The sequence below is a fragment of the uncultured Bradyrhizobium sp. genome (genome assembly GCF_936943645.1).
Lineage (GTDB): Bacteria > Pseudomonadota > Alphaproteobacteria > Rhizobiales > Xanthobacteraceae > Bradyrhizobium.
In genome coordinates, this window is record NZ_CAKZJO010000044.1 from 1 (window position 1) to 56,288 (window position 56,288).

At 65.7% G+C, this 56,288-nt stretch carries 55 protein-coding genes; 27 read left to right on the plus strand and 28 right to left on the minus strand.

What is annotated here, in order from left to right; translation table 11 throughout:
• Positions 1-480: 480 nt before the first annotated feature.
• The 3 genes from Q0743_RS06390 to Q0743_RS06400 all read left to right on the plus strand — a co-directional run bounded on the left by Q0743_RS06390 (position 481) and on the right by Q0743_RS06400 (position 3,767).
• Positions 481-1,836 (plus strand): caspase family protein, encoded by a 1,356-nt coding sequence (locus Q0743_RS06390; RefSeq protein WP_298240728.1) that lies wholly within the window; start codon positions 481-483, stop codon positions 1,834-1,836.
• A gap of 26 nt (positions 1,837-1,862) precedes the next feature.
• Entirely contained in the window at positions 1,863-2,378 is a 516-nt protein-coding gene (locus tag Q0743_RS06395) for a hypothetical protein (protein WP_298240729.1), read from the plus strand.
• Positions 2,379-2,528: 150 nt separating this feature from the next.
• Entirely contained in the window at positions 2,529-3,767 is a 1,239-nt protein-coding gene (locus tag Q0743_RS06400) for a hypothetical protein (protein WP_298240730.1), read from the plus strand.
• On the opposite strand, the gene gmk is transcribed toward Q0743_RS06400, so the two are convergent.
• From gmk to fabD, 7 genes are all read right to left on the minus strand, one after another.
• A complete protein-coding gene (gene gmk / locus Q0743_RS06405; RefSeq protein WP_298240731.1) occupies positions 3,700-4,359 on the minus strand; it encodes a guanylate kinase in 660 nt (219 codons plus the stop codon). The two genes, Q0743_RS06400 and gmk, sit on opposite strands and share 68 nt — an antisense overlap.
• A gap of 3 nt (positions 4,360-4,362) precedes the next feature.
• The gene (locus Q0743_RS06410; RefSeq protein WP_298240732.1) at positions 4,363-5,250 is read right to left on the minus strand and encodes a YicC/YloC family endoribonuclease; all 888 of its coding nucleotides are present in this window, start codon (positions 5,248-5,250) and stop codon (positions 4,363-4,365) included.
• A 114-nt stretch (positions 5,251-5,364) separates the two neighbouring features.
• The gene (gene mltG / locus Q0743_RS06415) at positions 5,365-6,636 is read right to left on the minus strand and encodes an endolytic transglycosylase MltG (RefSeq protein ID WP_298240733.1); all 1,272 of its coding nucleotides are present in this window, start codon (positions 6,634-6,636) and stop codon (positions 5,365-5,367) included.
• 125 nt (positions 6,637-6,761) lie between these two features.
• Positions 6,762-8,027, minus strand: a complete 1,266-nt coding sequence (gene fabF / locus Q0743_RS06420; RefSeq protein ID WP_247281617.1) for a beta-ketoacyl-ACP synthase II — start codon at positions 8,025-8,027, stop codon at positions 6,762-6,764.
• 108 nt (positions 8,028-8,135) lie between these two features.
• Positions 8,136-8,375: an acyl carrier protein gene (locus Q0743_RS06425; protein WP_008130699.1), complete on the minus strand. Its 240-nt coding sequence runs from the start codon at positions 8,373-8,375 to the stop codon at positions 8,136-8,138.
• A 315-nt stretch (positions 8,376-8,690) separates the two neighbouring features.
• The gene (gene fabG, locus Q0743_RS06430; protein ID WP_298240734.1) at positions 8,691-9,428 is read right to left on the minus strand and encodes a 3-oxoacyl-[acyl-carrier-protein] reductase; all 738 of its coding nucleotides are present in this window, start codon (positions 9,426-9,428) and stop codon (positions 8,691-8,693) included.
• Positions 9,429-9,495: 67 nt separating this feature from the next.
• On the minus strand, positions 9,496-10,455 hold the full coding sequence (fabD, locus tag Q0743_RS06435; protein WP_298240735.1) for an ACP S-malonyltransferase: 960 nt from the start codon (positions 10,453-10,455) through the stop codon (positions 9,496-9,498).
• A 368-nt stretch (positions 10,456-10,823) separates the two neighbouring features.
• Here fabD and Q0743_RS06440 point away from each other — a divergent pair, with 368 nt between their 5' ends.
• On the plus strand, positions 10,824-12,002 hold the full coding sequence (locus Q0743_RS06440; protein WP_298240736.1) for a GGDEF domain-containing protein: 1,179 nt from the start codon (positions 10,824-10,826) through the stop codon (positions 12,000-12,002).
• A 58-nt stretch (positions 12,003-12,060) separates the two neighbouring features.
• On the opposite strand, the gene Q0743_RS06445 is transcribed toward Q0743_RS06440, so the two are convergent.
• Both Q0743_RS06445 and Q0743_RS06450 read right to left on the minus strand, forming a co-directional pair.
• Positions 12,061-13,086: a fatty acid desaturase family protein gene (locus Q0743_RS06445; protein WP_298240737.1), complete on the minus strand. Its 1,026-nt coding sequence runs from the start codon at positions 13,084-13,086 to the stop codon at positions 12,061-12,063.
• A gap of 3 nt (positions 13,087-13,089) precedes the next feature.
• Positions 13,090-13,785, minus strand: coding sequence for a TetR/AcrR family transcriptional regulator C-terminal domain-containing protein (locus Q0743_RS06450; protein WP_298240738.1), 696 nt, complete (start codon positions 13,783-13,785; stop codon positions 13,090-13,092).
• A gap of 343 nt (positions 13,786-14,128) precedes the next feature.
• Between Q0743_RS06450 and rpsF the strand changes: the two genes are divergently transcribed.
• From rpsF to rplI, 4 genes are all read left to right on the plus strand, one after another.
• Complete coding sequence (gene rpsF, locus Q0743_RS06455) at positions 14,129-14,596, plus strand: 30S ribosomal protein S6 (protein ID WP_298240739.1); 468 nt, start codon at positions 14,129-14,131, stop codon at positions 14,594-14,596.
• Positions 14,597-14,601: 5 nt separating this feature from the next.
• Positions 14,602-14,841 carry a 30S ribosomal protein S18 gene (gene rpsR / locus Q0743_RS06460; RefSeq protein ID WP_007592020.1) on the plus strand — a complete coding sequence of 80 codons (240 nt, stop codon included), beginning with the start codon at positions 14,602-14,604 and terminating at the stop codon, positions 14,839-14,841.
• A 127-nt stretch (positions 14,842-14,968) separates the two neighbouring features.
• Positions 14,969-15,946 (plus strand): hypothetical protein, encoded by a 978-nt coding sequence (locus tag Q0743_RS06465; protein WP_298240740.1) that lies wholly within the window; start codon positions 14,969-14,971, stop codon positions 15,944-15,946.
• A gap of 51 nt (positions 15,947-15,997) precedes the next feature.
• Positions 15,998-16,597 carry a 50S ribosomal protein L9 gene (gene rplI / locus Q0743_RS06470; RefSeq protein ID WP_298240741.1) on the plus strand — a complete coding sequence of 200 codons (600 nt, stop codon included), beginning with the start codon at positions 15,998-16,000 and terminating at the stop codon, positions 16,595-16,597.
• A 38-nt stretch (positions 16,598-16,635) separates the two neighbouring features.
• Here rplI and Q0743_RS06475 read toward each other — a convergent pair whose 3' ends face one another.
• The 3 genes from Q0743_RS06475 to Q0743_RS06485 form a co-directional block, all read right to left on the minus strand.
• Positions 16,636-17,103 carry a PaaI family thioesterase gene (locus tag Q0743_RS06475; protein WP_298240742.1) on the minus strand — a complete coding sequence of 156 codons (468 nt, stop codon included), beginning with the start codon at positions 17,101-17,103 and terminating at the stop codon, positions 16,636-16,638.
• 11 nt (positions 17,104-17,114) lie between these two features.
• A complete protein-coding gene (locus tag Q0743_RS06480; RefSeq protein WP_298240743.1) occupies positions 17,115-17,711 on the minus strand; it encodes a TetR/AcrR family transcriptional regulator in 597 nt (198 codons plus the stop codon).
• A 110-nt stretch (positions 17,712-17,821) separates the two neighbouring features.
• Positions 17,822-18,781, minus strand: coding sequence for a hypothetical protein (locus tag Q0743_RS06485; protein WP_298240744.1), 960 nt, complete (start codon positions 18,779-18,781; stop codon positions 17,822-17,824).
• Positions 18,782-19,061: 280 nt separating this feature from the next.
• Here Q0743_RS06485 and Q0743_RS06490 point away from each other — a divergent pair, with 280 nt between their 5' ends.
• Entirely contained in the window at positions 19,062-20,312 is a 1,251-nt protein-coding gene (locus tag Q0743_RS06490) for a cyclopropane-fatty-acyl-phospholipid synthase family protein (protein ID WP_298240745.1), read from the plus strand.
• 3 nt (positions 20,313-20,315) lie between these two features.
• Here Q0743_RS06490 and Q0743_RS06495 read toward each other — a convergent pair whose 3' ends face one another.
• Positions 20,316-20,522 (minus strand): transcriptional regulator, encoded by a 207-nt coding sequence (locus tag Q0743_RS06495; protein WP_298240746.1) that lies wholly within the window; start codon positions 20,520-20,522, stop codon positions 20,316-20,318.
• A 551-nt stretch (positions 20,523-21,073) separates the two neighbouring features.
• On the opposite strand from Q0743_RS06495, the gene Q0743_RS06500 reads away from it, so the two are divergent.
• Positions 21,074-22,582: a replicative DNA helicase gene (locus Q0743_RS06500; RefSeq protein ID WP_298240747.1), complete on the plus strand. Its 1,509-nt coding sequence runs from the start codon at positions 21,074-21,076 to the stop codon at positions 22,580-22,582.
• Positions 22,583-22,628: 46 nt separating this feature from the next.
• Positions 22,629-23,903 (plus strand): alanine racemase, encoded by a 1,275-nt coding sequence (alr, locus tag Q0743_RS06505; RefSeq protein ID WP_298240796.1) that lies wholly within the window; start codon positions 22,629-22,631, stop codon positions 23,901-23,903.
• Positions 23,904-24,045: 142 nt separating this feature from the next.
• Here the strand turns inward: alr and Q0743_RS06510 are convergent, their stop codons facing one another.
• The gene (locus Q0743_RS06510) at positions 24,046-24,267 is read right to left on the minus strand and encodes a cysteine rich repeat-containing protein (protein ID WP_298240748.1); all 222 of its coding nucleotides are present in this window, start codon (positions 24,265-24,267) and stop codon (positions 24,046-24,048) included.
• 40 nt (positions 24,268-24,307) lie between these two features.
• On the opposite strand from Q0743_RS06510, the gene Q0743_RS06515 reads away from it, so the two are divergent.
• Positions 24,308-25,078 (plus strand): exodeoxyribonuclease III, encoded by a 771-nt coding sequence (locus Q0743_RS06515; protein ID WP_298240749.1) that lies wholly within the window; start codon positions 24,308-24,310, stop codon positions 25,076-25,078.
• Positions 25,079-25,152: 74 nt separating this feature from the next.
• On the opposite strand, the gene Q0743_RS06520 is transcribed toward Q0743_RS06515, so the two are convergent.
• The 3 genes from Q0743_RS06520 to Q0743_RS06530 all read right to left on the minus strand — a co-directional run bounded on the left by Q0743_RS06520 (position 25,153) and on the right by Q0743_RS06530 (position 28,743).
• Positions 25,153-25,521: a GFA family protein gene (locus Q0743_RS06520; protein ID WP_298240750.1), complete on the minus strand. Its 369-nt coding sequence runs from the start codon at positions 25,519-25,521 to the stop codon at positions 25,153-25,155.
• A 194-nt stretch (positions 25,522-25,715) separates the two neighbouring features.
• Complete coding sequence (locus Q0743_RS06525) at positions 25,716-28,181, minus strand: P-loop NTPase fold protein (protein WP_298240751.1); 2,466 nt, start codon at positions 28,179-28,181, stop codon at positions 25,716-25,718.
• Positions 28,182-28,425: 244 nt separating this feature from the next.
• Complete coding sequence (locus tag Q0743_RS06530; RefSeq protein WP_298240752.1) at positions 28,426-28,743, minus strand: hypothetical protein; 318 nt, start codon at positions 28,741-28,743, stop codon at positions 28,426-28,428.
• 178 nt (positions 28,744-28,921) lie between these two features.
• On the opposite strand from Q0743_RS06530, the gene Q0743_RS06535 reads away from it, so the two are divergent.
• The 8 genes from Q0743_RS06535 (at position 28,922) to Q0743_RS06570 (ending at position 35,128) form a co-directional block, all read left to right on the plus strand.
• Positions 28,922-29,662 carry a FadR/GntR family transcriptional regulator gene (locus Q0743_RS06535; protein ID WP_298240753.1) on the plus strand — a complete coding sequence of 247 codons (741 nt, stop codon included), beginning with the start codon at positions 28,922-28,924 and terminating at the stop codon, positions 29,660-29,662.
• Positions 29,663-29,716: 54 nt separating this feature from the next.
• The gene (locus Q0743_RS06540) at positions 29,717-30,616 is read left to right on the plus strand and encodes an NAD(P)-dependent oxidoreductase (protein WP_298240754.1); all 900 of its coding nucleotides are present in this window, start codon (positions 29,717-29,719) and stop codon (positions 30,614-30,616) included.
• 10 nt (positions 30,617-30,626) lie between these two features.
• Positions 30,627-31,310, plus strand: a complete 684-nt coding sequence (locus tag Q0743_RS06545) for an amino acid ABC transporter permease (protein ID WP_298240755.1) — start codon at positions 30,627-30,629, stop codon at positions 31,308-31,310.
• Between the two features lie 7 nt (positions 31,311-31,317).
• Complete coding sequence (locus Q0743_RS06550) at positions 31,318-31,986, plus strand: amino acid ABC transporter permease (RefSeq protein WP_298240756.1); 669 nt, start codon at positions 31,318-31,320, stop codon at positions 31,984-31,986.
• A 1-nt stretch (position 31,987) separates the two neighbouring features.
• A complete protein-coding gene (locus tag Q0743_RS06555; protein WP_298240757.1) occupies positions 31,988-32,746 on the plus strand; it encodes an amino acid ABC transporter ATP-binding protein in 759 nt (252 codons plus the stop codon).
• Positions 32,747-32,766: 20 nt separating this feature from the next.
• The gene (locus Q0743_RS06560) at positions 32,767-33,561 is read left to right on the plus strand and encodes a transporter substrate-binding domain-containing protein (RefSeq protein WP_298240758.1); all 795 of its coding nucleotides are present in this window, start codon (positions 32,767-32,769) and stop codon (positions 33,559-33,561) included.
• A 65-nt stretch (positions 33,562-33,626) separates the two neighbouring features.
• Positions 33,627-34,073: a ribose 5-phosphate isomerase B gene (gene rpiB / locus Q0743_RS06565; RefSeq protein ID WP_298240759.1), complete on the plus strand. Its 447-nt coding sequence runs from the start codon at positions 33,627-33,629 to the stop codon at positions 34,071-34,073.
• A gap of 329 nt (positions 34,074-34,402) precedes the next feature.
• The gene (locus Q0743_RS06570; protein ID WP_298240760.1) at positions 34,403-35,128 is read left to right on the plus strand and encodes a sulfite exporter TauE/SafE family protein; all 726 of its coding nucleotides are present in this window, start codon (positions 34,403-34,405) and stop codon (positions 35,126-35,128) included.
• A 10-nt stretch (positions 35,129-35,138) separates the two neighbouring features.
• Here Q0743_RS06570 and Q0743_RS06575 read toward each other — a convergent pair whose 3' ends face one another.
• Positions 35,139-37,187, minus strand: coding sequence for an EAL domain-containing protein (locus Q0743_RS06575; protein ID WP_298240761.1), 2,049 nt, complete (start codon positions 37,185-37,187; stop codon positions 35,139-35,141).
• Positions 37,188-37,204: 17 nt separating this feature from the next.
• A complete protein-coding gene (locus Q0743_RS06580) occupies positions 37,205-38,377 on the minus strand; it encodes an ABC transporter substrate-binding protein (protein ID WP_298240762.1) in 1,173 nt (390 codons plus the stop codon).
• 192 nt (positions 38,378-38,569) lie between these two features.
• On the opposite strand from Q0743_RS06580, the gene radA reads away from it, so the two are divergent.
• The 6 genes from radA (at position 38,570) to Q0743_RS06610 (ending at position 45,902) form a co-directional block, all read left to right on the plus strand.
• Positions 38,570-40,015: a DNA repair protein RadA gene (radA, locus tag Q0743_RS06585; RefSeq protein ID WP_298240763.1), complete on the plus strand. Its 1,446-nt coding sequence runs from the start codon at positions 38,570-38,572 to the stop codon at positions 40,013-40,015.
• A 167-nt stretch (positions 40,016-40,182) separates the two neighbouring features.
• Positions 40,183-40,812: a CvpA family protein gene (locus Q0743_RS06590; RefSeq protein WP_097665957.1), complete on the plus strand. Its 630-nt coding sequence runs from the start codon at positions 40,183-40,185 to the stop codon at positions 40,810-40,812.
• A gap of 27 nt (positions 40,813-40,839) precedes the next feature.
• Entirely contained in the window at positions 40,840-42,363 is a 1,524-nt protein-coding gene (purF, locus tag Q0743_RS06595) for an amidophosphoribosyltransferase (RefSeq protein WP_298240764.1), read from the plus strand.
• 177 nt (positions 42,364-42,540) lie between these two features.
• Positions 42,541-43,284: an SDR family NAD(P)-dependent oxidoreductase gene (locus Q0743_RS06600; RefSeq protein ID WP_298240765.1), complete on the plus strand. Its 744-nt coding sequence runs from the start codon at positions 42,541-42,543 to the stop codon at positions 43,282-43,284.
• A 78-nt stretch (positions 43,285-43,362) separates the two neighbouring features.
• Positions 43,363-44,508, plus strand: coding sequence for a hypothetical protein (locus Q0743_RS06605; protein WP_298240766.1), 1,146 nt, complete (start codon positions 43,363-43,365; stop codon positions 44,506-44,508).
• 167 nt (positions 44,509-44,675) lie between these two features.
• On the plus strand, positions 44,676-45,902 hold the full coding sequence (locus tag Q0743_RS06610) for an ABC transporter substrate-binding protein (RefSeq protein ID WP_298240767.1): 1,227 nt from the start codon (positions 44,676-44,678) through the stop codon (positions 45,900-45,902).
• 182 nt (positions 45,903-46,084) lie between these two features.
• Here Q0743_RS06610 and Q0743_RS06615 read toward each other — a convergent pair whose 3' ends face one another.
• The 8 genes from Q0743_RS06615 to Q0743_RS06650 form a co-directional block, all read right to left on the minus strand.
• Complete coding sequence (locus Q0743_RS06615; protein ID WP_298240768.1) at positions 46,085-47,341, minus strand: TCR/Tet family MFS transporter; 1,257 nt, start codon at positions 47,339-47,341, stop codon at positions 46,085-46,087.
• Positions 47,338-48,729, minus strand: coding sequence for a ribosome biogenesis GTPase Der (der, locus tag Q0743_RS06620; RefSeq protein ID WP_298240769.1), 1,392 nt, complete (start codon positions 48,727-48,729; stop codon positions 47,338-47,340). Before der ends, Q0743_RS06615 begins: the two co-directional genes overlap by 4 nt.
• A 49-nt stretch (positions 48,730-48,778) precedes the next feature.
• The gene (locus Q0743_RS06625; protein WP_298240770.1) at positions 48,779-49,330 is read right to left on the minus strand and encodes a hypothetical protein; all 552 of its coding nucleotides are present in this window, start codon (positions 49,328-49,330) and stop codon (positions 48,779-48,781) included.
• Between the two features lie 45 nt (positions 49,331-49,375).
• Positions 49,376-50,035, minus strand: coding sequence for a tetratricopeptide repeat protein (locus Q0743_RS06630; RefSeq protein WP_298240771.1), 660 nt, complete (start codon positions 50,033-50,035; stop codon positions 49,376-49,378).
• A gap of 165 nt (positions 50,036-50,200) precedes the next feature.
• A complete protein-coding gene (locus Q0743_RS06635) occupies positions 50,201-51,793 on the minus strand; it encodes a class I adenylate-forming enzyme family protein (protein ID WP_298240797.1) in 1,593 nt (530 codons plus the stop codon).
• A gap of 72 nt (positions 51,794-51,865) precedes the next feature.
• Positions 51,866-52,450: an NnrU family protein gene (locus tag Q0743_RS06640; RefSeq protein ID WP_298240772.1), complete on the minus strand. Its 585-nt coding sequence runs from the start codon at positions 52,448-52,450 to the stop codon at positions 51,866-51,868.
• 69 nt (positions 52,451-52,519) lie between these two features.
• A complete protein-coding gene (locus Q0743_RS06645; protein WP_298240798.1) occupies positions 52,520-53,095 on the minus strand; it encodes a hypothetical protein in 576 nt (191 codons plus the stop codon).
• A 95-nt stretch (positions 53,096-53,190) separates the two neighbouring features.
• Positions 53,191-54,813, minus strand: a complete 1,623-nt coding sequence (locus Q0743_RS06650) for a peptide chain release factor 3 (RefSeq protein ID WP_298240773.1) — start codon at positions 54,811-54,813, stop codon at positions 53,191-53,193.
• 158 nt (positions 54,814-54,971) lie between these two features.
• On the opposite strand from Q0743_RS06650, the gene sugE reads away from it, so the two are divergent.
• Positions 54,972-55,286 (plus strand): quaternary ammonium compound efflux SMR transporter SugE, encoded by a 315-nt coding sequence (gene sugE / locus Q0743_RS06655; RefSeq protein WP_298240774.1) that lies wholly within the window; start codon positions 54,972-54,974, stop codon positions 55,284-55,286.
• Here the strand turns inward: sugE and Q0743_RS06660 are convergent.
• Positions 55,279-56,286 carry an inorganic phosphate transporter gene (locus tag Q0743_RS06660; RefSeq protein ID WP_142251172.1) on the minus strand — a complete coding sequence of 336 codons (1,008 nt, stop codon included), beginning with the start codon at positions 56,284-56,286 and terminating at the stop codon, positions 55,279-55,281. The two genes, sugE and Q0743_RS06660, sit on opposite strands and share 8 nt — an antisense overlap.
• Between the last annotated feature and the right edge of the window lie 2 nt (positions 56,287-56,288).

A 56,288-nucleotide genomic window follows, 5' to 3' on the forward strand; every position in this document is an offset into this window, starting at 1 on the left:
TGCCGCCGGCACCCGGCCTTCCCTGCGCCCTTTGGCCTTCAAAGCGCGCGAACGAAGCGACAAAGCTCGGGCGAAATGCGCCGCGAGAATGAGGACGCATGTCTGCAGTCGAGCTGAAAGTTGGAGGACGCTGACCGCTCATCACGCTCCGTCCTTGCGAGGAGCCCTTGCGACGAAGCAATCCAGAATCCCTCCGCGGAGAGATTCTGGATTGCTTCGCTACGCTCGCAATGACGGCGGAGAGAGCGGCGCCACACTCCGCTCGTGCCCCGGACGCAGCGCAGCGCCCCCTTGGCGGTGCGCTGCAGAGCCGGGGCCTACATCGCAGCGGAGTCCAGCGCGTACTGGGTCCCCTGCGCCGCAACGCATATGCGTTGCAGCTTGTCCGGGACAGGAGCCTGCCCTACGCCGTCCCTTTCCACCCGCTTTTCGCCGGCACGCCGGGCTGATACACTGGCGCCATTACTTTGGGGAATTTTGATGCGCGCGAGCATTTTAAATCGCGTCCTTTTCAATCGCGTCCTGGGGCTGGCGGCGCTGGCCCTGCTTGTCGTCACTGCGGAGCCGGCAACGGCCGAGAAGCGCATCGCGCTCGTGGTCGGCAATTCCGCCTACAAGAACATCACGCCGCTCGACAATCCCTCGAAGGACGCGGGCCTGATGGCGGAGACGCTCGGGGCGCTCGGCTTCACGCTGGTCGGCGGGCGCGCCCAGCTCGATCTCGACAAGGGCGCGATGGACATCGCGGTGCAGAGTTTTGGCCGCCAGGTCCAGGGCGCCGACGTCGCGCTGTTCTATTATGCCGGCCACGGCGTTCAGGTCGCCGGCTCCAACTATCTCGTGCCGGTCGGCGCCAATCCGACGCGGGAGGCCGATGTCGACTTCCAGATGACCGACGTCAACCTCGTGCTGCGCCAGATGCAGGGCTCCGGCACCCGCCTCAACCTCGTCATCCTCGATGCCTGCCGCAACAACCCCTTTGGCTCGCGCGGCCTTCGCGCCGCAGATGGCGGACTTGCGCAGATGCGCGCGCCCGAGGGCACGCTGATTTCCTACGCGACGCAGCCCGGCAACGTCGCCCAGGACGGCGCCGACGGCCACAGCCCCTACACCAAGGCGCTGGCCACCACGATCCGGGTCGCGGGTCTCGACGTATTCCAGACCTTCAACCAGGTCGGCCTCGCCGTAAAACGCGCCACCGCCGGCGCGCAGCAGCCCTGGGTGTCGTCCTCGCCGATCGACGGCACGTTCTTCTTCGTGCCGCCAACGCAAGCCGCGCCGCCGCAGGTTGCGGCGATGCAGCCCGATCCCTTGCCGGCGGAGCGTCTGCGCGCCGATCCCGACCGCGTTCCCTTGCGCGATGCCGCGCTGCTCAGCGAGCTCAGCGAGCGGCTCTACGAGCTCAATTTCGATCCTGATACGCCCGACGGCCTGACGCGCGCGATCACCAAGCTGCAGCAACGGATTTCGATGGCGCCAACAGGCGAAGCCACCGAAGGCCTGTTGTTGCGGATGCGCAAGATGGAGGATCTCAAGCCCTGGGGCTCGATCGTCTACGGCCCCGACAGCAGCAAATGGGGCATCTCCTGGAATCATGCCTCGCGACGCGCGGCGGTGGCGGATGCGCGCGGCAATTGCGCCGGCGCCAAATGCCCGATCGAACTCTCCTTCTACGGCAGGAGCTGCGGCGCGTTTGCGATCTCCGACAAATCCTGGTCGCTGGTCCAGCGCGAGGGCGTGCAGCGGGCCAAGGACGCCGCGCTTGACGAATGCGGCAAGGCTGGCAAAGCTTGCCGCATTATCGGAGCCGTCTGCGCCGACGGCTCCGGCCGCTGATCCTTTTTCAATTTGGATTTTTGCTCATGCTCAATGCCGTCACCCGTCCGACCGCCCTCGCCGTCCTTCTCACCGCCATCCTGGCTGCAGCGTCCGCCTTGTCGCCTCTGTTGGCGCAATCCGGCAGTGCCGGCGGCTCGATCGGCAATGACGAGAAATCGCTGTCGGGCTCACGTTCGGACCGCTCGGCCGAGCCCGCACCCCCGGCGCGCCGGAGCAAGCCGGCAGCCGAGGAGCCGCGCTCGTCGTCGCGGCGAAGCGGCGGAGGCGGTGGTGGCGGCGGCGGCTTCGACGGCGCCTGGGTGGTGACCAGCGTCGGCTGTGGCGGCTCGACGTCCGGCGCGGTCGTGGTCTCCTCGGGCAAGGTCATCGGCCAGGGCGTCAGCGGCACGGTCAGCGCGAGCGGCTCCGTCAGGACGTTCGGTCATGGCGACGGCGGCGTGACCTTCACGGGGGCGGGACGTCTTGGCGGCCGCAGCGGTTCCGGAACCTGGCGCCGTTCCGATGGGTGCGGCGGAACCTGGACTTCGGCGAAACAGTAGCGGCGAAAGGGCCCTGTTTCGCTGCGGAACAATCATCCCGCAGGCCCAATTCAAGCCACATCCTCTCCGGATTTGCGGCTCATTGCCACCCAAGTCTTTGATGACAAAGGGCTGGTTAAGAGTTGCGTCATGCGTAACCGGGAGACCAGGATGGGCAACCGCACCGCAAAGTTCATATCCGCGCTTGTCGGCAGCCTCATCGCCGGCGTGCCGCTCGCCGCCGTGTCGCAGAACGCGCCGGCCACATCGAGCGCGGCCGGCCCAGCCGCCGACTGCCTCGCCTCGCCGAAGGGCACCGCGCCGCAGGGGCAGCACTGGTACTATCGCCTCGAGCGCACGACCAAGCAGAAGTGCTGGTATCTGCGCGCCGCCGGCGACAAGGACAGCGCGAAGGCCGCGCAGACCGCGCAAGCCACGACCGAGCCATCATCGGATTCCGCGGCACCGCCGCAGCAGACGGTACAGGACGCGCACGCCGAATATATGGGGCCGCGGAGCAGTGCAGCCCCCAAGGCGCCGAGCGCGACCACGCAGGCCTCACCGACCGCCCCGCCTCCGGCACAACAAGCCGCGAACCAGGCTGAGAGCAGCGCCGAGCAGCCTCCCGCCGCCGCGCCATGGCCCGATGTCGCCGCGGCGCCCGCCGCACCAGCGCCGCAGCCCGCACCCGCCGTAGCCACAGCCGCCGCGCAGCCGAGCGCAAAGCCGTCAAAATCCCCTGCCCCGCTCCCGCCCGCCGCAACCGACGGCTCGACCGACAAGCCCGGCGGCTCGGTGCAGATGCTGCTGCTGGTGATCGGCGCCGCGCTGGCGCTCGCGGGCCTCCTCGCCAGCGTGATCTACCGTCTCGCTCGCCGGCGCGTGCGCGTCCAGGCTGCCGACCGCCGCGGCCATTGGGACGATTGGGCGCCGCAAGACCACGACGCAAGCCGTGCCCCCTGGCAGGATGCAAGGCTGGCCGCTGCGCTGCGCCCGCAGTCGGGACCGGTCGACTTCGACGAGGTGCGCCCGCCGCAGACCGCGCAACTTGCGGCGTTCACCAAGGAGATCGGCAGGATCGCAGCCCAGTCAGCCTCGGTTCGCGACGAGGCCGCAGAGCTCGACGAAGCCGACATCTTCAACGGAACGTTCGAGATCGAAGCCGCGCCCCGGCTCGTGGCCCAGCACAGCAACGAGATTCAGGAGGTCGGCGCCAACAAGCCGGTCGCCCGCGAGGAAGGTCATCGCGATGAGGAGATGCAGATCGAGGACACCGTCGACGTCGACGTGATCACCGCAATGCTTGAACAGTTGGCGAAACAAGGGCCGCGGTTGCCGCAGCCTAGCCCTGAAGCTGCCCTTGCAGACCTCGCACAAAGCCAACGAGGCCAATCCGCCGCTCGCGCTTGAGACGCTCGGCCTTCAGGATCGACTGAACCTCGGCGAAGGCCTCGTCGACGTCGTGGTTGATCACGATGTAGTCGTACTCGGCCCAGTGGCTCATCTCGTGGCTGGCGCGGCTCATGCGCTTGCGGATCACCTCGTCGGAATCCTGCGCGCGCGAATGCAGGCGCTTCTCGAGGTCGGCGGCCGAGGGCGGCAGGATGAAGACGCTGACGACGTCGGCGCGCGCTTTCTCGCGCAATTGCTGCGTGCCCTGCCAGTCGATGTCGAACAGCACGTCCTGCCCCGACGACAGCGCGGCCTCGACCGGCGCGCGCGGCGTGCCGTAGCTGTTGTCGAACACCGTGGCCCATTCCAGCAGCTCGTCGCCCTTCACCATCGCATCGAAGCGGGACTTGTCGACGAACAGGTAATCCTTGCCGTCGACCTCGCCCGGCCGCATCGACCGCGTTGTCGCGGAGACCGACATCTTCAGGCCGGCCATGCGCTCGATCAGAAGACGCGACAGCGTCGTCTTGCCCGCGCCCGAGGGCGAGGACAGCACGAACATCAAGCCGCGCCGCTCGACACCGTCAGTTCCGTGACCGCCTGATGTCATCGATCACTCCAGATTCTGGACCTGCTCGCGGAACTGCTCGACCACGTTCTTCATGGCGAGGCCCGTATTGGTCAGCTCGATGTCGTTCGACTTCGAGCAGCAGGTGTTGACCTCGCGGTGAAACTCCTGAGCCAGGAAGTCGAGCTTGCGGCCGATCGGGCCGCCCTTGCCGATCAGCTCGCGCGCCTGGGCGACATGCGAGGCGATCCGGTCGAGCTCCTCGCGGATGTCGGCCTTGGTGGCGATCAGGATCGCCTCCTGCATCAGGCGGTCGGAATCGAAACGGTCGGAGGTGTCGAGAAGGCTCGCGATCTGCTCGGCGAGCCTGGCCCTGATCGCCTCCGGCTTGCGGCCGGGCGCGGCTTCGGCCTTTTTTGCCAGCTGCTCGATCTCGTCCACCCGCTGGGTCAGGATCTGCCCGAGCGAGGTGCCCTCGCGCCTGCGCATCGCGACGAGCTCGTCGAGCGCCTTGTCGAAGGCCGCGGCGGCCGCGGCGCGCGCGGCCTTGTCCTCCTCCTCGTCCCCCTCGGGCTCGGCGACCTCGACGACGCCCTTGATGGCGAGCAGGCCGTCAATGCTCGGCGCCACCGCGTCGACCTTGCCGGCGATCACCGCGGCGGCCTTCAGCACCGCGTTGAGCACGTCCTCGTTGACGCGGACCGTGGCGGCCGCATTGGTGCGCTTGACGTTGAGGTTGGCGTAGACCGTGCCGCGCGACAAAAGCTCGCCGGCGCGCTTCTTGGCATGGGCCTCGAGCTCGTCGAACCCCTGCGGCAACCGGACCCTGAGGTCAAAGCCCTTGGCGTTGACCGACTTCAATTCCCATTCGAACGTGTACGGCCCGCTTGCGCCGTGGCTACGGGCAAAGCCGGTCATGGACGACAGCGCCATCAGGTCAAAATCTCCAGAAACGCGGGATTCGCGAGGCATCAAGCCACGCGAATCTTAAGACTATTTTGCAGGAAAGTGGAATCCGCAAAGTCCGCAGGCAGATCTGTACAGCGCCTAGCGCTGGACCACCGGCGGCGACGGCTGCACCGCGCCCTGCCGCGCCGGTGCTGCGGGGCGTGCCGCCGGCGGCTTCTTCTGCTGGCTCGGCCGGGCCGGCGTGGTTGCCGTGGGCGTATCGGTCGCGCCACCGGGTGCGGCCGCGGCGGGCGGCGGCGCATCCTCGGCCGGCTCGACCGTGTCGTTCTGGATCTGCTTCTCCATCGCGCGCAGCTTGGCGACGTTCTTCTGATGCGCGTCGTACGTCTCGGTGAAGGCATGTCCACCGGTGCCGTCGGCGACGAAATAGAGGTCGCGGGTACGGGCCGGATTGGCGGCGGCTTCCAGCGAGGCGCGGCCGGGGTTGGAGATCGGACCCGGCGGCAGGCCTTCGATCACATAGGTGTTGTAGGGCGACGGCTGCGTGATCTCGCTGCGCTTGATCGGACGGCCCAGCGTGCCCTTGCCGCCGACGAGGCCGTAGATGATGGTCGGATCGGACTGCAGCTTGATGCGCTGCTTCAGGCGATTGACGAACACCGCAGCGACGCGGCTGCGCTCGTCGGGCTTGCCGGTCTCCTTCTCGACGATCGAGGCCAGCGTCACCAATTGCTCCGGCGATTTGACCGGAATGTCCTGATTGCGGCGCTCCCAGATCTCGGCAAGCACGCGCTTGTGCGCCTGCTGCATGCGCTGGATCACCTGGTCACGCGGTGTGCCGCGCGGGAACTTGTAGGTCTCGGGCAACAGCGTGCCCTCGCGCGGCAGCTCGCGCACGCTTCCGGTGAAGATGTCGTTGTCGGACAGGCGCGCCACGATCTGCTCGGAGGTCAGGCCTTCCGGAATCGTGACGGCGTGCTGCACCACCTTGCCCTCGACGATGGTGGCGATGACGTCGCGGAGCGAGGCGTTCTTCTGGAACGCATATTCACCCGGCTTGAGGTCCGAGCTCGCCTTCAGCGCGGCGACGCTGGCGATGAACACCCAGGGATTGATGTCCGTCACGCCTTCCCGGTTCAGCGTCTCCGCAATGTCGCGCTTGCCCGCGCGCTGCGGGATGTTGACGATCTTGTCTTCCTTCAGCGGTCCCGGCGCCTCGAGCACCTGCCGGCCGTAATAATAGACGCCACCGGCGCCGAGCATGGCGATCAGCAAAAGGGTGATGATGGCGTTGCCGACGACCACGAAGGGATTGCGGGCACGGTCCGACCGCTTCGGCGGCGGCGGAAGCTGCTCGGGCTCCAGCGCTGCCCGCGGACTCCGGGGCGAAATGGGCGGCCTTTCACTCATCGAAGCAACCTGAATCCTGCCGGTTCAATAGCGGCCCGGCAATCGCTTGCCGAGCCAAATGCACGCGCCCACTTCCATGACTATCGCCGAATACGGCAAAACGGTGGATTCGTCTCAAACGCAAACTAATTGGCCAGACGCCGGACGATCACCGACGCATTGGTACCGCCAAAACCAAAAGAGTTCGACAAGGCGACATTCACCTCACGCTTCTTCGCCGTGTGCGGCACGAGGTCGATTGCAGTCTCCACCGACGGATTGTCGAGGTTGATCGTCGGCGGCACGACATTATCGCGAATCGCGAGAATGGCGAAGATCGCCTCGATCGCGCCGGCCGCACCGAGCAGATGTCCCGTCGACGATTTGGTCGAGGACATCGCGACCTTGGAGGCGGCATTGCCGAGCAGACGCTCGACCGCACCGAGCTCGATCTCGTCGCCGAGCGGCGTCGAGGTGCCGTGCGCGTTGATATAATCGAGATCGGATGCCGTGAGGCCGGCGCGCTTGAGCGCCGCCGACATGCTGCGGAAGCCGCCATCGCCGTCGGGCGACGGTGAGGTAATGTGATAAGCGTCACCCGACAGGCCGTAACCGATCACCTCGGCATAGATCCGGGCGCCGCGGCGCCTTGCGTGCTCGAGCTCCTCGAGCACCAGGACTCCGGCGCCCTCGCCCATGACAAAACCGTCACGGTCCTTGTCGTAGGGGCGCGAGGCCTTCTCGGGCGTCTCGTTGAAGCCGGTCGAGAGCGCCCGCGCGGCGTTGAAGCCGGCGATGCCGATGCGGCTGATCGGCGACTCGGCACCGCCTGCGACCATCACATCGGCATCGCCCAGCGCAATCAGCCGGGCGGCATCGCCGACGGCGTGCGCGCCGGTCGAGCAGGCCGTGACCACCGAATGGTTCGGTCCCTTCAGGCCGTGCGCGATCGAGACGTAGCCGGAGGCGAGATTGATCAGGCGGCCCGGAATGAAGAACGGCGACACCCGGCGCGGTCCGCGCTCCTTCAGGAGGATCGCGGTGTCGGCGATGCCGTTGAGGCCGCCGATGCCGGACCCGATCATGGTGCCGGTGGCGCACTTGTCCTCTTCGGTCTCGGGATGCCAGTTGGCGTCGTCGAGCGCCTGGCCGGCCGCGGCCATGCCGAAGATGATGAAGTCGTCGACCTTGCGCTGGTCCTTCGGCTCCATCCACTTGTCGGGATTGAAGGTGTCGTTGGACCCGTCGCCGCGCACCACCGTGCAGGCGATCTTGGTCTGGAGATCGGAGACATCGAAGCTCTCGATTCTGCGCGCACCGCTTTCGCCGTTGAGAATGCGCTTCCAGGTCGGCTCGACGCCGCAGCCGAGTGGCGAGACCATGCCGAGACCCGTGACGACAACCCGCCTCATATCCGATAACTCCGCATCGAAAGATTCACGGCCAATAACAAGAAACCGGCTGACCGCTGCGAAGCGGCCCGTCCGGTTTCAATGTTGTCCCCGCGAAAATGAAGAGCCTTAGCTCTTCGCGTTCTTCTCGAGAAACTTCGTGGCGTCGCCGACGGTGAGAATCGTTTCCGCAGCGTCGTCCGGAATCTCGCAACCGAATTCCTCTTCGAACGCCATCACCAGCTCGACGGTGTCCAGACTGTCGGCGCCGAGGTCGTCGATGAAGCTCGCAGCGTCGACAACCTTCTCGGGTTCAACACCAAGGTGTTCGACCACGATCTTCTTAACCCGCTCGCCAATGTCACTCATTGCTTAACCTCGTGTTGTTCCCTGTAGACCCGACCCCCCGGGACGATACGAGCCGTCGTGGTCGTGTTACTTGCCTTCGCTTACGAACTTTGATTTGGCCCCATCCTAACCGATACAGGGCCCGGCGAACGACGGCCAAGGCTCCGCATCGCCAATATACAGGGTTTCAAAAACCTGCAATGGCGTTCTTTGCCCATCCGTTGAAGGTCCGGTTATCATACTTCAATTGCCTTGACTACAAGCCTCATTTCCCTCCGGAAACGGCCGTTTGCCGCATCCGGCACCGCCCCATGTGGGCAGTGCGGAACGAGGGCTTCAGATCATGGCCATGCCGCCGTTGACGTGGATGGTCTGGCCGGTGACATAGGCCGCTTCGTTCGAGCTCAGGTAGACCGCGGCGGCCGCGATGTCCTCGGGCGTCCCCAGGCGGGCGGCCGGAACCTTGGCCAGAATCGTTTCGCGCTGCTTGTCGTTGAGCGCGTCGGTCATCGGCGTCTTGATGAAACCCGGCGCGATGCAGTTCGCGGTCACGCCGCGCTTGGCGTATTCAGCGCCCAGCGTCTTGATCATGCCGATCAGGCCCGCCTTCGACGCGGTGTAATTGCCCTGCCCGGGATTGCCGGTGACGCCGACGATCGAGGTGATGGCGATGATGCGGCCGAAGCGCTTGCGCATCATCAATTTGGTCGCGGCGCGCGCCAGGCGGAAGGTCGAGGTCAGGTTGATGTTGATGACCTCCTCCCAGTCCTCGTCGCGGAGCTGCACGAAGAGATTGTCGCGGGTGATGCCGGCATTGGCGACGAGGATGTCGACCTGCCCCATCGCAGCTTCCGCGGCGGGCACCAGCGCCTCGACCTCGTCGGCCTTGGAGAGGTTGCAGGGCAGCACATGGGTGCGCTCGCCGAGCTTGCCGGCCAGTTCGTCCAGCACTTCCTTGCGCGTGCCCGAGATCGAAACAGTGGCGCCCTGTGCGTGCAGCGCCTGCGCGATCGCGTTACCGATGCCGCCGGTCGCGCCTGTGACGAGCGCCTTTTTGCCAGTCAGATCGAACATCGAATACTCCTCCAAAGCACGATCCGGAAAAGTGCGCAGCGGTTTTCCGGAAAGATCGTGCGCAAATTCAGCTCTGCTTCGCAGCGGCCAGTGCGTCCTTGGCGGCGGCAATGTCGTTGGGTCCGGCGACCGAAACGCCGACGGCACCGTCCGCAATGCGCTTGACGAGGCCGGTCAGCACCTTGCCGGCGCCGATCTCGAAGAAGCGGGTGACGCCCTGTCCTGCCATATAGGCAACCGACTCGCGCCAGCGCACCGTGCCGGTGACCTGCTCGACCAGGCGGCGGCGGATCTCGTCGGGATCGGTGATCGCGCTCGCCAGCACGTTCGACACCAGCGGCGCAGCCGGCGCCTTGATCGTGACCTTCGACAGCGCGTCCGCCATGGCATCGGCAGCGGGCTGCATGAGCTTGCAATGGAACGGCGCGGACACCGGCAGCAGCATGGCGCGCTTGGCGCCCTTGGTCTTGGCGATCTCGACGGCGCGATCGACCGCGGCCTTGTCGCCGGAGACGACCACCTGCCCGCCGCCATTGTCGTTGGCGGCCTGGCAGACCTGCCCCTGCGCCGCTTCATTCGCGACTTCCATGGCCGCCTCGTAATCGAGGCCGAGCAGCGCGGCCATCGCGCCGGCGCCGACCGGCACCGCCTTTTGCATCGCAAGACCGCGGGTGCGGAGCAGACGGGCGGTATCCGAGACCGTCAGGCTGCCGGCCGCCGCCAGCGCCGAATATTCACCGAGCGAGTGGCCGGCGACGAAGGCAGCGTCCCGCCCCACGGAAAAACCAGCTTCAGCTTCCAGCACGCGGAGGGTGGCGACAGACACGGCCATCAGCGCGGGCTGCGCATTTTCGGTGAGCTGGAGGGTTTCGGCCGGACCATCCCAGATGATCGCCGTCAGCTTTTCCCCAAGCGCGGCATCGACCTCGTCGAACACGGCGCGCGCCACCGGAAAGGTATCGGCCAGGGCCTTGCCCATGCCAACCGCCTGGGACCCCTGCCCCGGAAATGTGAATGCTGCCGTCATCGGCGCTCCCTGGATCGCTTGGTCTTCGAGAAGCCGGCAGCCGACTACGTCCGGCCCAGGCCTTGGTTCCCGATCATGCTCCGAAGGGGGCCGTAGACAACGTCCGGGGCTGCGCTGTCAAGCCGCGATGGCGCCGGCGGGGCGCCGGGCCCCAGGCATCGCAGCCCAAAAACCGTCCATTGCGAGGGACCCGGGCTTCCCCCCGCGGGGAAAGCATTTACGCTGTCGGGAACTTGGTTCCCCGACTTAAGCGGCCTTAAATGCCGGTCGCCTAGGGTGCGGCCATGGCAACCGCGCTCCCACAGATGTCGATGACTTCCGCTTCAGCCGGACAACCGCCGCGGCCTTGGCGTACGCTGCAGGCCTGTGTGGACTGGCTTCTGGCAGGACCGCGCCCGCAGCCTGACGACATCCACAACGAATTGCTCCAGCAGCGGACCAACAAGACGAAGACCCTGGTCGTCGCCGTGGCGGCATCATTGCTGATCGCTTCGCTGTCCGCCGCACTGACCGGAGCCGCCTGGGCCTATGCCTGGGTGCTGGCGGAAATCGCCCTCGGCAGCACGCGCATCTCGCTGATGATGAGAGCCCTCGCAAAAGCCAAGCGGGATCGGCGGGCGCCGGTGAACGTTGCCCCGATCTGGGCAGGGCTGACCTCGGTCGTCCTGATTTCTGCCGGCTGCTATCAATGCGTCGCATCCGGCATCATGCCGCTGATCCTGATGGCCGGCATCGGCCTTGCCAATCTCGTCGGCGGCATCGCCTCACGCAACGCCGGCACGCCGCGCTACGGCATTCTGCTGATCTGCATCCTGACGCTGCCCTTCGCGGTGGCCACGCTCCTGTCACCCGTGCCGTTCCTGTTCATCATCGGCCTGCAGACGCCGGTTTACACGGCAGGAATGATCTTTCTTCTGTTGGAGAACCACAAGATCCTGCTCGACCTCTACCATTCCGAGCGCAACAACCGCCTGATGGCGCATCACGACCTGCTCACCGGCCTGCCCAATCGCGCCCTCAACCAGAAGCTCTTCGCCAGGATGCTCGACGGACCGTGGCCGGACGCAGCGACGACATCGAAGCTCACGGTGTTCTGTGTCGATCTCGACGGCTTCAAGGGTGTCAATGACCGGTTCGGCCACGCCGCAGGGGACGCCGTTCTCGTCGCCGTGGCGAAGCGCCTCCGCGACAGCGTGCGCGACGCCGACGTCGTGTGCCGCATTGGCGGCGACGAATTCGTCATCCTGCTGCCTGATGTCACCGACCATGAAGCTACGACCGTGGCGCAGCGGATCATCGCGCGCGTAGCGGAGCCGTTCGAATTCGAGCCGGCGGCCCGGGTCGGGGCCAGCATCGGACTGGCATCGGCACCGCGCGACGGCGTCACCGCCGACGAATTGCTGAGCGCCGCCGATCGCGCCATGTACGAAGCCAAGCGCCGCGGCAAGGGCGCCTTCGTGATCCATGCCGACACGGTCGAAGCGGCCACGCTCGTCCCCGAAGCGACAGCGTTCCTCCCTGCCCCGAGAGTTGCGGCACGGGCCTAGATTCCAGCTCGCTCGCGTTTCCTTGCGCTTGCCGGTGTTCACTCCGCTCGAAAGCGCTCTAGAAGCCGCCCGCCTTCTGATCCGCGCCGACCTCGGCGCCGGCCCGCGCGCGACGCGCGCTGCTCGCCAATTGCCCCGGTCTGTCGTCGCGATTCGGCTTGGCCGTGGCGAGCCGCAACACGGCAGCGTAGTTCGGCTGCACTTCCATACGGTCGGCATGCCGGCTCGCACTCAGCAGCCGGTGGACCTTCGGCAGATTGTAGCAGGGCACATAGAACAGCAAATGATGCTCGAGGTGATAGTTCACGTAGTAGGGCGCGATGAAGAGGCGCTCGAGAAGATTGGCGTGCGTGGTGCGGGTGTTGCGCAGGGGATCGCTGCTATCGGGGACGACGGCGTGCTCGGCGATGTTGCGGATGCGGGTGATGACCATCATCCAGGTCAGCAGCGGCACCAGCCATAGCAGCGGATAGGCCCACCACACGCCGGCGGCCACGCACCCCGCAAACATCACGGCGTTGACGATGCATTGCGGGCCGAGCTTCTCCCAGAAATGCGCCAGGCGCTGCCGCCACTGCCAGTCCGTCGGGCCGAGCGCGTTGAGCAGCTGCGCCTTGCGCTGCTGGTAGCCGGTCTGTCCGGTAATGTCGCGAATGAACTTGCGGCGGTAGCTCAGCTTGGTGATCGGAAACGGCGCCGACAGCACGAGATCGGGATCATCCTCCTGCTGCGTGCGCGCATGGTGCTGCAGGTGATAGCGCCGGTAGCTGCGCGTCTCCGCAAACAGCGGATAGGCGCAGAACCATTGGCTCAGCGTCAGATTGGTTTTCTCGTCGGCCGACAGGCAGCCATGCGCGCCGTCATGCATCAGGATCGCAAGGCCGAGCTGGCGCGAGCCGATGATGGCAACGGCGAGAACATAGGTGACCGGATTGGGCCACCACGCGACCAGCGCAACCGCGCCAATGATCAGCGCCCAGGCGTGCACGATCAGGGCGATGCCCTTCCAGGTCACGCGCTGGCGCACATCGGCGAGTTGATCGTCGGTCAGGAAGTCGCGGGCCCGCATGCGAAGCGCGGTCATGGCCTACCCCTCTTCATTCGAATGTGACGCGTCGTCGACGAGCCGCAGGCGCGCCGTGTCGCCAGCGGATTTCGCCTGCTCGCCGAGCACGCGCAGCATCTCGGCGCACAGTGCTTCGGGCGAGCGGCCCATCGCATAGCCTTCGAGAATGATTCCGATGGCGACGGCCCAGAAACGCCGCGAGCTTTCATCGGGTGCGCGCAGCGAGCGCCAGCCGTGCCGCGCCACCTGGCTTGCATAGGCGCGCGCGCCTTCACTGTGCAGGCGCTCGATGGTGCGCTCGACCAGCGGCGCCAGATCCTGGCGGCGCCGCGTTAATGTCAGGGCCTCCGCAAAGAACGCGACGGAATCGCTTGCCGTCACGGTCTCCGCCAGCGCGTGCGTGTAGTCCCGCGGCGTGCGCGCCTTCAGCGCCGCCTGCTCGGTCGCACGCGCCAGATACAAGAGGTCGCGGCAGGCGCATTCGACGAACAGCGCCTCCTTGGTGCGGAAATAATAGGTAATCTGGCTCGGGAATGCGTCCGCGGCGGCGGCGATGTCGGTGATCGCCGTACCCGACAGCCCCCGCTCCCGGAACAACGGGCTCGCCGCATCCAGCAGCAGCGAGCGCATCTTGCGGCCGGCCGACCGCGTCGCGCGAGCGGCGTGCTTGGGATCGCCCGCTGCCTCAACCGCCTCCTGGACCGACTTTTCCACCATTGGGGTCTCCCGCGGATTTGTTTGTATGATATACAAACAAATAAATCAAGGCGGCATGGTATTGGAGGGTGCGCGGCGGGCCCCTCCGCCGGGGCAGCCGAGGCCGAAATCCGGCCCTCCAACCTTGCAAAGCCGGCCAGAATCCGTATAAGGCGCGCATCCGCAGACCCCGGCCGGGAGCTGAACGGACGGTCTCAGCAAATCATTCGTGATTTTGGTGTGGCAGGGCCAGTCGGCCCGTCGTCCCGTGTTTCCGCCTTCTGAGCTTAATCCCAGAGTCCTTTCCGAAGGCCTCTGAAGGGCTTGACGCCGGGCGATGCGCCAACACGAGGAAAGGACCATCATGGCTCTTTATGAGCATGTCTTTCTCGCGCGTCAGGACGCGAGCACGCAGCAGGTCGAAGAGCTGACTGCGCAGATGACCGGCATCGTCGAAGGTCTCGGCGGCAAGGTCACCAAGACCGAGAATTGGGGCGTTCGCTCCCTCACCTACCGCATGAACAAGAACCGCAAGGCTCACTTCGTGCTGCTCAACATCGACGCGCCGGCTGCGGCGATCGCCGAGATCGAGCGCCAGGAGCGCATCAGCGAAGACGTGATCCGCTATCTCAGCGTTCGCGTCGAAGAACTTGAGGAAGGCCCGTCCGCGATGATGCGCAAGGCTGACCGTGATCGCGAGCGTGACGATCGTGGCGGTGGCTTCCGCGGCGAGCGTGAAGGCGGCTTCCGTGGCGACCGCGAAGGCGGTTTCCGCGGCGATCGCGGCCCGCGCCGTCCGCGTGACGAAGCTGAAACCACGGATGCGGAGTAAGAATCATGGCTGAAGCTGGTGCACGCCGTCCGTTTTTCCGTCGTCGCAAGAGCTGCCCGTTCACGGGCGCCAATGCTCCCAAGATCGACTACAAGGACTCCAAGCTGCTGATGCGTTACGTCTCCGAGCGCGGCAAGATCGTGCCGAGCCGCATCACCGCGGTGTCCGCGAAGAAGCAGCGTGAGCTCGCCCGCGCCATCAAGCGCGCGCGGTTCCTGGGCCTCTTGCCCTACGTCATTCGCTAAGACGAATTCAGCCGGCGGCGATATCGCCGCCGGCTGCGCTCTTTAATTTCATAAGGCTTCCGGGTCGTCCGGTCGCCGATGGTTGGGGCAGGAAGCCTCTAACCGCTCGAAGGGAGCGGGACAGCTGATGATGCCATTTGTGCTGATAGCCCTGATCGCCGGCGCTGCGTCGGCCCTGATGTTCGCCTCGATCATTTCGGGCGCGCTGATCTCGCTCGTCCTGTTCTATCTCGCACCGCTCCCCCTGATGGTCGCCGCGATCGGCTGGGGCCCCCTTTGCGCGAGCCTTGGCGGCATCGGTGCCGCGATCGGCCTCGGCGCCCTGTTCGGCCTGCCCTATTGCTTCGCCTTCGCCGTCACCGTCGCGCTGCCGGCGTGGTGGCTCGGCCATCTCGTTCTGCTCAGCCGTCCCGTGGGAGCTGCCGCGCCAGACGCCGCCACTGAGCCGGCTGCCGGGCTTGAGCTCGAGTGGTATCCGGTCGGCCGCATCCTGCTGTGGCTCGCCGGCTTCGCCGCGCTGACCACGATGGCCGCCCTGCTCACACTCGGGACCGACGCCGACACCATCATCGGCACGCTGCGGCGCGGCCTCCTGCGCCTGCTCCGGGCCACCGACCCGCAAAGCGCCGGCGAAGTCGGTCAGTTCGTCGACGCGCTGGTGCGCATCGCACCGGCTGGCGCCACCGTCATCGCGATGATGACACTGACCCTCAACCTCTGGCTCAGCGCCAAGGTCACGGCGACGTCAGGCCGGCTGCGGCGCCCCTGGCCCGATATGATGACGGCGGAGCTGCCGCCGATGACGCTGGTGGCGCTCTGCATCGCGCTCGCCTTCTGTTTCACCGGCGGGCTGCTCGCGATCGCCGCGCAGATCATCGCGGCGGCGTTGATGATGGGCTATGCGCTGACCGGCTTCGCCGTGCTGCATACGCTCACGCTGGCGCTGAAGAGCCGCACGTTCTGGCTCGGCTCGACCTATGCCGTCGTGGTCGTGTTCGGGTGGCCGGTGATCGCGATGGTGATCCTCGGCCTTGCGGACGCCGTGTTCGGCTTCCGCGAGCGCTTCCTGCGCAGCAGGCAACCGCCGCCACTGCCGACCCCTTGAGTTCAAACCCGAAACCGAAACCTTAGAGAGCACTTCAAAAGGAGAACGAATATGGAAGTCATTTTGCTGGAACGCGTGAGCAAGCTCGGCCAGATGGGCGAAGTCGTGAAGGTTCGCGACGGCTATGCCCGCAATTTCCTGCTCAAGCGCGGCAAGGCGCTGCGCGCCACCGCCGACAACAAGGCCAAGTACGACGGCATGAAGGCCGAGCTCGAGGCCCGCAACCTCGCCTCGAAGGGCGAGGCGTCCAAGGTCGCCGAGAAGATCGAAGGCAAGAACATCGTCGTGATCCGTCAGGCCTCGGAAGCCGGCCAGCTGTTCGGCTCGGTCAACGTGCGTGACATCGTGATGGCGTTCGAAGCCGACGGCATCTCGCTGGCCCGCCCGCAGATCCAGCTCGACGCACCGATCAAGGTCATCGGCAAGCGCTCGATCACCGTCGCCGTCCATCCCGAGGTCGAGATCGAGATCACCGTCACGGTCGCGCGCAGCCAGGACGAGGCCGAGCGCATCAACCGCGGCGAGGACATCTCGACCCGCAACGAGGACCGCGACGCGGCCGCCGAGGCGATCGCCGCCGCCGGCGAGTTCTTCGATCCGGAAGCCCAGCACGACGAGGTCGAGCCGGCCCCGGCTGCGGAAGAGAAGTAAGCCTCGCATTCGTGACGAGACTGCGAAACCCGGTCGCCTCAGGCGGCCGGGCTTTTCGTTTTGGCGGCGACGTCCTCGCTCAGCATCGCAATCGAGGCCAGCGCCGTCGCCGTGTGCTTCTCGACCCCATCGCTGACGCAGAACACGTCGGCCGCAACCACCGACACCTGACGGCCCGGCTTGATCACCCGGGCGCGGCAGATCAGCTTCTCGCCGACCGCAGGCGACAACAGATTGAGCTTGTATTCCGCCGTCAGCGCCGGCTGGCCGCGCGAGGTGGCGGCCGCGATCGTCGTGGCGTTGTCGACCAGGAAGGCGGTGACGCCGCCGTGGAAGAAGCCGTGCTGCTGCAGCAGCTCCGGCCGGCGGTCCACCGCAATCGTGCAGGTGCCGCGCGTCAATTCCGACAGCTCGGCGCCGACCAGGTTCATGAAGCCCTGCCGGCCGACATTGGTGTGGATGTGCTCGGCGATCGGTGCAAATTCCGGATCAGCGTCGGCTCGCATGCGGTCTCTCCTTATTGCTTGTTGATGCGATCGAATGGTCTCAGCGCGCGAATGGCGCAGGCGATCAGCGTGTCGGCCTCGACGCGCGGATCGGCGCGGTCGCGTCCCGACAGGAACGCGCGGCAGAAGATCTGCGCCGGCCCGATGAGCTGGCTGACGAACATCCCCGGCGTCATCGGCAACAGCTCGCCGCTCGCAACCAGCGGCGCGCGCCAGCGCTCGATGCCTTCGGCGAGCCGCGCATTCCGCGCCCGTTGGGCGTCGCGCACCTCCTCGCCCCACTCGCTGCGCGAGATCTCGAACAGGTAGCGCGCTTCGCGCCGGCTGGTCACAACCCAGTCGAGATGAGCCCGGATCAGACGATCGACGCCTTGCTCGGCACCGGGCGCAGGATCGAGCGCCGCCAGCACCGCGGCGTGGTAGTGCCTGAGCACCTCCAGGAACAGCGCGCCCGCGAGCTCCTTCTTCGAGCCGAAGGCGTGAAAGAAGCTGCCGTTGGAGGCGTGCGCCCGGGCGCGGATCGCGGCGACCGTCGCAGCTTCGAAGCCGACGCGATCGAACACGGCAAGTCCGGCCGCCAGCAAATCGTCTCGCACGCTCGCCGTCATCGACGCCTCCTAGAGTGTTACTCTAGAGCAGTGCTCCAATGGCGGTCAAGACGACGAGGAGGCCGCGATTGACGCGGCCTCCTCAGGTCCGTTGAAAAATTTGGGTTGGCCTAGCGCGAGATCGGTGGCGCCGGAGGCCCGGAGGACGTGGCCGGTGCCGGCTGAGGGGCCGCAGCGGTCGCGGGCGGGGCCTGGTCCTGCGGCTTGGGCGCCGGGGCCGGCTCGGAGCTGGCGGCGGGCTTGGGAGCCGCCTCTTCCGCCGGCTTGGGCGCGGCCGGCTCCGCGGGCTTGGCGGCGGCTGGAGCTGCCGGTGTCACCTGCGGGACAGGATCGGGCCGTAGCGCCGGTGTATCGCTGCTGCGCGACTCGACCTTGGCGCTGCTGTCCGGCTTGGCCTCCGCGGGCTTCTCAGATGGCTTGCTGCTGTCGGGCTCGGCCTTCGGGCTCTCAGACTTCGCGCTCTCGGGCTTTGCGGTCTCGGTCCTCGGCTCGCTCTTCTTCTCTTCAGTGGCGGGCGCTGCGGCATCGACCTTCGGGGCTTCTTCGGCCCCCGGCTTGGTGCGATGCTTGCCCTTGCGCCCCGCGGGCGCAGCCTGGCCCTCGGGTTTCGCGCCCTCCTCGGCCGGCCGTGCAGCGCGCTTCTGGCGGGCACCTTCCGCAGCGGGCGAAGCAGCCTCGCCGTCCGGCTTGGCGGCGTCCTGCGCGCGCGGGCGGCGGCCATGATGCTCGGGACTGGTGCTCGCGTCCTTCTCCTTGGCGCCGTCCTTCTTGCCGTCCTTGGCCTGGTAGCGGGTGTCGGTGGCACCGTTGGAGACGAGATAGGAGGCGAGGATGCCCGCCATGTCCGAGCTCGTGGTGTAGTGCTGGCGCAGGAAGCCCGGCAGCGAACCCGGCGCCACGGATTTGAGAAGTCCGCGCGGACTCTTGTGGCACGCATTACAGGTCTGCGCGAAAAGCTGGGACGGGGTTTTGCCGGCCTCGAGGTTCGTCGCCTGCGCAAGAACGGTGTCGGTCGCGCCGAAGCCGATCAGAAGCAGTACCGTCGCGAGGCTGAGCGCTCGGCTCGACATTCCCATCATCTCCATTGAATTCCGAGGGGTGCAGCCGGCGTGCAGCGCGGCGGCGGGTCACCTTTTAGCGGATTGAGCCGCGAATGGAAGCAGCCTCCGCGCGCAAGGATGTGATTAAGCGTTCTTGGAATATCCGCTGCGATCACAGCGCAATAGCGAGTCCGGGCTGTCATCCCCAGATTTGGATGCAAACGCATAGGAACCAGAGCGGGACCTGAGCGTCGGGTGTGAAGGCCGGGTTAGTCGCATCCCTTCGGGTTCGCTCGAGAGGAAGGTGTCGATGGACCGATTGCTGCGTAGATTCCTGTCTCAATTCATCCGCCGCGGGTCGATGACGGTGACCGGCTCCGGTGGATCGAAGTTCACCGCCGGCGATGGCACCGGCAAGCCGGTCGCGGTGCGCTTCGCCACCGCAGAAGCGGAGCGGAAGATCCTCGTCAATCCCGAGCTCGGGCTCGGCGAAGCCTATATGGACGGCGACTTCGTCGTCGAGCGCGGCAGCATAGCTGATGCCCTCGCGATCCTGCTCGATCAACCCGACCTATTGCCGCAGTGGGCAAAGCCCTGGTGGCATCTGCGCTATCTGACGCGGCCCCTGAAGCAATTCAATCCGCGCTCGCGCGCCCGACGCAACGTCGCACATCACTACGATCTCGACGCCCGCCTCTATTCGCTCTTCCTGGACGCCGACAAGCAATACAGCTGCGCCTATTTCGAGACGCCGGAGAAGACGCTCGACGATGCGCAGCTCGCCAAGAAACGGCACATCGCCGCCAAGCTGCTGATCGAGCCTGGGCAACGCGTGCTCGACATCGGCTCCGGCTGGGGCGGGCTCGGGCTTTATCTCGCCGAGATCACGGGCGCCAACGTCACCGGCGTGACGCTCTCGACCGAGCAGTGGCAGCTCGCCAATGCGCGCGCGGCTGAAAAAGGCCTGAGCGGCTCGGCCCGATTCCTGCTGCAGGACTACCGCGACATCGAAGGCCCGTTCGACCGCATCGTCTCGGTCGGCATGTTCGAACATGTCGGCGCCCGCTTCTACGACACCTACTTCCAGCGCTGCGCCGAGCTGCTCGGCGAGAACGGCATCATGCTGCTGCATTCGATCGGCCGTTCGCAAGGGCCGGACTCGACCAATCCCTGGATTGCCAAATACATCTTTCCCGGCGGCTATATCCCCGCTTTGTCGGAAGTGCTGCCGGCGATCGAGCGCGCCGGCCTCCTTGTCTGCGATATCGAGATCTTGCGTCTGCACTACGCGGAAACGCTGAAAGCCTGGCGGGAGCGTTTCATGGCGCGACGCGAGGAGGCGGTGCAGCTCTACGACGAGCGGTTCGCGCTGATGTGGGAATTCTATCTGGCCGCTTGCGAGATGACGTTCCGCAAGCAGGCCATGATGAACTTCCAGATCCAGCTGACCCGGCGGCAGGGTGTGGTGCCGATCACCCGCGACTACATGCCGCGCGAAGAAGCCCGGCTGCGCGCCCGCGAGGCTGCGACCGGGCCGAGGCTGAAATTGGCGGGTGAATAGATCCTAGTGGCGCAGGGTCGAAATTGGGGAGGAGCGGAAAAGCGCCGTTAACGCCAGTTGCGCCCGCAGTTCCACCAGGATTTCCGGTGCGACGGGCTGGCGACGGACTTCGGGCCGCTCAGCGTGCTCCATGGCGGCGATGAGCCCCGACAGCCAAAGCCGGCTGCCCGCCTCGCTTCGCCAGATCTGGTGCTGCCGTTCTGGCCGCATGGCTTGCCTCGTTCCCTGTTGACGGACCGCGGGAAACAATCCCCGGCACGACCGCCCGTTCCGCTCATACCCCCGAAAGAATCCGGGAAGATGTGATCCACTTCACATAAGTCTGGTCGGACCTGTCCTAGACCGTCGCCATGAGCAAAGAGACCCGAACCTCATTTGACGTGCAGGACGACCTCCGCACCGATTATGCCCTGATCGTCACCGGCGTCGGGGCGGCTCTGGTTGCGCTGGTCTACCTCCTGCTGGTCTGAAGCGAGCCGAAAGCTCCGAACCGCGTACCTTTTGGCGCGCTCTTCGATACGTCTGCGCGCCATTTCATTAGGTTCACAGTTTCAGGATATTTCCGTGGCGTGGTCGCGGCCGCTTTTGGGCCGCGCAGGTTCCGCAAAAATCCGTCAAGCGCGGCGCGTGCTGCGGCTGCTAATCATCCACCATTTTTAAGATCGGTTGATAGCGGCGAGCTTTTGCTTCCGCTTTGGTCTGCGGCGGCGCTTTATCCCGGCCCCGCATCCACCCAAGAAAATTGCTAAGCACGTCCGACCATGGCCCTGACTGATTCGAACGTCCTCAAACTCGCGCCCGATGCCGGAACTCCCGCCTATCGGAGCGCTCCGCACAACATCGAGGCGGAACAGAGCCTGCTGGGCGCGATTCTGGTCAACAACGATGCCTTTTACCGCGTCTCCGACTTCCTCGAGGCGAAGCATTTCTTCGAGCCGCTGCACCAGACCATCTTCGAGACCGCCGGCAGCCTGATCCGGATGGGCAAGATCGCAACGCCCGTCACGCTGAAGACCTTCCTGCCGGCCGATACCGATGTCGGCGGCATGACCATCGGGCAATATCTCGCGCGCCTCGCCGCCGAAGCGACCACCATCATCAACGCCCAGGACTACGGCCGCACCGTCTACGACCTGTCGCTCAGGCGTGACCTCATCGGCATCGGCGAGGACATGGTCAACGTCGCCTATGACGCGCCGGTCGACTTCCAGCCGCGGGCGCAGATCGAGGACGCCGAGCGAAAGCTCTACGAGCTCGCCGAGTCCGGCCGCTATGACGGCGGCTTCCAGAAGTTCTCGCAGGCGCTGGCCGTCGCCGTCGACCTCGCGGCCAAGGCGTTCCAGCGCGACGGAAAGCTATCCGGCATCTCGACGGGCATGCGCGACCTCGACACCAAGATGGGCGGTCTGCAGCACTCCGACCTCATCATCGTCGCAGGCCGTCCCGGCATGGGCAAGACCTCGCTTGCGACCAACATCGCCTACAACGTCGCCAAGGCCTACATTCCGGAACTCCAGGCCGACGGCACCACGAAGGCCGCCAATGGCGGCGTGATCGGCTTCTTCTCCTGCGAAATGTCGGCCGACCAGCTCGCCACGCGTATCGTGGCCGAGCGCACCGGCGTTCCCTCCTCCCACATCCGCCGCGGCGGCATCTCGGAAGCCGATTTCGACAAGATCCGGGAGGTCTCGATCGAGCTGCAGTCCCTGCCCTTCTATGTCGACGCCACCGGTGGCCTGTCGATCGCGCAGCTGATGGCGCGTGCGCGGCGGCTGAAGCGGCAGAAGGGGCTCGACCTGCTGGTGATCGACTACATCCAGCTGCTGTCCGGCTCCGGCAAGCGGAGCGACAATCGCGTGCAGGAAATCACGGAGATCACGACCAGCCTGAAGGCGCTCGCCAAGGAACTCAACGTTCCCGTGATCGCGCTGTCGCAGCTCTCGCGCCAGGTCGAATCCCGCGACGACAAGCGGCCGCAGCTCTCCGACCTGCGTGAATCCGGATCGATCGAGCAGGACGCCGACGTCGTGCTGTTCGTGTACCGCGAGGAATATTACCTCGCGATGAAGGAGCCCCGCCCCGGCACACCCGAACACGAGAAGTGGCAGCTCGACATGAGCCTTGCGCACGGCAAGGCCGAGGTCATCATCGGCAAGCAGCGCCACGGCCCGACCGGCACCGTCGACCTGGCGTTCGAAGCCTCGGTCACGCGGTTCGGCGACCTCGCGCCTGACGCTCAGCTGCCGGCTCGCAGCGGCAACGACTACTGAGTTCCTTGAACCGGGCCTGCCTCTTGCGTAAAACGACGCCATGACCATGGCGTCCGACCCGAAAACGATCTCGCAATCCGGCCTTCTCTCCGCGGAAGCCAATCAGGCTGCCGCGCTCGCCGCCTATGGCGGCGTGCTGACCGTCGATCTCGACGCCATCATCGCCAACTGGCGCAAGCTCGAGAAGACCGCGGTGCCGGCCGAGTGCTCGGCGGTGATCAAGGCCGACGCCTATGGCTGCGGCGCCGAGCAGGTCGCGCGTGCCCTGAGCAAGGCCGGCTGCAAGACCTTCTTCGTCGCCACCATCGAGGAAGCGCGCAAGGTGCGCGCAGCCGTCCCGGAGCCCACGATCTACGTGCTCGGCGGCTATTTCCAGAACACCGGCGAGCACTACGCCAAGATCAATTGCCGTCCTGTCATCGGCGACCTCAACGAGCTCGCCGAATGGGACGTATTCTGCCGCCGCACCGGCTGGACCGGAGGCGCGGCTGTCCACATCGACACCGGCATGAACCGGCTGGGCCTCACGCTTTCGGAGGCGCAGGCCATCATCCCCCGCATCAACGCCGGCGATCACGGCATCACGCTGGTGATGAGCCATCTGGTCTCGGCCGAGCAGCTCAACAGCCCGGTCAATGCCAAGCAGCTCGCTTCCTTCCGCGGCATCGCCAGCGAGTTCTCCGGCGTGCCGGCAGCGCTCGCCAATTCCTCCGGCATCTTCTTAGGGGCCCCGTTCCAGTTCGACCTGGTGCGGCCGGGGGCTGCGCTCTACGGCGTCAATCCGACGCCGGAGGCCGACAATCCGATGCAGCCGGTCGTAGACCTCAAGGCGCGCATCGTGCAGATCCGCAACATCGAACGCGGCGAGACCGTGGGTTATGGCGGCACCTGGACCGCGCGGCGGCCGACCAAGCTCGCCATCATCGCGGTCGGCTATGCCGACGGCTATTTCCGCGCCGCCAGCTCCAATGACGGCACCCGCGGCGCCGAGGTGATCGTCGCCGGCAAGCGTTGCCCGGTCGCGGGCCGCGTCTCCATGGATCTGATCGCGATCGACATCACCGATCTGCCGCCGAATGCGGTGCGGCGCGGCCATATGGTGACACTGCTCGGCGAGGGCATCACCGTCGACGAGCTCGCGCATCATTTCGGCACCATCGGCTATGAGGTGCTGACCAGCCTCGGCCACCGCTACGCCCGCATCTACAAGGGCGGCAATGTCGAGGAACCGCTGGCCAAGGAGCCCGCACCGGCGGCCGCGCAGCCGCCCTCTCCGCCGCCGATCGAGCAGCCCACGGCCCCGCCGCCGCTGCCGGGTTAGTTTAGCGCGAGTCTCGTGCCCCGAACGCAGCGCAGCGTCACTTTGACGGTGCGCAGCTGAGCCGGGGCCCATCTCTCAGTGTACTCCGCAGCGTTCTGGGTCCCGGCTCGCGCTAGGCGCGTCCGGGACACGAGAGGCGCGCTTACTTCTTCTTCCTGTTGTCCAGCGCCGCCTTGCAGGTGGCGCTGAGCTGGTCACGCTTCTCGCTGAGGCAGGCGACAACGCGACCGCCGCCCGGCGCGATGCCGGCGCAGAATTTGTCATAGTCTGCCTTGCAGGCGCCGCGCGGGTCGGATGATTGTGCCGACGCGAGCCCGGAGAGCGCGACGGCGACGACGATGGCGGCAAAGTTCAACTTGGACATGATATCTCCGGTATGGGGCGGCAGGAGCCGGTAGCTCTACATGAAGATCGCGACATTCAACATCAACAACGTCAACCGCCGCCTGCCCAATCTCCTGGCATGGCTGCGCGCAGCGAAACCCGATGTCGTCGCACTTCAGGAGTTGAAGGCAAGTGATGGCGAATTTCCGGCGGCCGCGATCGAAAAGGCCGGCTATGGCGCGGTGTGGCACGGACAAAAGACCTGGAACGGGGTCGCCATCCTGGCCCGCAAGGCCGAACTCATTCTCACCCGCGACCGCTTGCCCGGAAGACCCGGCGATCACGAAGCCCGCTACATCGAGGCCGCCGTGCGCGGCATCATCGTCACCAGCATCTACCTGCCGAACGGCAACCCGCAGCCGGGGCCGAAATTCGACTACAAGCTCGACTGGTTCGCGCGCCTGAAGCGCCACGCCAGGACTTTCATCAAGCAGGATCTGCCCGTCGTGCTCGCCGGCGATTACAACGTGGCGCCAACGGAGATCGACATCTATCCGACGCGCTCATGGGACAAGGATGCCCTGATCCAGCCGAAGAGCCGCGCGGCCTATGCCTCACTTGTCGAGCAAGGTTGGTGCGACGCGATCCGCGATCTGCATCCGGACAAGCGGATCTACTCGTTCTGGGACTACAAGCGGAACCGCTGGCCGCGCGATGCGGGCCTGCGGCTTGATCATCTCCTGCTCAGCCCTGCCCTCGCCCCACGCCTCGCCAAGGCCGGTGTCGACAGACACGTCCGCGCTGAGGAAGGCGCCAGCGATCACGCGCCGGCTTGGGTGGTGTTGCGGTAATGGCCCAGCCGCATCAGGGTCGAATGATGGGCGCGCTACGCCTTGGCCCGACAACAGCTGCGAGAGCATCGGGCTCACCACAAATTCTTGCCGTCGATCATGTTCACCGGCACCGCATCGAGATCGAAATCGTCGAACAGGCGCGCGTTCACCGCGACCTTGGGATTGTCGAAATCGGCTTTGCCGGTCGACCAGTCCGGCGATTCCGAATAGGTGCCGCAGCCGCACGTCGCGCAGAAATGGTGTTTGACGGTACGGCTTCCCCAGAGATAGGTCGCGACGTTCTCCGGCGGTGACAGCAGCCGAAACTGCGCGGGCGTGTAATAGGCCCACAACGCGCCGCGCTTGGCACAGAGCGAACAGGTGCAGCGCGTGACGCTCGAAGGCGCCTCCGTCACCTCGAACACCGTCTCACCGCAATGGCAACTTGCCTCGATCGGCATGACCCGCTCTCCCCGTTTGTCAGGAGATGGTCGTAGCCGGCCGCTGCTGCCAACATGCTGTCAGCAGCAGGGGGCATGGACAAGAAACGTGAAAACAACCCCATGCACAGTAGCCGACCCCTGTCGATTCAATGGCTTACGGGTAGGTCCATTGGTGCCACGGCGTGCCCACGGCCGAGGCCGGGGCGGCCCCGTCAAATGACTTGCCTGACGATCAACGCATAGGGCCCCTCACCAACGTCATCACCTCCCGCTTCGCGAAGGAACACCCGGAGCAATTCCTCGATATGCGACTTTTCCGCCGATATATCCGGATGCCGCAGTTGCAGGAGTAACCGCGCCAGCTGCACCTTGAAGAGAAACGCCTTGATAGACCTGGGACTTGCGCGCCGGTGCTGCTCCCGAAAGTATCTGGGAACGAAGCTGCTCAGGAGAACGATCTCCTCGTCGGAGAACCTGACGTCACTGGCCTCAAATGGCGCATCGGCGATGACGCGGGGCGCCGGTGCTTCATCTGGAGGAATCGACGCTTCGATGCTCCTGAGCTCGTCGTGGCGCGCCTTCGCCTTCTCGACAGCCTCGACGACTTCGGGATGTTGCGCAAGATTGCCGCCTCTTACGACGCGATCGGCAAACTCTCTGGCCTTGTCGGAAATATCCGGAGAGACACTTGAGGAGTTCGGCGCGCCGTCAGACGAGCGAGTGTTCGCCGGCGCCATCTGAGTCGCTTCGCGTACCAAGGCTGATCCGTTTGCGACGCGATCGTAAGCGGCTTGCGCAGTGTTCAGTTCTAACTGAGCCATCAAGATCTGCCTTGCCACGCGGCGTCGCTGATTAACCCGCTCCAACCGGGCCAATCGTTCCGCCTTACGCCTCAATTCTTCGTTCTCCAGCCCGGCCAACCGCTGTACGAGCACGATCACATCATGCTCCGCCAATCGAGATAGACGCAGATGGCACGCGAACAGCTTCTCGACCTGCTCGGACACGATTTCGGCAGCAGCTAGGCGCTTCGCGTCGGGATGCCCCTTGTATTCATCGGACGCAGACCGTTCGGCGATCATCGTCCTGTATCGAAGGGCGATTGCATGGTTGAGGACACCTTCGTCGACGAGCATGAGAACCTGAAGCCTGGCATTGATCTCGTCGTCATCGAGCAGGAGACGGACGTTCTCGATAACCGCCAGCATTTCCGTCGGCCTGCACCGATCCAGATCGTCGACGACGAGCAACACCCGGTCGGGCCGCCTCGTCCCCACAAACGGCGGGCCGGCGAGCAGAACACAGGCAAAGAGCGTCCAGACTAGCCAGACGCTCCAATGGGCGACGTCCGCGCCGGTGAAGGTTGCGGACTGATCGAGCAGCAGGCCCGTTGCCCAGATGGCCGACACCGCGATCGCGGCGAGCGCCGGCAGGAGCACGCCTTTCCAGGCTTGGTCGTCCCTCGTCCAGGCGCGAAGCAGCGCACGCGTGTCATCGCCGATGAGCGCAAGCATGCCCAAATTGTCCGTAGACCCGACCAGACGCATATTCCTGCGGAAGAGTTCATTGACCTTCTTGGGAGCGCTCCAAACAACCATCAGGACGTAGATCGACGCCCCTCCCAACAGAGATAGCACCTGCAGCCCGAGCTCGATTTTCGCTTGCAACGGTGCTGCGCCAATAGCCAAGAGCACCAGGGAAAGAAGCATAGGGCCATGGCCGCGCCTGATGGTCGACGCCCGCAGGGCCAAAGCCAATCGCTCGATCAGTCCAGTTGACGAAGAAACCGCCGATACCAGGCTTCTGTACAGGAAGATCCAAGACTCCGGCGGCTGCCTGTACTTCCAGGCATTGTGCACGACGACGCTGTATTTCAGGCTGGCGTAGCTCTCGTCCGGTGGAACAGAGACCCCCTCCCGAAATGCAGCGGGATCTTCAAGGAGAGGTCGGAGCACCGACAGCAGCGTCGTCTTGCCGCTGCCCCATTTGCCGAAAAGCGCAAAGCTGAACTCACCATCAGAGGCTCGCAAGATGGTCGCCAGAGCTTTTGCATAGTGGTGGACGTCGAGGACGAGCTCTCTGGCGTCCGCCTTGCGAACCATGCGGACGTGCCGGCCTGGTCGCATGGATCTGGGGGTCGGCACAGCGTCGGGCGTGGGAGGATCGGTATCGCCACGCGCAGCACCACGGCTTGAGCGGGCCAGCTCCACCCTCGCGAACAAACCTGAGTGCTCCTCGGTGAACAACCGATCCAAGAGCAGATCCGCGGACAGCGGTGTATCGGGTTTCCAATTCGCTATGATTACGGATGTGGTCTCACCGAAACGGATCAGACCTGCGGATGTAATGTCCGTCTCTAACGGACCAACCTCACTGAAAAACTCGTCTGCGAGGACGTCAAATATCTTCCTATCGAAGGCGTGGCGCTCAAACACACCGCGTAACGCACGTGTCTCGTGCGTGTCGTCATTCTGTTCAGTCTCGAGGTAGCGCCACGCCGCGAGAGCGAAAGTGGTCGAGGACAGCACTGTCCGATACGACCGCTTGCGGGGGAGACCGGCCAGGCTCGCGCCCAGCAGACGAAGCGTCAGTTCGGACACGGAGACTTCTGGAGAAATATCTGCCCTTCGCAGCAATTCGCGCGCAAGGTCGTCATGCAAGCTCTGACTGTCATCCATGGTGATGCCATCGGGTTGACTGCCTCGCCCCTCGAAAGAAGCATGCCTCTTTCGCCAACAGTCTATGCCTCGACGGCGGCTCGAACAATTGGGCAGCCCACAAGGATGGCTCGGCCGAGAGCGTGGCGGACGCTGACCACGCGTCCAAGGCCTCCGCCCAGGCCGACAATGGTCCGTGGCATCGGCCGCCGGTTCGTGGCGCCGGGTCCACCCGGTTCGGCCTTCGACTCAGATCTTGCTGAGGTCAGGGCGCCTCGTGCGGCGACAGCCGCTTGGCATTGGCGGCGACGTGCTCGCGATAGCGCTGGACGATCGCCGCGGGTGTCGCCCCGGCAAGCAGGCTCACGGTTACCTCGAACGCTGCGGCGATCTTTTCGCTGACCATCAGCACGGCTTCCCGCCCGGCCGCTTCGTCGCCATGGCTGAGCTTCTCGCAGCGCAGCCGCACCACCTCGCTCGCCTCCAGCGCCAGCATTGTGCCGGCAACCCAGGGAAAGCCGTTGTCGGACCCGCTGAGCACCGCGTGGCGGTCGAGAGCGGAGAATGAATGGCGGTCGGGCATCGCGAGCCTCAAATTCTTTGAGCGAATGCTCCGATCAATACGCGTCAAATTCTAAGGATCAGGCCGGGAAACCGGTTGGATTGGGCGCCCCCGCAACATCGGCCGTTAACCAAGGCCCTTGACGCGATCATTCTGGTTAGCATACTGGTCTGACCAAGATCAGACCAAAGAGCATGGGATGGAACTCAAGCGGACCGCCGAGGGCGAAAAAGGCTTCGAGAAGGTGTTCGCCTTCCTGCGCGAGCGCCTGCTTGCGGGTTCGCTCAAGCCCGGCGACCGCCTGATCTCCGAGCGCGAGCTGGCAAGCCTGCTCGGCGTCAGCCGGCCGATCGTCCGCGAGGCGCTGCGCGCCCTCACCGTGCTCGGCATCGTCGAGATCCGCGACCGCATCGGCACCGTCGTGACGCGGCCGGACGTCTCGGTGCTGAACGACTTCTTCACCTTCGCGCTGGCCCAGCAGGCCGACATGCTCGACGACGTCATGCAGGCGCGCGTTGCGATCGAATGCCAGGCCATCCGCCTCGCCTGCGAGCGCGCCAACATCGCCGATTTCGAGCGCCTGCAGCGCGCGCTCGCGAAGATCGGCGAGACGATCGACGAGGCCGATGCCGGCGGCATGGCCGATTTCGACTTCCATCGCGCTATCGTCGTCGCCTCGCATTCGGAGACGCTGACGGTGCTGCACTCTTCGATGGCGGGCCTGTTGACGCATTCGCACCGCAGCCGCCGCGAACTGGTGCAGGCCTTCCCGTCGATGAAGACCTATCTGATCGACGACCACCGCCGCATCTTCGAAGCCGTCATCGCGCGCGACCCGGAGCGCGCGGATGCGACGCTGCGCAAGCATTTTGCCATCGGCGACGAATATCGCAGGCGCGCCGTCGTCGGCGACATCGACAAGAGCAGCGCCTCAGGGTGATCGCGGCAACGCGGTCAGCCAAGAGGCCAATCAACCAAGAAACGGACTGATGACATGGGACGGAACGACAAGGGCAATGTCGGCTTCATCGGCGTCGGCACGATGGGCCGCGAGATGGTACGCAATCTCCTGGTGGCCGGCCATGCGGTTCGCGTGTTCGATCTCGACGAGACCGCACTCGCCGATAGCCTCGCGGAAGGCGCCACGCGCGCCAGAACCCCCGCCGACGCCGCTGAAGGCACCGACATCGTCATCACCATGCTGCCCGACACGCCCCATGTCGAGGCGACCATCTACGGCGAGCAGGGTCTGCTGAAGTCCCCTCCACCCGGCAAGCTCATCGTCGACATGAGCACGATCTCGCCGGTCGCGGTCCGCCGCATCCATGCCGATCTGCAAGAGATTGGAGTCAGCTTCATCGATGCACCGGTCTCCGGCGGTCCGGTGGGTGCCAAGAACGCCGCCCTCTCGATCATGGCCGGCGGCGATGCCGACGCCTTTGCCAAAGCCGAGCCGTTCTTCCGCGCGATGGGCACGACCATCACCCATGTCGGCGCCGCCGGTGCCGGGCAGACGGTCAAGCTCTGCAACCAGCTGATCTGCGGCATCAACATCCAGGCCATCTGCGAGGCGCTGGCGCTCGGACGGGCCTCGGGCATCGATCTCAATTTGCTGCGCCGGGTGCTGCTCGGCGGCTCCGCCGCTTCCTGGATGCTGGACAAGCTCGGGCCCGCGATGATCGCGGGCGACGCCTCCGCCGGTTTCCGGATCGATCTGCAGCTCAAGGATCTCCGCCTGGTGCAGGAGCATGCGCAGGCGCTGAGCGTACCCCTGCCCGGGACCGCGCTCGTCACCAGCCAATATGTCGATGCCCGCGCTCACGGCGAAGGCAGCAATGGCAATCAGGCGCTGTTCCGCGTCTACGACCGCATGACCAATCAGACCACCGGCTGAAGCAACGGCGATGAGCCTTCAACTCGACTTTCCCGCAGTGCTGGAGCGTTGGCCGAGCTTTCTCGCCGGCGCCGTCCTCACGCTGGAACTGGCCGCCTTCGCGACGGTGCTCGGCGCCCTGCTCGGCACGCTCGCGGCGGTCGGGCGCGGCACGCACAACGCGCTGATCGCGGGCGCCTGCAAAGCCTATGTCGAGACCATCCGCAACACCCCGCTGCTGGTGCAGATCTTCCTGGTCTATTTCGGCCTTGCCAGCCTGGGGCTGAAGTTCTCCGCCTTCACCGTGGCCGTGGCGGCGCTGACGATCAATGTCGGCGCCTACACTGCCGAGATCATGCGCGCCGGCTTCGAGGCGATCCCGCGCGGACAGATCGAGGCCGCCGAGGGCCTCGCGCTATCGCGCCTGCAGATCTACTGGCACATCATCCTGCTGCCGGCGATCGAGAAGGTCTATCCGGCGCTCACCAGCCAGTTCGTGCTGTTGATGCTGGCCTCCTCGGTCTGCTCGCAGATCTCCGCCGAGGAGCTCACCGCCGTCGCCAACTACATCCAGTCGGACACCTATCGCGCGTTCGAGACCTACATCATCGTCGCCGTGCTCTACGTCATCCTGTCGCTGGTGATGCGCGCCGGCTTCTGGGGCCTCGGCCTCGTGCTGTTCCCGCGCCGGCGCCGGCTCGGCACGCCGCTGTGAGATGAGCATGGGCGGACATCTCAACATCAATCATCTGATGTTCCTCGGCCAGGGCGCGCTGTGGACGGTCGGCCTGTCGGTGATCGCGCTGATCGGCGGCGGCATCGTCGGTTTCGTGATCGCGCTGGCCCGGATCTCGCCGCTGAAATCGGTGCGGATCGCCAGCGCCGTCTATGTCCAGCTCATCCAGGGCACGCCGCTGCTCGTCATCCTGTTCCTCGGCTATTTCGGCCTCGCCGCCATCGGCCTCAAGGTCTCGCCGCTCGCTGCCGCCGGCGCCTCGCTGACCCTCTATGTCGCCGCCTATCTCGGCGAGATCTGGCGCGGCTGCATCCAGTCGGTGCCGAAGCCGCAATGGGAAGCCGCCGAGGGCCTCGCGCTGAGCCGGACCCAGCGCATGACGAAGGTGATCCTGCCGCAGGCGATCCGCATCGCGACGCCGCCCACCGTCGGCTTCATGGTGCAGATCATCAAGAACACCTCGCTCGCCTCCGTCGTCGGCTTCGTCGAGCTGATGCGCTCGGGCCAGATCGTCAACAACTCGCTGTTCGAGCCGTTCGCCATCTACGCCATCATCGCCGTCACCTATTTCGCCATGTGCTATCCCCTCTCCTTGTTCAGCCAAAAACTGGAGCAGCGGATGGGGCGTGGCAGGTCCACCCTCGCGCCAGCTTGACATGCAGCAGAACCCCTCACCCTCCGAACCAATCGTGTCGCTCCGCGACGTGAAGAAGAGTTTTGGCCCGCTCCTTGTGCTCGACGGCGTCTCCTTTGCCGTTCAGCGCGGCGAGGTGCTGGCCCTGATCGGCCGCTCCGGCTCCGGCAAGAGCACGGCGCTGCGCTGCATCGACCGTTTCGAGAAAGTCGACGGCGGCGAGATCGTCGTGTGCGGCCATCGCGTCGACCGTCCCGACGTGAACTTGCGCGCGCTGCGCCAGGACGTCGGCATCGTGTTCCAGAGTTACAATTTGTTTCCGCATCTGACCATCGAGCAGAACATCACGCTCGCGCCCTGCGCGGTGAAGGGCGTGGCGACAGCCCAGGCAAAGGATCTCGCCCGAAAAGTGCTGGCGCAGGTCGGGCTCGAGGAGAAGCTGCACGCCTATCCCGAGCAGCTCTCGGGCGGCCAGCAGCAGCGCGCTGCGATTGCCCGTTCGCTGGCGATGCAGCCGAAGGTGATGTTGTTCGACGAGGTCACCTCCGCGCTCGACCCCGAGCTCACCGCAGAGGTGCTCAGGGTGATCGAGCAATTGGCGGCAGACGGCATGACCATGGTGATGGTCACGCACGAGATGGGCTTTGCCAAAGGCATCGCCGACCGGATCGTCTTCATGCATCGCGGCAAGGTCCACGAGACCGGACCCGCCTCGATCCTGACGTCGCCGACGACCCCCGAGCTCACGCAATTCGTGGGCACGGGAAACCTAAAATCATAACAGGGAGAGGAGAACCAAGGATGACCAAGAAGACTCTGCTGGGCGCTGCCGCCGCGTTGTGCGGCCTCATCATGATGGCGGCAACGCCCGCGTCGGCCGACCTGCTCGACGACATCATGAAGGCGAAGAAGATCCGCATCTCGACCGACCTTGCCATCCCGCCCTCGGGCATGATGGACTCAAGCATGAAGCCGACCGGCTCCGACGTCGAGGTGGCCCAGCTGCTCGCCAAGGACTGGGGGCTTGAGCTCGAATTCATCCAGACCACCGGCGCGACGCGCATCCCGAACGTCCTGACCGGCAAGGCCGACATCATCATCTCGACCCTGTCAGTGACGCCGGACCGGGCCAAGGTGATCGACTTCACCAAGCGCTATGCGACGCTGCAATCCGATGTCGGCTGCCTGAAATCCTCGACCGTCAAGGACTGGCCCGACCTGAAGGACAAGTCGATCGGCGTCTCCCGGGGCACCACGCAGGACACCACCTTGTCCAACATGAAGGACAAGGACCTCAAGATCGCGCGTTACGACGACGACGCCACCATGGTGACCGCGGCCGTCTCGGGTCAGGTCGACTGTGTCGCCTCGTCCGCGACGATCATCAACCAGATCGGCGTGAAGAACCCCTCGCGCGTGTTCGAGTCCAGGATTCCGCTGGCGACCTTCGACCTCGCCATCGGCCTGAAGAAGGAAGAGCCGCGCCTGATGGACAAGCTGAACGCCTGGATCAACGAGAACGTCAAGAACGGCAAGCTCAACGCGATCTACAAGAAGTTCCACGGCGTCGAGCTGCCGCCCGAGATGCGTAGCTGAACCAACAAGCCGTGGCAGCCGTGCAGCGGCTGTCACGGTCAATGCAAGATCAAGAAGGACATTACATGCGTCTCGTCATCGGATCCGACCACGCCGGCTGGCCGCTCAAGCAGACCGTCATCGACCACATCCGCAAGCTCGGCCACGACGTCGTCGACGTCGGCTCCTATGACGACAAGCCGGTGGACTTTCCCGACATCGCCCGGGCTGTGGCCCAGAAAGTGACGTCTGGCGAAGCGGCGCGCGGCATCATGGTCTGCGGCACCGGCGTCGGCGCCTCGATCGCGGCCAACAAGATGAAGGGGATCCGCGCCGCGGTCTGTCACGACGTCCATTCGGCCCATCAATGCGTCGAGCATGACGACGTCAACGTCATGTGCATCGGCGCGCAGATCGTCGGCGCCTGGCTCGCCGTCGATCTCGTCTCCTCATATCTCTCCGCCGAATTCTCCACCGACGAAGACTTCCGCCGCCGGGTCGAGAAACTGCGCGTCATGGACGAGCAAGGCTGACGGCACACGGCAGCTCTGCTTCCGTCACTGCGGGCGTAGCGAAGCAATCCGGACTCTTTCCGCGGCGGGATTCTGGATTGCTTCGCTGCGCTCGCAATGACGATGTGGAAGCAGATGCGCGCGAAAGCCCCGGTCTCGTGCCCCGGACGCAGCGCAGCGTCCCTTCGACGGTGCGCTGCAGAGCCGGGGCCCATATTGCAGCGAGCGCCGCGGCTTGCTGGGTCCCGGCTTTGCGCCGCAGCGCGTCAGGGACACGGCAGAACAAGAACACCGCCATTCACGCGTGCCCCCTCCTCCGGCTAGACTGCTCCGATTCCCGGAGCGTATCCTTGGCCTTCCTCTTCGTCCTCGCCGTCGGCCTCGTCGCCGGCACCATCTCGGGCATCGTCGGCACCGGCTCGTCGATCATGCTGATGCCGGTGCTGGTCTATGCCTATGGGCCGAAGGAAGCGGTGCCGATCATGGCGGTGGCGTCCGTGATGGCGAATTTCTCGCGCATCCTGGCCTGGTGGCGCGAGGTCGACTGGCGAGCCTGCGCGGCCTATTCGGTCACGGGGATTCCGGCGGCGGTGCTGGGCGCGCGCACGCTGCTGGCGCTGCCCTCGCATGCCGTCGATCTCGCCATCGGCATCTTCCTGATCGCGATGGTGCCCGTGCGGCATTGGCTGGCGCGGCACGACCTCAAGGCCAACCTTTGGCATCTGGCCATCGGCGGCGCGGTGATCGGCTATCTCACCGGCATCGTGGTCTCGACCGGCCCGCTCAGCGTGCCGCTGTTCCTGTTCTACGGCCTCTCCAGAGGCGCCTTCCTCGCCACGGAGGCCGCAAGCTCGCTCGGCCTCTATTTCGCGAAGTCCGTCACGTTCGAACGTTTCGGCGCATTGACCGGCGAGGTCTTCATGAAAGGACTGATCGCGGGCGCCTCGCTGATGTCGGGCGCCTTCATTGCAAAACGCTTCGTGCTGCACCTGAAGCCGGACATGTTCCGCCTGCTGATGGACGCGATCATGATTGCCGCCGGGCTCTCGATGCTGTGGAACGCGACGCAGCCCTAAGCCGCCGCGCTCAGGCGAACTCGGGTGCGATCGGCGGGCTATCGGCGAGGACACGGCTCTCGGCCACCGGCCGCTTCGCGAGCCATTGCAGCACGGCATCGAGCGGCTGCGGCCGCTGGTAGAAATAGCCCTGCCCGAACCTCACGCCCATCTCGCGCATGGCCTTGGCCTGTTCGGCGCGCTCGATGCCCTCGGCGACCAGCGTGAGTCCGAGCGTTCCGGCCAGCGATGCGATCACGCCGACGATGGCCTTGTCCTCCGCACTGCCCGGGATCTCCCTGATGAACGCTTTGTCGATCTTGACCTTGTCGAGCGGGAAGCGCCTGAGATGCGCGAGCGAGCTATAGCCGGTGCCGAAATCGTCGAGCGCGATCGTGGCGCCCAGGCGGCGCAGCCGTTGCAGCGTCGCGGAGGCGCTGGCGATGTTGTTGATCAGCGAGCCCTCGGTGATCTCGAGCTCGAGCAGCGAGGCCGAAACGTCGAAGCGCGCGCAGGTCGCGCGCAGCTCGGCGGCGAGCGAATGGTCGGCGAGCTCGGACGGCGGCAGATTGATCGCGATCCTGATCTGCGGCCTGCCGGCAGCCGCCAGGCGTTGCAGCGCCCAGCAGGCGTCGGTCAGCACGTAGCGGGTCAGCCGGGCATTATTGCCGCTGCGCTCGATCAGCGGCAGGAATTCGGCCGGGCCGATCACGCCGTGGTCGGGATGGCGCCAGCGGATCAGCGCTTCCAGGCCGACGACCTCGTGGTTTTCGAGATCGACCTGGCTCTGGTACCAGACCTCGAACTGTCCTTCGGCAAAGCCCGCGGGAATGGCGAGCTCGAGATCCCTGCGGCGGCGGTAGTCGCGCTGCAGCGCCTCGTCCAGCACGGCGACCGTGCCGGGCGCCTTGCTCTTGGCATGATAGAGCGCGATGTCGGCGAGCGTCGGCAGATGCGACAGCTCCGGATCGTCGGCGCGGCGCACGGCAAGGCCGATGCTGGCACGCGGCACGACCTGCTTGTCGTGGAGCCGGATCGGCTCGGAAATGGCTGTGAGCACCTGCTGCGCAAAGGCGTGCGCCGAGGTTTCGTTGCTGACCTCGGGGCGGATGACGACGAATTCGTCACCGCCAAGCCGAGCCACCCAATCCTCCGCTTCCACGGAGGTCCGAAGTCGCTGGGAAATCTGGACCAGGAACGCATCGCCGGCCTCGTGACCGAACGTGTCGTTGATGCCCTTGAAGTCGTCGAGATCGATGAAGCAGAACGCGACCAGCGCGTCCGGCCTGCCCCCGTCGCGGCTCGCCACGGCGAGACGCTCGGTCAAAGAGCGACGGTTGGGCAGCCCGGTGAGCGGATCATGCGCGGCCATGTGTCCAAGCCGGTCGAGCGCGCCCGACGTCGTGTGCTGCATGGCGTTGAAGGCGCGCGCGAGCTGGCCGAACTCGTTCGAGGACGTGACGTCCGCCGGATAGGCCCGGCCATCCTGCTTGCTGCGCTGGATCGCCGACATCATCACCGCGAGCGGCCTGCCGATGAAGACGTTGGCGGAGATCCGCATGGCGATCAGGGTCGCGAATGTCGCAAGCAAGCCGACGACCAGCAGCAGCACCAGCCGGCTGCCCGCGTCCGCGTAAAGCGCCGCATGGGAATAGGCGATGGCGATGCGGCCGGCCTGAACGGAGATGTTGCCGTTGCTGTAATGGATCGGACGCGAGACCTCGGCGATGGACGGGCTCTCCGAGCGCGCCACCACGCGGGCGATCGCGGCGCCCGTGTCGTCATAGACGGCCGCCGCCGCGATGGTCTCGTCGTGCATGATCTCGTTGAGCACGCCCGTGACCTGGTCGTAGCGCATCTTCCAGAGCGGCTCGGCAATCAGCTCGGCCCGGCTCTCGGCGACGCGGGCCATGCGGGCGTCGAGCTGCCTGATCTGCGACCAGAAGCTCGAAGCCTCGACACCGGCCGAGGCGAGCAATTGCACCAGCAGCAGAACGGGCACGGTCGCCCATATCATGGCGCGCACGACCGGGCGCAAGCGCGGCGGTATCGCCGGCTCGTTGCTTTCAGGGTCGGTCATCGCCTCATCCTTGCGCATCAGTCGGCAGCGCCTTCGGGAACCGGCAGGGACGAAATCAGCGCGTCGAGGGAAAAATCATAGTGGCCGCAGCGGCCGGCCTTCGCCCTGAATCGCGCAAAGTCGATCCGGTCGAACGCACGTGTCTTGATGAGATCGCCGACCGAGCCGAGATTCTGCCGTGTGATCGCCGACGTCTTGACCTCGACGTGGGGCGAGGCCGCCGCGAAATCGCAGCCATCGGCATAATCGCGCAGCAGGACGATCGACCAGCCGCCGAGCAGGAAATGCCCGCCGTCGGTCAGCAGCAGACGGCCTGCCCTGATCTCGCGCAGCGCGTCTTCCGACCAGTTGAGGCCGACCAATTGGATGTCGCGGCCGGGCGTGAGGCCGGCGGCGACCACCGCGCGTAGCGCGCCGAGCGCCATCGGATCGTTTCCGGCCCAGATGCCGGCGGGGCGGATCTGCTTGCGCGAGGCCCAGCCCAGATAATTCGCGGTGACCTTCTCGGCCTCCGATTGCGTCCAGTTGGCGAACAGCAGCCGGTCCACCACGACGTCGGGCGCGGCGTCCACCGCCAGCTTCAGGCCGGCGTTGCGCGCGATCGAGGCGGGCGTGATCTCGTCGCCGCCGATGCCGAGAAGATGGATCTTGCCGTCCGCGCTCTGCCATTTCTCCGCACGCGCCGCCGTGATCAGCGCATTGGCCATCCGCGCGCCCGCGGTCTGAAGATCGGTCGTGATGTCGCCGAGCCAGGTCTTGAGCTTTTGCCTGGGCGGTCCGAGACGCGCCGCATCTTCGCCGATCAGCGTGTTCGAGAGCAGCAGCGTCTTGACGCCGGCAGCCTCGGCCGCCTCCAGGATCGGAACGGCGGCGGATTCCTCGTTCGACAGAATCAGGAAATCGGGCTTGTCGCGGCGCGCCACCACGCCGAAGCCGAGCTCCTGCATGGTGCGGTAATTGCGTTCGCTGGTCAGCACCTCGACATGGGCGTCGAGCTGGCGGCCGGCGGCCTGCATGGTCTGCGCGACCATGTCCCAATAGACCTCGCCGGTCTTGCCGGGATTGACGAAGACGATGTCGAGGGGCTTTGCAGGAGGATTGGCAAGGGGATCGGCAAGGCTCGGGCCGGCGGGCGCGAAAACGCCGCAGGCCGCGCCCGCAGCGAGCAATATTCGCAGGAATTTTGTCATTTTTCTTCGCCGCCCCTGATGGTTCCAAGGTTGGACCCGCGTCCGCTAACACTTCGCAAAATCCACCCGGCCACAGCGGCATAGAGCTAATGAAAGGTATATCTGCCGCGCCGAATTGAGGTATTCGAGGCGGCGGCGATCACCCCGTCATTCCGTGCTATCAGCAAGCTGAAACCGCGACTCATCCGTCCCATGGCCAAGAACACGCTTTCCTTCGTCTGCCAGAACTGCGGCGCGGCCTATAACCGCTGGCAGGGCAAGTGCGAGTCCTGCGGCGAGTGGAATACGCTCGCCGAGGAAGACACCAGCGGCAGCGTGCCGGTCTCGATCCGGTCCAAGCGCAAGGGCCGGACGTTCGCGCTGGAGAGCCTCGCCGGCAAGAGCCCGGATGCGCCGCGGCTGTCCTCAGGCATGACCGAGCTCGACCGCGTCACCGGCGGTGGTTTCGTCCGCGGCTCGGTGCTGCTGGTCGGCGGCGATCCCGGCATCGGTAAGTCCACGCTGCTGACTCAGGCGACCAGCCTGATGGCGCGCGCCGGGCACCGCATCGTCTACATCTCCGGCGAAGAGGCTATCGCGCAGGTACGGCTGCGCGCCGAGCGGCTCGGCCTGTCGGATGCCCCGGTGCAGCTTGCGGCCGAAACCTCGGTCGAAGACATCGTCTCGACGCTGTCGGAAGGCGCCGTCCCGCGCCTCATCGTGATCGACTCGATCCAGACCATGTGGACCGACACCGTGGAATCCGCTCCCGGAACGGTCACGCAGGTGCGCGCCTCGGCGCAGGCCCTCATTCGTTTTGCCAAGAAGACGGGCGCAGCCATCATCCTGGTCGGCCACGTCACGAAGGACGGCCAGATCGCGGGCCCCCGCGTGGTCGAGCACATGGTCGATGCCGTGATGTCCTTCGAGGGCGAAGGCTCGCAGCAATTCCGTATCCTGCGCGCGGTAAAGAACCGCTTCGGCCCGACCGACGAGATCGGCGTGTTCGAGATGACGGGCCTTGGCCTGCGCGAGGTCACCAATCCTTCCGAGCTGTTCCTGTCCGAGCGCGATCTCGGCACGCCCGGCACCGCAGTCTTTGCGGGTATCGAGGGCACCCGGCCCGTTCTGGTCGAATTGCAGGCGCTGGTGGCGCCGACCTCGCTCGGCACACCGCGGCGCGCGGTGGTCGGCTGGGACCCGAGCCGGCTGTCGATGGTGCTGGCGGTGCTGGAGGCTCATTGCGGGGTCAAGCTGTCCGGCCACGACGTCTACCTGAACGTCGCCGGCGGCCTGCGCATCCACGAGCCGGCGGCCGACCTCGCCGCCGCGGCAGCCCTGGTGTCGTCCTTGGTTAATGCGCAATTGCCGACCGATGCGGTCTATTTCGGCGAAATCTCGCTGTCCGGCGTGGTACGGCCGGTGGCGCAGACCCCGGCCCGGCTGAAGGAAGCGGCAAAACTCGGCTTCCAGCGCGCCATGCTGCCCGAATCGGCCCGGGGCGAGACCGGCGGCGACGCCGGATTGTCGCTGAACGCGGTGAACAGCCTGACCACCCTGGTCGCCGAGATCGCCGCCCGCGGCTCCCGCCGGGGCGAATCGAACGCGCCGGCCGAGAAAAATGCCACACCGGCAAGATTCCGCCGTGGAGAGGGCTAGGCGGAGGTGACGCCGGAGGCCCCCGCCGCTATACAGCCGTCACAAAAGCAGCATGGGATTGCGTGGTTGCGGCCTTGCCGGGAACGCCGTCTGCCCCTCTTTTAGGGCAGCGGCCAAGCACCGATTCGCTAGAGCACCTTCGACGTACGAGCGGACCAGACCAGCCGATGCCAGTAACCATCCTCGACCTGATCCTGCTCGGTGTGATGCTGATCTCGGGCCTGCTCGCCATGGTCCGCGGCTTCATGCGCGAAATCCTCTCGATCGCGGCCTGGGGCGCGGCGGCGATCGTGACGCTGTACTCCTTCTCGAAACTGCTGCCGACCGCCAAGACCTATTTCAACAACGACACGGTGGCGAGCGTCGTCGTGGTCGCGGGCGTGTTCGTCGGCACCCTGGTCGTGGTTTCCGTCATCACGGTCCGGATCTCGGACATGATCCTGGATTCGCGCATCGGCGCGCTGGACCGTACGCTGGGTTTCCTGTTTGGCCTGGCTCGCGGGCTTTTGATCGTCGTCGTCGCGTTCCTGTTCTTCACCTGGCTGGTGCCGGACAAGCAGCGCCCGGACTGGGTCACGGGGGCGAAATCCCGCGTGGTGCTGCAGGGAACCGGGGATTGGCTGATGGCCCTCTTGCCTGACGACCCCGAGAACACCATCTTGAAGAGATTCAAGAAAAACAAACCAGATGATGATCAAGCTGATTCCGAGCAGCAGCCTTCGGGCAGTGGCGACGGATACAGTAAACCTGCTCGTGACAGTTTGAAGAAACTGATCGAGAAACCTGCGGCGCGTTGATTGCCCTTAAAGAGAGGCGCGGACGAGATGCGACACCCTGACCAGGACGCCCAACTTGATCTCGATCCAAACGCCGGCCCGGGTCCGGCCGCGCTAGAGGTTCAGGACGATCTGGAGGGGGATACGCTGCGCGAGGAATGCGGCGTCTTCGGCATCTACGGACACCCTGATGCCGCCGCCATCACCGCGCTCGGTCTGCACGCCCTTCAACACCGCGGCCAGGAAGCCGCCGGCATCGTCTCCTACGACGGCAGCCGTTTTCACAGTGAACGCCGCCTCGGCCTCGTCGGCGACACCTTCTCCCGCCGCGAGGTGATCGATCGCCTGCCCGGCAATATGGCCGTCGGCCATGTCCGCTATTCCACCACCGGCGCCACCATCCTGCGCAACGTGCAGCCGCTGTTCGCCGAGCTCAATGCCGGCGGCCTCGCGGTCGCGCACAACGGCAACCTCACCAACGGCCTGACACTGCGCCGCGAGCTCGTGAAGAACGGCGCGATGATGCAGTCGACCACCGACACCGAGGTGATCCTGCACCTGGTCGCGCGCTCCAGGCGCAGCCGTTTCATCGAGCGCTATATCGACGCGCTGCGCGAGATCGAGGGCGCCTACGCGCTTGTCTCGCTGACCAACAAGAAGCTGGTCGGCGCGCGCGATCCGCGCGGCATCCGTCCCCTCGTGCTCGGCGAGCTCGATGGCTGCCCGATCCTGACGTCGGAGACCTGCGCGCTCGACATCATCGGCGCGCGCTTCATCCGCGACATCGAGCCCGGTGAAGTCATCGTGTTCGACGAGCACGGCCAGGACATCCACAAGCCGTTCCCGCCGATGGCGCCGCGCCCCTGCATCTTCGAATACATCTATTTCGCCCGCCCCGATTCCGTCGTGCACGGCCGCTCGGTCTACGAGGTCCGCAAAGCCTTCGGCGCCCAGCTCGCGCGCGAGAGCCACGTGCCGATCGACGTCGTGGTGCCGGTGCCGGATTCCGGCGTGCCTGCCGCAGTCGGCTACAGCCAGCATTCCGGCGTGCCGTTCGAGCTCGGCATCATCCGCAATCATTATGTCGGCCGCACCTTCATCCAACCGACGCAGGCGATCCGCGAATCCGGCGTGCGCATGAAGCACTCTGCCAACCGCGCCGCGATCGAAGGCAAGCGCATCATCCTGATCGACGACTCCCTGGTGCGCGGCACCACCTCGAAGAAGATCGTGCGCATGATGCGCGATGCCGGCGCCAAGGAAGTGCACTTCCGCCTCGCCTCGCCGCCGATCCTCTATCCTGACTATTACGGCATCGACCTGCCCGATCGCGGCGGCCTGCTGGCGGCGACTCATTCGCTGGAGGAGATGCGCGAAATCATCGGCGCCGACTCGCTCGCCTTCCTGTCGATCGACGGCATGTACCGCGCCATGGGCGAGCCCGGTCGCGACCCCGCCAATCCGAAATTCTCGGATCACTGCTTTACCGGCGCCTATCCGACCCACCTCACCGACCAGACCCAGACCGAGCAGCAGCCGCGGCAGCTCTCTTTGCTGGCGGAGGCGAGCTGACCGGGGATCGTCCTCGGAAGCTCATCAGAGGCTGCTTTTTCGTCATGGCCGGGCTTGTCCCGGCCATCTACGTCTGTAATACCCGCCGCAAAGAACGTGGATGCCCGGGACGTAGGCGAGCGGAAGCGACGCCGTCCTTCAGACGGCTACGCCCGGGCATGACGGAAGTATTCGACGATGACCAAACCCCTCGCTGACCGCATCGCTCTCGTCACCGGCGCCTCCCGCGGCATCGGCTACGCCACTGCCATCGCCCTTGCCAGGGCCGGCGCGCACATCGTGGCCACCGCGCGCACGCAGGGCGGGCTGGAAGAACTCGACGACGAGATCCGGAAGGCCGGCGGCAGTGGCGCGACCCTGGTGCCGCTCAACCTCACCGATTCCGACGGCATCGCCCGCCTCGGCGCCGGCCTGCACGAGCGCTACGGCAAGCTCGACATCCTCGTCGGCAATGCCGGCGTCCTCGGCCCCTCCTCGCCGATCGGCCATATCGAGCTGAAGACCTTCACCGACGTGATGGCCGTCAACGTCTCCGCGAACTTCCAGCTGATCCGCTGCATGGAGCCGCTGCTCAAGCAGTCCGATGCCGGCCGCGCCGTGTTCGTCACCTCGGGCGCCGCCAACAAGGCGACCGCCTATGTCAGCCCCTACGCGGCCTCCAAGGCCGCGCTGGAGACGCTGGCACGCGCCTGGGCGCAGGAGACCGCGAACACGAAGCTCCGCGTCAATTTGTTCAACCCCGGCCCGGTCCGCACCCGCATGCGCGCCACGCTGATGCCGGGCGAAGACCCGGCGACGCTCGACACCGCCGAGCAGGTCGCGGAATTCATCGTGCCGATGTGCGCGCCGGACTGGACCGAGACTGGCAAATTCTACGACTACAAGACCCGCAGCCTGATGAGCTTCCGCGCGCCCGCCTGATTGACTTGGGCACCTCCCCGCGATTGACTGCCCGCGCTCAAGCGGCAGCAAGCCGCAAGCCAAAAAAGGGAGGTCGCCATGGCGCCATGGCATCGCGCAGGGTTTTCGCATGCGCTCGCAAACGTCTCTCGTGCCCTCTCCATCCTGATCGCAGCCGTCGCATTCGTGCTGCCGGGCACAGCGAGCGCCGGCCAAGTCCCGACCTTCGCGGTCGACGCCTCCTGGCCGAAGCCACTGCCGAACAACTGGATCCTCGGCCAGGTCGGCGGCATCACCGTCGACTGGCAGGGCCACATCTGGGTGATTCATCGCCCGCGCTCGCTCACCGATGACGAGAAAGGGGCAAGCCTCACCCCACCGCGCTCGAAATGCTGCGTGTCGGCGCCGCCCGTGCTCGAATTCGACGCCGACGGCAATCTGCTGCGCTCATGGGGCGGCGCGGGCCAGGGCTATGAATGGGTCGGCCGCGAGCACGGCATCGAGGTCGACGAACGCGGCTTCGTCTGGGTCGGCGGCAATGCCGACAACGACAACGCCATCCTGAAGTTCTCGCTCGACGGCAAGTTCGTCGCCCAGATCGGCAAGATCGCGCCGAGCCTCGGCAGCAACGATACGACCCAGCTTGGCAAGCCCGCCGAGACCGCGATCGACAAGGAGGCCAACGAGATCTACGTCGCCGACGGTTACGGCAATCGCCGCGTCATCGTGTTCGATGCGACGACGCTTGCCTACAAGCGGCATTGGGGCGCCTATGGCAACAAGCCCGATGACGCCAAGCAGGCGCCATACGATCCGAAGGCGCCGGTCGCGCAGCAATTCGGCAATCCCGTCCATTGCGTGAAGCTCGCCAATGACGGGCTCGTCTATGTCTGCGACCGCATCAACAACCGCATCCAGGTGTTCAAGAAGGACGGCAGCTTCGTGAAGGAGTTCTTCTTCGAGAAGAACACGCTCGGCAACGGCGCGGTGTGGGACATCGCGATCTGGCCCGATCCGAAGCAGACCTATCTGCTCAGCGCCGACGGCGAGAACAACGAGATCAGGGTGATCAGGCGCGAAGACGGCAGCGTGGTCGGCAGCTTCGGGCATAGCGGCCGCAATGCCGGGCAATTCCACTGGGTGCATGCCATGGCGATCGACACCAAGGGCAACGTTTATACCGCCGAGGTCGACACCGGAAAGCGCATCCAGAAATTCAAGCTGACATCGGACGCACTCAAATAGCGTCTCAACGCATTTTGCCCAAAAGTTAACCGACGGATGACGCTACGACACAGCGTCATCCGGCTTTAGGCGCATTGCCGCCGGCCCTGGGACAGGCTAGAGCCATCAGCCGGATCGGGGTTCCGCAAGAGAGCCGTCCGCATATTTGACAATGGAGGAAACCTTTGATGACGATGACGTTCGCGCGCCGCTCCGCGGCCCTTCTGGCCTGTGCCGCCTTCGGTTTTGCAACATCCGCTTACGCGCAGGACAAAACCGTCAAGATCGGCGTGCTCAACGACATGTCGAGCCTCTATGCCGACATCGGCGGCCCGAACTCCGTGGTCGCGGTCAAGATGGCCGTGGAAGACTCGGGGCTGGCTGCGAAAGGCTGGACCATCGAGGTCATCAGCGGTGACCACCAGAACAAGCCGGACGTCGGCGTCAACATCGCGCGGCAGTGGATCGACACCCAGAAGGTCGACATGATCACTGACACGCCCAATTCCGGCGTGGCACTGGCCGTCAGCAACGTCGCCAAGGAAAAGAACGTCGTCCTGGTCAACAATGGCGGAGCCAGCGCCGATCTCACAGGCAAGGCCTGCAACGCCAACACGATCTCCTACACCTACGATACCTATATGCTGGCGAACGGCACCGGCAAGGCGCTGACCAAGGCCGGCGGCGATAGCTGGTTCTTCCTGACCGCCGACTACGCCTTCGGAGCCGCGCTCGAGCGCGACACCAGCGCAGTGGTGACCGCCAACGGCGGCAAGGTCCTTGGCGGCGTCAAGCATCCGCTGAACACGTCCGACTTCTCCTCCTTCCTGCTGCAGGCGCAGAACTCGAAAGCCAAGATCATCGGCCTCGCCAACGCCGGCGGCGACACGACCAACTCGATCAAGCAGGCGGCTGAATTCGGCATCGTCGAGGGCGGCCAGAAGCTCGCTGCGCTTCTTCTTTTCATCAACGACGTTCACTCGCTCGGGCTGAAGACCGCGCACGGCCTGACTTTTACCGAATCCTTCTATTGGGATCTCAACGACAACACGCGCGCCTGGTCGAAGCGTTTCCAGGAAAAGACGTCCAACAAGGCCATGCCGTCGATGACGCAGGCCGGCAACTATGCCGGCGTGCTGCATTATCTCAAGGCGCTCGAAGCCCTTGGTGGCAACCCGCATGACGGCGCCAAGGTCGTCGCCAAGATGAAGGAAATCCCGACCGACGATCCGCTGTTCGGCAAGGGCCCGCTGCGCGAGGACGGCCGTCGCATCATCCCCGCCTATCTGTTCGAGGTGAAGAAGCCCGAGGAGTCGAAGGGACCTTGGGACTACTACAAGAAGATCGCCACGATCTCGGCGGAAGACGCCGCCAGGCCGCTCAAGGATAGCGAGTGCCCGCTGGTGAAGAAGTGACCGCGTAGCGGTCGCGCAGAAACCGACACGTTATGCCCGGGCTTTGTCCCGGGCATTCTCGTTTGCGGCTCCAAAGAACGCTGCCGTAGGGTGGGCAAAGCGAAGCGTGCCCACGACCTGGTGCTATTATGAACAGATGGTGGGCACGGCGCTTCGCGCCTTTGCCCACCCTACGAGACCGTCTACGAGGCCGTCTTCGTCCCACCCAGCGTCCGCACCGCGATCGCCACGCATACCACCATCAGCAGCGCCGCCAGCAGGAACGGCGCGCCGGGCAGATGCAGCGGCGCGCTTGCGCCGATGAAATATGAAAACGTGAGCGTGAACAGGAACGGGCCGACGAGCTGCGACACGCTCTGCACGCTCGCGGTCGCGCCCTGCAACTGGCCCTGCTGATCGGGCGCGACCAGCCGCGTCATCAGCGCTTGCGAGGCGGCACCCGAGATGCCCCACAGCGCCAGAATGGGAATCCCGATCCAGGAGAGCGGCCCGGTCGGCGCAGCGCCGAGGACCAGGAATCCGAGCGCGCCACAACACAAGCCAAGCAGCAGCGCGTTTCGTTCGCCGAGCGCGCGCACGATGGGACCGATCGCGAGCCCCTGCACCACCATGGCGCAGATGCCGACCATCGCCAGCGTCAATCCCACGGTCTTGGAATCCCAGCCATAGCGATAGGTCGCATAGAGCACGTAGGTCGAGGGCAGCACGACATGGGCGACCTGCGCGATGAAGTTGACGACTGACAACGCGGCCAGCGTCGCGCTGGAGCGCAGCAGGCGCAGCGCTCCGAGAGGATTGGCAGTTCGCCAGCGAAGCGGGGCGCGCTTGTCCGGCGCCAGCGATTCCGGCAGGACGAACAGTCCATAGAGCGCGTTGGCGAAACTCAATCCAGCCGAGGCCCAGAACGGCAGGCGCGGATCGATATCGCCGAGCAGGCCGCCGAGCGCCGGACCGAGGACGAAGCCGGCGCCGAAGGCCGCGCCAATCCGGCCGAAGATCGCCGCGCGCCGCTCCGGCGGCGTGATGTCGGCGATATAGGCAAACGCCGTCGAGATGCTCGCCGAGGTGATGCCGGAGATGACGCGGCCGATGAACAGCCACGCAAGCGACGGCGCCAGTGCCATCAGCACGTAATCGGCAGCGAGCCCGAAATTCGACAGCAGCACCACCGGCCGCCGCCCGAAACGATCCGACAGCGCACCCAACAGCGGCGAGAACACGAACTGCATCAGCGCCCAAGCCGTGCCGAACAGGCCGAAGATGCGGGCCGCATGTGCAGTGTCGTTATCGACGAAGCCCTCGATCAGCTTCGGCAGGATCGGCATGATCACGCCGAGCGCAAGCATGTCCAAGAGGATGGTGACGAAGATGAAGGCGACTGCGCCGCGCCGGACCGGCACGGCGCCTTGCGCCGTCGCCTCGCCGGCACCGTCGCTCACGACGGGCGCTTGCGCTTGTGCGCGAACGGGTTGGCCTTCTCGCGCAGGGTGATGCGCACCGGCGTGCCCGGCAGCTCGAAGGTCTCGCGCATGGAATTGGTGAGGTAGCGCAAATAGGACTGCGGCACCGCGTCGGCACGCGAACAGAACAGCACGAAGCTCGGCGGCCGCGCCTTGTTCTGCGTGATGTAGTTCAGCTTCAGCCGCCGGCCCGACACCGCGGGCGGCGGATTGGCCTGGACCGCCTGCTCGAACCAGCGATTGAGCGCCGAGGTCGGCACGCGCCTGTTCCAGACCGCGTAGGCATCCTGGATCGCCTGCATCAGACGGTCGATGCCCTCGCCCATCAGGCCGGAGACGGCGACGATCGGCACGCCCTTGACCTGAGGCAGCCAGTGATCGGCGTCGCGGCGGAGGCCAGAGATGGCACCGCCGCCCTTGGTCTCCATCAGATCCCATTTGTTGACGGCGAGCACGACCGCCCGGCCCTCGCGCTCGATCAAATCGGCAATGCGCAGATCCTGCTCCTCGAAGCGGTTCTGCGAGTCCATCATCAGCACGACCACTTCGGCAAAGCGCACCGCGCGCAGCGCGTCCGCAACCGAGAGCTTCTCCAGCTTCTCCTCGATGCGCGAGCGCCGACGGAGACCTGCGGTGTCGAATACGCGAAAATCGCGGCCCTTCCAGCTGATCTCGACCGCGATGGAATCGCGCGTGGTCCCGGCCTCCGGGCTCGTCAGCAGGCGCTCCTCGCCGAGCAGATGGTTGATCAGCGTCGACTTGCCGGCATTGGGCCGGCCGACGATGGCAACACGGATCGGGCGCGTCGCGGCCTCCTCCTCCGTGAGCGGCGCGCCCTCGTCCTCGTCCTCGTCCTCATCGTCCTCGACGGGCTCCGGCATCAGCTTGGCCAGCTCGTCATAGAGCTCGCCCATGCCCTCGCCGTGCTCGGCCGAGATCTGGATGGGATCGCCAAGGCCGAGCGCAAAGGATTCCATCGCGCCGGCATCGCCGTGCTTGCCCTCGCTCTTGTTGGCGATCAGCAGCACCGGCTTGTTGGCCTTGCGGGCGAAATCGGCGAAGGCGCGATCTGTGGGCGTGAGGCCGATGCGGGCATCGATGACGAAGAACAGCGCGTCGGCTTGCGCGATCGCGGTCTCGGTCTGCTCCTGCATGCGCGCGGTCAGCGAGCCCTTGGCGCCCTCGTCGAGGCCGGCGGTGTCGATGATGGTGAACTCGAGATCGCCGAGCCTGGCCTCGCCCTCGCGGCGGTCGCGGGTGACGCCCGGCAGGTCATCGACGAGCGCGAGCTTCTGTCCGACCAGGCGGTTGAACAGCGTCGATTTGCCGACATTGGGCCGGCCGATGATGGCGATCGTGAAGGACATCGGTCATTCGTGCGCTGCCGGGGCTGCGCCTGTCAATGCAAGGAAAAAACTAGCGCGAGAAGCTGCCGCTCGGCAGCGGCGCCGGGAAGGCGCCCTGCGATTGCTGCTGGGTGGTCTGGGTCGGTTGCGCCTGCTGGACCGGCTGGTCCGGCGGTGGCGCGGTGGTGCGCTTGCGGACGATCTTGTGCTTGGGCGGCGGAGCGGCCGTGGGCGGCGCCGCCTCCGGCTGGGCCTCGCCGTCGACTTCGCCGGCGGGTGCCTCTGTCGGCGCAACGGCCGCCGCGGCTGGCTGTCTTGTGTGCTTCGCCTTGGCCCCTTTCGCCGGCTTGGCCGGCTCGGGCGGCGGCTCGGCGGGCAATGCCGCCACTGCAGGCGCATTCGGATCGGGCTGCTGCTGCGCGCCCTTGTACATTTCCTTCGGAACGCCCTGCTCGAGGCCAGGCACACCTTCCGGAAAGACAGGCTTGCGGTCGCCCGGCAGCTTCTTCTTGGTGTCGAGGAAGTCGAGCATGTCGCTTGGATCGAAGCTGGAGCAGCCGCCCAGGACGCCCGTAAAGGCGATCAGGACGGCGGCTGCGATCAAGCGTGGCGTGCGGCGCATCTTGTGTCTCGTTTGCGTCAGAGAACCGTCGTCAGCTGTTCTTGCTCAGCTCTTGGCGACGGGCGGAAGCAGGGCCTGGAGCGCCTCGGCGCGAGAGCGCAGGCCGGGCGGTGTTTCGCCGTCCTCGGCAATCGCGTCGAGCCATTTGCGGGCCGCGGTCATGTCGTTGTTGCGCCAAGCCGACAGCGCCAGCATCTCGCGGGCGCTGTGGCGGAAGGTGGACTTGGACTTGGGCGCTGCAGAGGGCTCCAGCCGCTGCTGCATGTCGGCATAGGACGCGCTGTCGAGCAGCAGGCCGGCGGCGCGGAGCTTCGCCAGATCCTGCCACTCACCGCCCACGCCGCGGTCGGCAGCAATGTCGTCATACATTTTCGCGGCAGCCTTGGCGTCGCGAGGCGCCGCCTCGGCCGCGGCGCGCAGCCGCGCCAGGGTGCGATAGCCCGAAGGCGCCTTGGCGGCGAGTTCGGTGAAGGCAGCTTCCGCCTCGGCGTGCTTGCCCTGCTCGGACAGCTCGGCGGCCTTCTCGAAGACGGCACCGGCCTCGGCGGCCTTCTTGGCCTCCAGATACTGGTAACCGCGCCAGCCGCCGACTGCGGCCACGATCAGCACCATCAGGGCGATGAAGTAGATCGAATACTTGTCCCACAGCTTCTTGAGCTGTTCGCGACGTACTTCCTCGTCGACTTCGTCAAATAATTCAGACACTTATGCTAATCCCATGCCCGTCCGGGTGCGCGCGCCGAAGCGTCCGCGTCAGGAATCCCGTCCCCCACGTGGCGGCGAGGTACCCTAACGATATGGCGCTGGCAAGGCAAAGCGAGCCCGATCAAGGCGTTAACCACCCGGGAGAGCCCGGATGCCCTGCCCGGCTCAGGCGCCCAGGAGCTCCCGCAATTGCCGTTTCAGCACCTTGCCATTGGCGTTGCGCGGCAGCGGATCTGCCGTGATCGCCATGGTCTCGGGAACCTTGTAGTCGGACAGGCGCTCGGCGCACCACGCCCGCAGGTCCGCGTCCGCCACCGGCCCGCGCGTCACCACGACGGCGTGGACGCGCTCGCCCAGCACGGGACAGGCCCTGGCGATGATCGCGCTCTCGACCACGGCGGGATGGCCGGCCAGCACGGATTCGACCTCGGCCGAATAGATCTTCAGGCCGCCGCGATTGATCATGTCCTTCTGCCGGTCGAACACGCGGACGAAGCCTTGCGCATCGACCGAACCGAGATCGCCCGAGTGCCAGAACCCGCTGGTGAAGCTTTCGGCGGTGGCTTTCGGGTTGTTCCAATAGCCCTTGATGACGGAGGCGCTCTGGATCCAGAGCTCGCCGATCTCGCCATGCGGAAGCTCGCGACCATCAGGATCCATCGCAACGATGCGCGCGCCGGGGCACGGCAGGCCGACGCTGTCGATATGGCTCTCGGTCAGCTCGCCCGGCATGATCGTCGAGGGTGACGTCGTCTCGGTCGCGCCGTAGCAGTTCATCAGCTTCAGGCCGGGAATCTTCGCCTTGAGCTTCTCGATCGTCGCGACCGGCATCGGCGCGCCACCGAAGCCGCCGATACGCCAGCTCGACAGATCGTAGCCGTCGAAATCCGGCTGGAGCAGGCAGAGATTGTACATTGCCGGCACCATCACCGTGTAGGTGACGCGCTCGCGCGCGGCGAGCGCGAGGTAATCGGCAGCCTTGAACTCCGGCATGATGATCAGCGCGCCGGCGCTGCGGATCATGGTCGTGATATTGGCGACGACGCCAGTGACGTGGCCGAGCGGCACTGCGGCGATGGACCGGTCCGCCTGCGTCAATTGCAGGCAGGACACGAACACCATCGAGGAATGAACGATGTTGCAATGGGCCAGCATCGCGCCCTTGGGCTTGCCCGTCGTGCCCGAGGTGTAGAGGATCATCCCGGTGTCCTCTTCACTCACCTCGACGGGCGCCGCTGCCGGAGCGTTGTCGGCGAGCGCGGCCAAGTGCGAGCGGGTCGGATCGTCGTCGACGGCGATGCGATGGACCAGATCGGGCACGTCCTGGGCGTCGGGCAGCCGCTCGGCGAGCGAAGCTTCATGGATCAAGATCTTCGCGCCGCAATCGGTCAGCACATAAGCGACCTCCGGCTTCTGCTGGCGCGTGCTGAGCAGCACCGTGACCAGCCCCTCATGCGCGGCGGCAAACAGCAGCAGCGGAAATTCAATGCGGTTGCCGAGCAGGATCGCGACGCGATCGCCGCGCTGCAATCCCAGCTTGCGAAAGCCCGCGGCGATCCGCCTCGCCTGCTCGACGGCCTGCCGCCAGCTCAGCCGAACCTTCCCTGCGATCAAGGCCTCGCCATCGCCATTGCGGGCGCAGGCGTCCGCGATCATCGCCCACAGGCTCGCCGGCCGGTCGCAAAAGGCCGGCACCAGGCGATCGCCGAACCGCGGCTCGAGCCGCATCGGCGGGATCTGAGATTGCGACCAGTCCATCGGAACGCCCTCGGCTTGTTGTGTTGTCACCTTCCGCGCACGGATATCCCGATCACGTCTTGTGCCGACCGGCTAGACGCCGACCACGGGAACGCCAATCACGACCGGATGGAACGCGAACGCCAGCGCGAGATAGGCGAGGATGCCGACTGCGACGGCGATCAGATCGTTGGTGACGCCACCGACCGGAATCGGCGGGCCGCCGGGGTCGGTGCGATGCTTCAGCGAGATGCGGTCATACACCGCCCAGCCCAGGAACGAACCGAACAGGATGATGGAGCCGAGATCGCCGTTGGCCAAAAGATGCGCCGCCGCCCACAGCTTGATACCGGCCAGCATCGGATGCTTCAGCGTGGCGTAGATGCGGCCGCGCAGATAGGAAGCCACCACCATGATCACCGCGGGCAGCATCAAGGCGACCGTGATGTGCTTCATCGCCTTCGGCGGATACCAGATGTCGATCCAGCCGGAGCTGCGGTAATGGGCGAAGCCCCAGACGATCAGCGCGAGGCCCGCGAACGAGACCAGCGCGTAGAGGATCTTGTAAGTCCCCTCGCCCAGCTTCGCGATCGCCTGCGCGCGCGCGTCTCGTTTCGTTGTGAAAACATGGGCCGCGAAAAACAGCACCAGCCCCAGGATCATGACCAGCAGACCCACGACATCCTCCCCGTAAAGCAGCCCCGCCCATGGCGTATCATCGATTGCCGGGCGCTCGCAACTGATGCGCTATTTGAGCTCGCGATTGTCGACATAGCGGATCGCGATCGGGCGACCAGCCAGGGCGCCGGCGAGCCCGCTGGTGAATTTCAGAGGCAGGCAGGCATTCAGCGACGAATTGATGGCGCTTAGATAGGTCGTTCTCGTATCTGCGGGAACGCCCGCGGTCGCGAAGGTCAGACGCGGCGGACCGATCAGGCCGCCGGACTTGTTGAAGCTGAAGCGCACCGACATCTGCATGCCCGCGCGCGCATTGTCCGACGGCGGCGACCAGCAGCTGCGCAATTCCGCAAAGAGATCGCCGATCGTATCGAGATCGTGATCAGGCTTCAGGTACTTGGCGTGGTCGGCCTCGGACGGAACGCTCTGGATCGTGAGCTGGAGGTTCTGGCCGTATGGATAGTCGATCTCGGGAATGCAGGGCCCGGGCTCGAGCGGGCTGCAATAGGACGGCGTGCAGGGCCGGCCGTCGAGCACGCTGCACGGCTCGTGCGCGAACGGGATCGGATTGATCTGGCGTCGCTGCGCGTTGACGGCGACGATAGGTATCGCCAGCAGGACGAGAACGAGAATGCCGCGCCACATGATGCGAGCTCGCGATGCCATTCAGCAAACGTGACATCGCCAATGAACGCGTCAAGCCCGCACGCGTTCACATGCTCGCGCGATGGCCGGACGCCCTACCCCTTCTTCTTGACGTCCTTGACGTTGGTGAACTCGATGCCCTCGGCGCGCTCCTTGGTGTAGCCGAGATAGAATTCGTTCCGCGCCAGATAGACCGGATCGCCGTCGACGTCGTCGGCGATGCTGGAGGTGTTGGCGGCGATGAAGGTATCGAGCTTCTTGCGGTCGTCCGAGGAGACCCAGCGCGCCAGCTGGAACTCGCTGACCTCGAACTCCACCGGCAGCGAATATTCCGCCTCCAGCCGCGCCTTCAGCACGTCGAGCTGCAGCGCGCCGACCACGCCGACCAGCGCCGGAGCACCGTCGCGCGGGCGGAACACCTGCACCACGCCCTCTTCCGACATCTGCTGCAGCGCTTCCTTCAGCTTCTTCGCCTTCATCGCGTCGGTGAGACGGACGCGGCGGACGATTTCCGGAGCGAAGCTCGGCACGCCCACGAAGTTGAAATCCTCGCCCTCGGTGAGCGTATCGCCGATGCGCAGCGTGCCGTGATTGGGAATGCCGACGACGTCGCCGGCAAAGGCTTCGTCCGCGACCGAGCGGTCCTGCGCGAAGAAGAATTGCGGGCTCGACAGCGGCATGCTCTTGCCGGTGCGCACGAGCTTCGCCTTCATGCCGCGGCTGAGCTTGCCCGAGCAGAGGCGCGCAAACGCGATGCGATCGCGGTGGTTCGGATCCATGTTGGCCTGGATCTTGAACACGAAGGCGCTCATGCGCGGATCGGTGGCCTCGACCTTGCGCTGGTCGCTGTCCTGCGCGCGCGGCTCCGGCGCGAACTTGCCGAGGCCTTCCAGCAGATCGCCGACGCCGAAATTGCGCAGCGCGCTGCCGAAATAGACCGGTGTGAGATGGCCCTCGCGGAACGCTTCGAGCTCGAACGGCTTTGAGGCCTCGGTGACGAGCTCGAGCTCGTCCTTCACCGCGGAGACATCGAGATTGGCGTTGAGCTTCGCCAGCTCCTCGATCGCGATCTGCTGCGCCGCGCCGGTCTTGGCGCCGCCGCCTTCGAGCAGACGCACGCCGCCATTGACGACGTCATAGGTGCCGAGGAAATCGCGGCCGCGGCCGACCGGCCAGGTCATCGGCGTGGTGTCGAGCGCCAGCGTCTTCTCGATCTCGTCGAGCAGCTCGAACACGTCGCGGCTCTCACGGTCCATCTTGTTGATGAAGGTGATGATCGGAATGTCGCGAAGACGGCAAACCTCGAACAGCTTTCGGGTGCGCGCCTCGATGCCCTTGGCGGCGTCGATTACCATGACCGCGGAATCGACGGCCGTCAGCGTGCGATAGGTGTCTTCCGAAAAGTCCTCGTGGCCCGGCGTGTCCAACAGGTTGAACACGAGGCCTTCGAACTCGAAGGTCATCACCGAGGTCACGACCGAGATGCCGCGCTCGCGCTCGATCTTCATCCAGTCCGAACGCGTGTTGCGCCGCTCGCCCTTGGCCTTGACCTGGCCGGCGAGATTGATGGCGCCGCCGAACAGCAGCAGCTTCTCGGTCAGGGTGGTCTTGCCGGCGTCAGGATGCGAGATGATCGCAAAGGTCCGCCGCCGCGCCACTTCAGCGGCAAGCGGGGAACGGGCCGGCGATTCGGCAGTGGGGGTGGCGATGTCGGACATGGCGGGAGCGTTTGGCAGGGAAAATGGGCCTGATCAAGCCTCATTTGGTGATTGCGGAGCCCTCCGGCCAGCCCCATATCGGCTTTCGGGGAGGACGGCCTTCCTGCTCGTCAGCAGATCAGACGCGGGGACGACCCTGCCTTGAATGGAGGCTCGTCATGGCCTGGAGCATCCTGTTCGTCGCCGGTCTTCTCGAAATCACCTGGGCGATCGGCCTGAAATACACCGAGGGCTTCTCCCGGCTCGTTCCCTCCGTCGTCACGCTCGCGGCCATGGCCGGCAGCGTCATCCTGCTCGGCCTCGCCCTCAAATCGCTGCCCGTCGGAACCGCCTATGCGGTCTGGACCGGCATCGGCGCGGTCGGTACCGCGACGCTGGGCATTTTCCTGTTCGGCGAGCCGGCCACGGCCCTCCGTCTGGCCAGCATCGGCCTGATCGTCGCCGGGATCGTCGGGCTGAAGCTCGTTACCTGACGAAGAGCTGGACCGCCCACCAGGTCAGCGCCGCGACGATGGCCGAGGCCGGGATCGTGATCACCCAGGCATAGACGATCGAGCTTGCCACGTTCCAGCGCACGGCCGAGACGCGCCGCGCCGCACCGACACCGACGATGGCACCGGTGATGGTGTGGGTGGTCGAGACGGGAACCCCGAGATAAGTCGCCATGAACAGGGTCGCCGCGCCGCCCGTCTCGGCACAAAAGCCCTGCATCGGCGTCAATTTCGTGATGCGCAGGCCCATGGTGCGGACGATGCGCCAGCCGCCCATCAGCGTGCCCAGCGCCATCGCCGCCTGGCAGGACAGCACCACCCAGAACGGCACCGAGAAGTCGCTGCCGAGATGGCCCTGCGAATACAGCAGCACCGCGATGATACCCATGGTCTTCTGCGCGTCGTTGCCGCCATGGCCGAGCGAATAAAGCGAGGCGGAGGCGAATTGCAGGATGCGGAAGGCGCGGTCCACGGCAAAGGGCGTCGAGCGCACCGAGGCCCAGGACACGATCGCCACCAGCATCATCGCGAGCAGGAAGCCGACCAGCGGCGACAGCACGATCGCCAGCACCGTCTTGGTCAAGCCGCTCCACACCGCCGCGGAGATCCCGGCCTTTGCCATGCCGCCGCCGACGAGGCCGCCGATCAGTGCATGCGACGACGAGGACGGGATGCCCAGCGCCCAGGTCACGAGGTTCCAGACGATGGCGCCGACCAGCGCCGCAAAGATCACCTGGGCATCGACGATCGCGGGATCGATGATGCCGGTGCCGATGGTCTGGGCGACGTGCAGCCCGAACACCATGAAGGCGACGAAATTGAAGAACGCAGCCCAGAACACCGCGAACTGCGGCCGCAGCACGCGGGTCGAGACGATGGTCGCGATCGAATTGGCGGCGTCGTGCAGGCCGTTCAGGAAGTCGAACAGCAGCGCGACGGCGATCAAGCCGACCAGGACGGGAAGACCCAACGCGGCATCCACGA

Coding starts and splice junctions, on each gene's coding strand:
- Q0743_RS06550 (WP_298240756.1), top strand. CDS start 31,318: ATGGGCGGACATCTCAACATCAATCATCTGATGTTCCTCGGCCAGGGC.
- Q0743_RS06645 (WP_298240798.1), bottom strand. CDS start 53,095: ATGTGGCGCGGCATTCTCGTTCTCGTCCTGCTGGCGATACCTATCGTC.
- fabD (WP_298240735.1), bottom strand. CDS start 10,455: ATGACGGCAGCATTCACATTTCCGGGGCAGGGGTCCCAGGCGGTTGGC.
- Q0743_RS06520 (WP_298240750.1), bottom strand. CDS start 25,521: ATGCCGATCGAGGCAAGTTGCCATTGCGGTGAGACGGTGTTCGAGGTG.
- alr (WP_298240796.1), top strand. CDS start 22,629: ATGGCGTCCGACCCGAAAACGATCTCGCAATCCGGCCTTCTCTCCGCG.
- sugE (WP_298240774.1), top strand. CDS start 54,972: ATGGCCTGGAGCATCCTGTTCGTCGCCGGTCTTCTCGAAATCACCTGG.
- Q0743_RS06650 (WP_298240773.1), bottom strand. CDS start 54,813: ATGTCCGACATCGCCACCCCCACTGCCGAATCGCCGGCCCGTTCCCCG.
- Q0743_RS06390 (WP_298240728.1), top strand. CDS start 481: ATGCGCGCGAGCATTTTAAATCGCGTCCTTTTCAATCGCGTCCTGGGG.
- Q0743_RS06400 (WP_298240730.1), top strand. CDS start 2,529: ATGGGCAACCGCACCGCAAAGTTCATATCCGCGCTTGTCGGCAGCCTC.
- Q0743_RS06555 (WP_298240757.1), top strand. CDS start 31,988: ATGCAGCAGAACCCCTCACCCTCCGAACCAATCGTGTCGCTCCGCGAC.
- rpsR (WP_007592020.1), top strand. CDS start 14,602: ATGGCTGAAGCTGGTGCACGCCGTCCGTTTTTCCGTCGTCGCAAGAGC.
- gmk (WP_298240731.1), bottom strand. CDS start 4,359: ATGACATCAGGCGGTCACGGAACTGACGGTGTCGAGCGGCGCGGCTTG.
- radA (WP_298240763.1), top strand. CDS start 38,570: ATGGCCAAGAACACGCTTTCCTTCGTCTGCCAGAACTGCGGCGCGGCC.
- Q0743_RS06580 (WP_298240762.1), bottom strand. CDS start 38,377: ATGACAAAATTCCTGCGAATATTGCTCGCTGCGGGCGCGGCCTGCGGC.
- Q0743_RS06490 (WP_298240745.1), top strand. CDS start 19,062: ATGGACCGATTGCTGCGTAGATTCCTGTCTCAATTCATCCGCCGCGGG.
- Q0743_RS06515 (WP_298240749.1), top strand. CDS start 24,308: ATGAAGATCGCGACATTCAACATCAACAACGTCAACCGCCGCCTGCCC.
- Q0743_RS06535 (WP_298240753.1), top strand. CDS start 28,922: ATGGAACTCAAGCGGACCGCCGAGGGCGAAAAAGGCTTCGAGAAGGTG.
- Q0743_RS06445 (WP_298240737.1), bottom strand. CDS start 13,086: ATGACCGCGCTTCGCATGCGGGCCCGCGACTTCCTGACCGACGATCAA.
- Q0743_RS06480 (WP_298240743.1), bottom strand. CDS start 17,711: ATGACGGCGAGCGTGCGAGACGATTTGCTGGCGGCCGGACTTGCCGTG.
- Q0743_RS06500 (WP_298240747.1), top strand. CDS start 21,074: ATGGCCCTGACTGATTCGAACGTCCTCAAACTCGCGCCCGATGCCGGA.
- Q0743_RS06525 (WP_298240751.1), bottom strand. CDS start 28,181: ATGGATGACAGTCAGAGCTTGCATGACGACCTTGCGCGCGAATTGCTG.
- Q0743_RS06540 (WP_298240754.1), top strand. CDS start 29,717: ATGGGACGGAACGACAAGGGCAATGTCGGCTTCATCGGCGTCGGCACG.
- rplI (WP_298240741.1), top strand. CDS start 15,998: ATGGAAGTCATTTTGCTGGAACGCGTGAGCAAGCTCGGCCAGATGGGC.
- rpsF (WP_298240739.1), top strand. CDS start 14,129: ATGGCTCTTTATGAGCATGTCTTTCTCGCGCGTCAGGACGCGAGCACG.
- Q0743_RS06530 (WP_298240752.1), bottom strand. CDS start 28,743: ATGCCCGACCGCCATTCATTCTCCGCTCTCGACCGCCACGCGGTGCTC.
- Q0743_RS06575 (WP_298240761.1), bottom strand. CDS start 37,187: ATGACCGACCCTGAAAGCAACGAGCCGGCGATACCGCCGCGCTTGCGC.
- der (WP_298240769.1), bottom strand. CDS start 48,729: ATGTCCTTCACGATCGCCATCATCGGCCGGCCCAATGTCGGCAAATCG.
- Q0743_RS06545 (WP_298240755.1), top strand. CDS start 30,627: ATGAGCCTTCAACTCGACTTTCCCGCAGTGCTGGAGCGTTGGCCGAGC.
- Q0743_RS06450 (WP_298240738.1), bottom strand. CDS start 13,785: ATGGTGGAAAAGTCGGTCCAGGAGGCGGTTGAGGCAGCGGGCGATCCC.
- Q0743_RS06600 (WP_298240765.1), top strand. CDS start 42,541: ATGACCAAACCCCTCGCTGACCGCATCGCTCTCGTCACCGGCGCCTCC.
- Q0743_RS06395 (WP_298240729.1), top strand. CDS start 1,863: ATGCTCAATGCCGTCACCCGTCCGACCGCCCTCGCCGTCCTTCTCACC.
- Q0743_RS06425 (WP_008130699.1), bottom strand. CDS start 8,375: ATGAGTGACATTGGCGAGCGGGTTAAGAAGATCGTGGTCGAACACCTT.
- Q0743_RS06590 (WP_097665957.1), top strand. CDS start 40,183: ATGCCAGTAACCATCCTCGACCTGATCCTGCTCGGTGTGATGCTGATC.
- Q0743_RS06475 (WP_298240742.1), bottom strand. CDS start 17,103: ATGCGAGCCGACGCTGATCCGGAATTTGCACCGATCGCCGAGCACATC.
- Q0743_RS06465 (WP_298240740.1), top strand. CDS start 14,969: ATGATGCCATTTGTGCTGATAGCCCTGATCGCCGGCGCTGCGTCGGCC.
- purF (WP_298240764.1), top strand. CDS start 40,840: ATGCGACACCCTGACCAGGACGCCCAACTTGATCTCGATCCAAACGCC.
- Q0743_RS06610 (WP_298240767.1), top strand. CDS start 44,676: ATGACGATGACGTTCGCGCGCCGCTCCGCGGCCCTTCTGGCCTGTGCC.
- Q0743_RS06495 (WP_298240746.1), bottom strand. CDS start 20,522: ATGCGGCCAGAACGGCAGCACCAGATCTGGCGAAGCGAGGCGGGCAGC.
- Q0743_RS06635 (WP_298240797.1), bottom strand. CDS start 51,793: ATGGACTGGTCGCAATCTCAGATCCCGCCGATGCGGCTCGAGCCGCGG.
- rpiB (WP_298240759.1), top strand. CDS start 33,627: ATGCGTCTCGTCATCGGATCCGACCACGCCGGCTGGCCGCTCAAGCAG.
- Q0743_RS06625 (WP_298240770.1), bottom strand. CDS start 49,330: ATGCGCCGCACGCCACGCTTGATCGCAGCCGCCGTCCTGATCGCCTTT.
- Q0743_RS06485 (WP_298240744.1), bottom strand. CDS start 18,781: ATGTCGAGCCGAGCGCTCAGCCTCGCGACGGTACTGCTTCTGATCGGC.
- Q0743_RS06410 (WP_298240732.1), bottom strand. CDS start 5,250: ATGGCGCTGTCGTCCATGACCGGCTTTGCCCGTAGCCACGGCGCAAGC.
- fabF (WP_247281617.1), bottom strand. CDS start 8,027: ATGAGGCGGGTTGTCGTCACGGGTCTCGGCATGGTCTCGCCACTCGGC.
- mltG (WP_298240733.1), bottom strand. CDS start 6,636: ATGAGTGAAAGGCCGCCCATTTCGCCCCGGAGTCCGCGGGCAGCGCTG.
- fabG (WP_298240734.1), bottom strand. CDS start 9,428: ATGTTCGATCTGACTGGCAAAAAGGCGCTCGTCACAGGCGCGACCGGC.
- Q0743_RS06560 (WP_298240758.1), top strand. CDS start 32,767: ATGACCAAGAAGACTCTGCTGGGCGCTGCCGCCGCGTTGTGCGGCCTC.
- Q0743_RS06510 (WP_298240748.1), bottom strand. CDS start 24,267: ATGTCCAAGTTGAACTTTGCCGCCATCGTCGTCGCCGTCGCGCTCTCC.
- Q0743_RS06605 (WP_298240766.1), top strand. CDS start 43,363: ATGGCGCCATGGCATCGCGCAGGGTTTTCGCATGCGCTCGCAAACGTC.